Origin of the sequence: Collinsella sp. HCP28S3_E12, from assembly GCF_052065595.1 — a bacterium.
GTDB lineage: Bacteria > Actinomycetota > Coriobacteriia > Coriobacteriales > Coriobacteriaceae > Collinsella.
This window is the reverse complement of the sequence record NZ_JBQHTS010000012.1, coordinates 1-57,671: the sequence shown is the minus strand read 5'-3', so window position 1 is coordinate 57,671 and position 57,671 is coordinate 1. Positions and strand designations below refer to the sequence as shown.

53 protein-coding genes (1 of these 53 running past the window's edge) are annotated in these 57,671 nt (G+C 60.6%); 4 read left to right on the top strand and 49 right to left on the bottom strand.

What is annotated here, in order from left to right:
* From ACTNBY_RS06305 to pyrR, 20 genes are all read right to left on the bottom strand, one after another.
* Nucleotides 1-1,137, bottom strand: the 5' portion of a protein-coding gene (locus tag ACTNBY_RS06305) for a MiaB/RimO family radical SAM methylthiotransferase (RefSeq protein ID WP_441063834.1). The gene continues 156 nt to the left of window position 1, outside the view; 1,137 of the gene's 1,293 nt are visible here — the first part of the coding sequence; the start codon lies at nucleotides 1,135-1,137; its stop codon lies off the left edge, out of view.
* A gap of 9 nt (nucleotides 1,138-1,146) precedes the next feature.
* Entirely contained in the window at nucleotides 1,147-2,295 is a 1,149-nt protein-coding gene (gene dnaJ, locus ACTNBY_RS06300; RefSeq protein ID WP_441063832.1) for a molecular chaperone DnaJ, read from the bottom strand.
* An 81-nt stretch (nucleotides 2,296-2,376) separates the two neighbouring features.
* Nucleotides 2,377-3,480 carry a DnaJ domain-containing protein gene (locus tag ACTNBY_RS06295; RefSeq protein WP_427747934.1) on the bottom strand — a complete coding sequence of 368 codons (1,104 nt, stop codon included), beginning with the start codon at nucleotides 3,478-3,480 and terminating at the stop codon, nucleotides 2,377-2,379.
* 58 nt (nucleotides 3,481-3,538) lie between these two features.
* Nucleotides 3,539-4,771, bottom strand: a complete 1,233-nt coding sequence (gene hemW / locus ACTNBY_RS06290; RefSeq protein WP_441063830.1) for a radical SAM family heme chaperone HemW — start codon at nucleotides 4,769-4,771, stop codon at nucleotides 3,539-3,541.
* Nucleotides 4,772-4,773: 2 nt separating this feature from the next.
* Nucleotides 4,774-5,817, bottom strand: coding sequence for a tRNA dihydrouridine synthase DusB (dusB, locus tag ACTNBY_RS06285; protein WP_427717514.1), 1,044 nt, complete (start codon nucleotides 5,815-5,817; stop codon nucleotides 4,774-4,776).
* Nucleotides 5,818-5,821: 4 nt separating this feature from the next.
* A complete protein-coding gene (lepA, locus tag ACTNBY_RS06280) occupies nucleotides 5,822-7,633 on the bottom strand; it encodes a translation elongation factor 4 (protein ID WP_154516289.1) in 1,812 nt (603 codons plus the stop codon).
* 96 nt (nucleotides 7,634-7,729) lie between these two features.
* On the bottom strand, nucleotides 7,730-7,996 hold the full coding sequence (gene rpsT / locus ACTNBY_RS06275; protein WP_022094714.1) for a 30S ribosomal protein S20: 267 nt from the start codon (nucleotides 7,994-7,996) through the stop codon (nucleotides 7,730-7,732).
* Between the two features lie 133 nt (nucleotides 7,997-8,129).
* Nucleotides 8,130-9,092 (bottom strand): DNA polymerase III subunit delta, encoded by a 963-nt coding sequence (gene holA, locus ACTNBY_RS06270; RefSeq protein WP_427747932.1) that lies wholly within the window; start codon nucleotides 9,090-9,092, stop codon nucleotides 8,130-8,132.
* Nucleotides 9,093-9,170: 78 nt separating this feature from the next.
* Entirely contained in the window at nucleotides 9,171-11,201 is a 2,031-nt protein-coding gene (locus ACTNBY_RS06265; RefSeq protein WP_441063829.1) for a DNA internalization-related competence protein ComEC/Rec2, read from the bottom strand.
* Nucleotides 11,202-11,470: 269 nt separating this feature from the next.
* Nucleotides 11,471-12,181, bottom strand: coding sequence for a helix-hairpin-helix domain-containing protein (locus ACTNBY_RS06260; protein WP_441063827.1), 711 nt, complete (start codon nucleotides 12,179-12,181; stop codon nucleotides 11,471-11,473).
* Between the two features lie 214 nt (nucleotides 12,182-12,395).
* Nucleotides 12,396-13,640: a tRNA uracil 4-sulfurtransferase ThiI gene (thiI, locus tag ACTNBY_RS06255; RefSeq protein WP_441063826.1), complete on the bottom strand. Its 1,245-nt coding sequence runs from the start codon at nucleotides 13,638-13,640 to the stop codon at nucleotides 12,396-12,398.
* On the bottom strand, nucleotides 13,641-13,922 hold the full coding sequence (locus ACTNBY_RS06250; protein WP_370450597.1) for a DNA-directed RNA polymerase subunit omega: 282 nt from the start codon (nucleotides 13,920-13,922) through the stop codon (nucleotides 13,641-13,643).
* 5 nt (nucleotides 13,923-13,927) lie between these two features.
* Nucleotides 13,928-14,497, bottom strand: coding sequence for a guanylate kinase (gmk, locus tag ACTNBY_RS06245; RefSeq protein ID WP_427794783.1), 570 nt, complete (start codon nucleotides 14,495-14,497; stop codon nucleotides 13,928-13,930).
* Nucleotides 14,498-14,806 carry an integration host factor, actinobacterial type gene (gene mihF, locus ACTNBY_RS06240; RefSeq protein WP_006236130.1) on the bottom strand — a complete coding sequence of 103 codons (309 nt, stop codon included), beginning with the start codon at nucleotides 14,804-14,806 and terminating at the stop codon, nucleotides 14,498-14,500. It lies immediately after the preceding gene.
* 240 nt (nucleotides 14,807-15,046) lie between these two features.
* A complete protein-coding gene (gene pyrF, locus ACTNBY_RS06235; RefSeq protein WP_427747926.1) occupies nucleotides 15,047-15,763 on the bottom strand; it encodes an orotidine-5'-phosphate decarboxylase in 717 nt (238 codons plus the stop codon).
* A complete protein-coding gene (locus ACTNBY_RS06230; protein ID WP_427717595.1) occupies nucleotides 15,757-16,665 on the bottom strand; it encodes a dihydroorotate dehydrogenase in 909 nt (302 codons plus the stop codon). Before ACTNBY_RS06230 ends, pyrF begins: the two co-directional genes overlap by 7 nt.
* A gap of 14 nt (nucleotides 16,666-16,679) precedes the next feature.
* Entirely contained in the window at nucleotides 16,680-17,447 is a 768-nt protein-coding gene (locus ACTNBY_RS06225) for a dihydroorotate dehydrogenase electron transfer subunit (RefSeq protein WP_154516544.1), read from the bottom strand.
* 116 nt (nucleotides 17,448-17,563) lie between these two features.
* A complete protein-coding gene (locus ACTNBY_RS06220) occupies nucleotides 17,564-18,853 on the bottom strand; it encodes a dihydroorotase (RefSeq protein ID WP_154516264.1) in 1,290 nt (429 codons plus the stop codon).
* Nucleotides 18,837-19,781 (bottom strand): aspartate carbamoyltransferase catalytic subunit, encoded by a 945-nt coding sequence (locus ACTNBY_RS06215; protein WP_035138537.1) that lies wholly within the window; start codon nucleotides 19,779-19,781, stop codon nucleotides 18,837-18,839. The genes ACTNBY_RS06220 and ACTNBY_RS06215 overlap by 17 nt, the downstream gene beginning before the upstream one ends.
* Before the next feature lie 4 nt (nucleotides 19,782-19,785).
* Nucleotides 19,786-20,370, bottom strand: coding sequence for a bifunctional pyr operon transcriptional regulator/uracil phosphoribosyltransferase PyrR (gene pyrR, locus ACTNBY_RS06210; RefSeq protein WP_138374176.1), 585 nt, complete (start codon nucleotides 20,368-20,370; stop codon nucleotides 19,786-19,788).
* Between the two features lie 450 nt (nucleotides 20,371-20,820).
* Here pyrR and rpmB point away from each other — a divergent pair, with 450 nt between their 5' ends.
* The gene (rpmB, locus tag ACTNBY_RS06205) at nucleotides 20,821-21,009 is read left to right on the top strand and encodes a 50S ribosomal protein L28 (protein WP_022094725.1); all 189 of its coding nucleotides are present in this window, start codon (nucleotides 20,821-20,823) and stop codon (nucleotides 21,007-21,009) included.
* 229 nt (nucleotides 21,010-21,238) lie between these two features.
* Here the strand turns inward: rpmB and ACTNBY_RS06200 are convergent, their stop codons facing one another.
* On the bottom strand, nucleotides 21,239-21,682 hold the full coding sequence (locus ACTNBY_RS06200) for a hypothetical protein (RefSeq protein WP_441063825.1): 444 nt from the start codon (nucleotides 21,680-21,682) through the stop codon (nucleotides 21,239-21,241).
* Between the two features lie 233 nt (nucleotides 21,683-21,915).
* Here ACTNBY_RS06200 and adhE point away from each other — a divergent pair, with 233 nt between their 5' ends.
* Nucleotides 21,916-24,564: a bifunctional acetaldehyde-CoA/alcohol dehydrogenase gene (gene adhE, locus ACTNBY_RS06195; protein WP_441063824.1), complete on the top strand. Its 2,649-nt coding sequence runs from the start codon at nucleotides 21,916-21,918 to the stop codon at nucleotides 24,562-24,564.
* An 87-nt stretch (nucleotides 24,565-24,651) separates the two neighbouring features.
* Complete coding sequence (locus ACTNBY_RS06190) at nucleotides 24,652-25,416, top strand: phosphotransferase (protein ID WP_441057376.1); 765 nt, start codon at nucleotides 24,652-24,654, stop codon at nucleotides 25,414-25,416.
* 173 nt (nucleotides 25,417-25,589) lie between these two features.
* On the opposite strand, the gene ACTNBY_RS06185 is transcribed toward ACTNBY_RS06190, so the two are convergent.
* The 27 genes from ACTNBY_RS06185 to rpsP form a co-directional block, all read right to left on the bottom strand.
* Nucleotides 25,590-27,311, bottom strand: coding sequence for a proline--tRNA ligase (locus tag ACTNBY_RS06185; RefSeq protein ID WP_441063823.1), 1,722 nt, complete (start codon nucleotides 27,309-27,311; stop codon nucleotides 25,590-25,592).
* Nucleotides 27,312-28,394 (bottom strand): flavodoxin-dependent (E)-4-hydroxy-3-methylbut-2-enyl-diphosphate synthase, encoded by a 1,083-nt coding sequence (gene ispG / locus ACTNBY_RS06180; RefSeq protein WP_441063822.1) that lies wholly within the window; start codon nucleotides 28,392-28,394, stop codon nucleotides 27,312-27,314.
* 13 nt (nucleotides 28,395-28,407) lie between these two features.
* Entirely contained in the window at nucleotides 28,408-29,769 is a 1,362-nt protein-coding gene (locus ACTNBY_RS06175) for a M50 family metallopeptidase (protein ID WP_441063821.1), read from the bottom strand.
* A 25-nt stretch (nucleotides 29,770-29,794) separates the two neighbouring features.
* The gene (dxr, locus tag ACTNBY_RS06170) at nucleotides 29,795-30,982 is read right to left on the bottom strand and encodes a 1-deoxy-D-xylulose-5-phosphate reductoisomerase (protein ID WP_441063820.1); all 1,188 of its coding nucleotides are present in this window, start codon (nucleotides 30,980-30,982) and stop codon (nucleotides 29,795-29,797) included.
* Nucleotides 30,982-31,881, bottom strand: a complete 900-nt coding sequence (locus tag ACTNBY_RS06165; RefSeq protein WP_441063819.1) for a phosphatidate cytidylyltransferase — start codon at nucleotides 31,879-31,881, stop codon at nucleotides 30,982-30,984. Before ACTNBY_RS06165 ends, dxr begins: the two co-directional genes overlap by 1 nt.
* Nucleotides 31,882-31,883: 2 nt before the next feature.
* Entirely contained in the window at nucleotides 31,884-32,678 is a 795-nt protein-coding gene (locus ACTNBY_RS06160) for an isoprenyl transferase (RefSeq protein WP_441041581.1), read from the bottom strand.
* A gap of 1 nt (nucleotide 32,679) precedes the next feature.
* On the bottom strand, nucleotides 32,680-33,216 hold the full coding sequence (gene frr, locus ACTNBY_RS06155) for a ribosome recycling factor (RefSeq protein ID WP_006236112.1): 537 nt from the start codon (nucleotides 33,214-33,216) through the stop codon (nucleotides 32,680-32,682).
* 2 nt (nucleotides 33,217-33,218) lie between these two features.
* On the bottom strand, nucleotides 33,219-33,941 hold the full coding sequence (gene pyrH / locus ACTNBY_RS06150; RefSeq protein ID WP_154516255.1) for a UMP kinase: 723 nt from the start codon (nucleotides 33,939-33,941) through the stop codon (nucleotides 33,219-33,221).
* Between the two features lie 117 nt (nucleotides 33,942-34,058).
* Nucleotides 34,059-34,928, bottom strand: coding sequence for a translation elongation factor Ts (tsf, locus tag ACTNBY_RS06145; RefSeq protein WP_441063818.1), 870 nt, complete (start codon nucleotides 34,926-34,928; stop codon nucleotides 34,059-34,061).
* 45 nt (nucleotides 34,929-34,973) lie between these two features.
* A complete protein-coding gene (gene rpsB, locus ACTNBY_RS06140) occupies nucleotides 34,974-35,702 on the bottom strand; it encodes a 30S ribosomal protein S2 (RefSeq protein WP_055285135.1) in 729 nt (242 codons plus the stop codon).
* A 230-nt stretch (nucleotides 35,703-35,932) separates the two neighbouring features.
* On the bottom strand, nucleotides 35,933-36,841 hold the full coding sequence (locus ACTNBY_RS06135; RefSeq protein WP_441063845.1) for a tyrosine recombinase: 909 nt from the start codon (nucleotides 36,839-36,841) through the stop codon (nucleotides 35,933-35,935).
* Between the two features lie 8 nt (nucleotides 36,842-36,849).
* Nucleotides 36,850-38,187 carry a methylenetetrahydrofolate--tRNA-(uracil(54)-C(5))-methyltransferase (FADH(2)-oxidizing) TrmFO gene (gene trmFO, locus ACTNBY_RS06130; RefSeq protein WP_441063816.1) on the bottom strand — a complete coding sequence of 446 codons (1,338 nt, stop codon included), beginning with the start codon at nucleotides 38,185-38,187 and terminating at the stop codon, nucleotides 36,850-36,852.
* Between the two features lie 14 nt (nucleotides 38,188-38,201).
* The gene (locus ACTNBY_RS06125) at nucleotides 38,202-39,134 is read right to left on the bottom strand and encodes a DNA-processing protein DprA (RefSeq protein ID WP_427747922.1); all 933 of its coding nucleotides are present in this window, start codon (nucleotides 39,132-39,134) and stop codon (nucleotides 38,202-38,204) included.
* Complete coding sequence (locus tag ACTNBY_RS06120; RefSeq protein WP_441063814.1) at nucleotides 39,134-40,657, bottom strand: YifB family Mg chelatase-like AAA ATPase; 1,524 nt, start codon at nucleotides 40,655-40,657, stop codon at nucleotides 39,134-39,136. The genes ACTNBY_RS06125 and ACTNBY_RS06120 overlap by 1 nt, the downstream gene beginning before the upstream one ends.
* Complete coding sequence (locus ACTNBY_RS06115; protein WP_154516246.1) at nucleotides 40,657-41,142, bottom strand: YraN family protein; 486 nt, start codon at nucleotides 41,140-41,142, stop codon at nucleotides 40,657-40,659. Before ACTNBY_RS06115 ends, ACTNBY_RS06120 begins: the two co-directional genes overlap by 1 nt.
* Nucleotides 41,143-41,330: 188 nt before the next feature.
* Entirely contained in the window at nucleotides 41,331-42,119 is a 789-nt protein-coding gene (locus ACTNBY_RS06110; protein WP_441063812.1) for a ribonuclease HII, read from the bottom strand.
* Nucleotides 42,120-42,212: 93 nt separating this feature from the next.
* Nucleotides 42,213-42,554, bottom strand: a complete 342-nt coding sequence (rplS, locus tag ACTNBY_RS06105; RefSeq protein WP_117583231.1) for a 50S ribosomal protein L19 — start codon at nucleotides 42,552-42,554, stop codon at nucleotides 42,213-42,215.
* A gap of 148 nt (nucleotides 42,555-42,702) precedes the next feature.
* Nucleotides 42,703-45,462 (bottom strand): hypothetical protein, encoded by a 2,760-nt coding sequence (locus ACTNBY_RS06100; RefSeq protein WP_441063810.1) that lies wholly within the window; start codon nucleotides 45,460-45,462, stop codon nucleotides 42,703-42,705.
* Between the two features lie 172 nt (nucleotides 45,463-45,634).
* Nucleotides 45,635-48,385: a pyruvate, phosphate dikinase gene (ppdK, locus tag ACTNBY_RS06095; protein WP_441063809.1), complete on the bottom strand. Its 2,751-nt coding sequence runs from the start codon at nucleotides 48,383-48,385 to the stop codon at nucleotides 45,635-45,637.
* A 341-nt stretch (nucleotides 48,386-48,726) separates the two neighbouring features.
* Entirely contained in the window at nucleotides 48,727-49,602 is an 876-nt protein-coding gene (locus ACTNBY_RS06090; protein WP_154516238.1) for a pyruvate, water dikinase regulatory protein, read from the bottom strand.
* A 34-nt stretch (nucleotides 49,603-49,636) separates the two neighbouring features.
* Nucleotides 49,637-51,733 carry a glycine--tRNA ligase subunit beta gene (gene glyS, locus ACTNBY_RS06085; protein ID WP_441063808.1) on the bottom strand — a complete coding sequence of 699 codons (2,097 nt, stop codon included), beginning with the start codon at nucleotides 51,731-51,733 and terminating at the stop codon, nucleotides 49,637-49,639.
* Between the two features lie 3 nt (nucleotides 51,734-51,736).
* Nucleotides 51,737-52,648: a glycine--tRNA ligase subunit alpha gene (locus ACTNBY_RS06080; protein ID WP_006236091.1), complete on the bottom strand. Its 912-nt coding sequence runs from the start codon at nucleotides 52,646-52,648 to the stop codon at nucleotides 51,737-51,739.
* Nucleotides 52,649-52,707: 59 nt separating this feature from the next.
* The gene (gene lepB, locus ACTNBY_RS06075; protein ID WP_441063806.1) at nucleotides 52,708-53,271 is read right to left on the bottom strand and encodes a signal peptidase I; all 564 of its coding nucleotides are present in this window, start codon (nucleotides 53,269-53,271) and stop codon (nucleotides 52,708-52,710) included.
* A gap of 2 nt (nucleotides 53,272-53,273) precedes the next feature.
* On the bottom strand, nucleotides 53,274-54,032 hold the full coding sequence (gene trmD / locus ACTNBY_RS06070; RefSeq protein ID WP_427747915.1) for a tRNA (guanosine(37)-N1)-methyltransferase TrmD: 759 nt from the start codon (nucleotides 54,030-54,032) through the stop codon (nucleotides 53,274-53,276).
* A 10-nt stretch (nucleotides 54,033-54,042) separates the two neighbouring features.
* The gene (gene rimM, locus ACTNBY_RS06065) at nucleotides 54,043-54,534 is read right to left on the bottom strand and encodes a ribosome maturation factor RimM (protein ID WP_441063843.1); all 492 of its coding nucleotides are present in this window, start codon (nucleotides 54,532-54,534) and stop codon (nucleotides 54,043-54,045) included.
* Between the two features lie 34 nt (nucleotides 54,535-54,568).
* Nucleotides 54,569-54,814, bottom strand: a complete 246-nt coding sequence (locus ACTNBY_RS06060) for a KH domain-containing protein (RefSeq protein WP_154516529.1) — start codon at nucleotides 54,812-54,814, stop codon at nucleotides 54,569-54,571.
* A gap of 42 nt (nucleotides 54,815-54,856) precedes the next feature.
* Complete coding sequence (gene rpsP / locus ACTNBY_RS06055; protein WP_427717582.1) at nucleotides 54,857-55,207, bottom strand: 30S ribosomal protein S16; 351 nt, start codon at nucleotides 55,205-55,207, stop codon at nucleotides 54,857-54,859.
* 201 nt (nucleotides 55,208-55,408) lie between these two features.
* On the opposite strand from rpsP, the gene dinB reads away from it, so the two are divergent.
* Entirely contained in the window at nucleotides 55,409-56,665 is a 1,257-nt protein-coding gene (dinB, locus tag ACTNBY_RS06050) for a DNA polymerase IV (protein ID WP_427794791.1), read from the top strand.
* Nucleotides 56,666-56,770: 105 nt separating this feature from the next.
* Here dinB and ACTNBY_RS06045 read toward each other — a convergent pair.
* Nucleotides 56,771-57,671 (bottom strand): IS3 family transposase (locus ACTNBY_RS06045; RefSeq protein ID WP_441063803.1); only part of this gene is annotated, 901 nt, incomplete at its 5' end.

Genomic DNA, 57,671 nt, shown 5'->3' with positions numbered 1-57,671 from the left:
ATACTCGAGCACGGCGCGCTCGACGGTGCCCACGCGACGGCGGGCGTCGGCAATGGCGAGTTCCTGCGCCGCGGCTCGCATACGACGGCTGCGCTCAGCCATAACCTCGGGCGGCACCTGGTCGGGCATGTCGGCAGCAAGGGTACCGGGACGCTTGCTATAGCGGAAGACATGCATGCGCGAAAAGCCCACGCGACGGCACAACGCCAGCGACTCCTCAAATTCCTCGTCCGTCTCGCCGGGAAAACCGACGATGACGTCGCACGAAAGGGACGCCTGAGGCAAGTTGGCGCGGATCATGCGCACCGTCTCCTCAAAGGCCTCGGCGCTATAGGGACGGCCCATACGATGCAGGGTCGCCGTGCAGCCAGACTGCACGGGCAGGTGCAAAAACGGGGCGATACGCTGCGGATAGCGCGCCATGACTTTAAGCAGGGGCTCGGAGATATCCATGGGCTCGACCGAGGAAATGCGCACATGCGGAATAGACGTACGCTCCATGATGGCCTCGAGCAGCTCATCGATCTCGACGTGTTCGTCGGTCGCACTCTTGCCATCGTAGGCGCCCAGGTTCACGCCCGTCAGCACCACCTCGGGCACGCCGGCCTCCTGAGCCTCACGAACTTGTTCGAGCACAGACTCGACCGGCACGGAGCGCTCGGGGCCGCGGGCCTTCCACACAATGCAATAGGTGCAACGATGGTTGCAGCCGTCCTGGATCTTCACACCCAGACGCGAGCGACCGAGCGCGTCGACCACGTCGCCGTCGCTACAGGCGGCCACGCTATCGGACTCAACGCCCAGCACCTCGCAGACGCGTTTGGCGACATCGATCTTAGACGGCTCCGCGATCACGCGGTCCGAAAGATCCAGAAGCTCCTCGGGGTGCAAATTGACAACGCACCCGGTCACGACCACATAGGGCTCTTTTGGATGAGCCAGCGCATGGCGGACGGCCTTACGGGTCTTGGCCTCGGCCTCGCCCGTAACGGCACAGGTGTTAATGACGATAAGCTCCGCATCCTGAGGCTCCACCATTGCAAAACCCAGGCGCATAAGATCGGCAGTGATACGGTCGGACTCAACCCGGTTGACACGGCAGCCGAGGTTGACAACAGAGATATGAGGTGCGAGCACGCGGGCTCCTTAATCGAGGATGTCGTCGAGAGCGCTCTTAATGCGATCGGTCACCGATTTCTTGCCGGAAGCGACATCGTCGCCCGACTCGGCGGCGAAAGCCTCGAGCAGCTCGCGCTGCTTGGCGGAAAGGTTCGAAGGGACGAGCACGCGCAGCTGAACGATCAAGCGTCCACGCGAGCCGCCACCGCCGATACGGGGCATACCGTAGTTGTTGACACTCACGGTGTCGCCGTACTGCGTACCGGCGGGGACGCACACCTTGACGACCTCGTCGGGCAAAATGCCCTCAACCTTAATCTCGCAGCCGAGCGCAGCCTGCGCAATCGAGATATCGCTCACGAGGTACAGGTCGTCGCCGTTGCGTTTAAAACGCTCGTGATCGGCGACGCGCACGTTGACGATCAGGTCGCCCGAGGGCTCACCACGAAGGCCTGCCTCGCCAAAGCCGCTCACGCGCAGCTGGCGACCGGTCGAGACGCCGGCAGGGATATCGATGTCGATCTTTTCATGCGAAGGCGTGCGGCCCTGACCGTCGCAGGTCTCGCAGGGATGGTCGATGACCGTGCCTTCGCCATGGCAGTCGGGGCAGGGCGAAGAGGACTGAACCTGACCCAGGAACGAGCGCTGGACCGTCGTGACATAGCCCGTGCCGTGGCAACGGCTGCACTGCTTTTCGGCCGCACCCTCCGCCCTACCGGTGCCATTGCAATCATCACAGGGGGCAAGGCGGTCATAGCTGATCGTCTTTTTGCAACCGAGCGCCGCCTCCTCAAGGGTCACCGAAAGGGAGATGGCCATATCGCGGCCGCGACGACGCTCGCGGCGATTTCGGGCGCCACCGCCGGCGCCGCCGCCAAAGAACGACGAAAAGAGGTCGTCCATGCCCATGCCGCCAAAGATATCGTTAATGTCGACATAGCCGGAGCCACCGGGGCCGTCGGGCGAACCGTAGCGATCGTAGTTTGCACGCTTCTGCTCGTCGGAAAGAACGGAATATGCCTCGTTGAGCTCTTTGAACTTGGCCTCGGCATCGGGGTCGTCCGAAACGTCCGGGTGTACGATACGGGCCTTCTTTAGAAACGCGCGCTTAATCGTCCGCGCGTCGGCATCCTTGTCGACGCCAAGTACCTCGTAGTAATCCCTATTTTCCGACACGACCGAATCCTTCCGACTTTCATTATTGTCACAGTGCGTCCTATACCCAAGCTGGGCCGACCGCAAACAAAGGGTTTGATGTTATTGCATTGCGTAGGGCGAAAGCATGGCACGTTGCGAGCAGCTCGCAAACCAAACCGACACGAGAGCAAACATAAATCCGTTGGCAAAACCGTTGGCAAACTGCATCGCGCCGCGCTTCCACCACAGCAGGCTGCGGTGAAGCACGCCGTCCGAGAGCACCATGAACAAGCCCATGGCAAACGGAACAAAGCACATCATGGCAAAGGCCGAGAACACGCCCGAGATGGCCGACAGCACCAAAAAAGGCGCCACGATGCCCATCAGGTAAAAACCGGTACGAGCCTTGCCCTCCAGGCGTTCGGCCTCGACATGGGCGCGCCCGACCAAATCGCCGCCCGAGGCACCGTTGGTGCCGGCGTGACCCATGCCGTCAATATGGATCTCGTCGCCATCATGCGTGCCGGCAGGAAACTCAATCGTCTGCTCGGAGGTCACACGGGTCCGCCCGCTGCCACCGCAATCGGGGCAGGGGTCGGCGACGACCTTACCGGAACCGCCGCACTCGGGGCAGACCGACTGGAACGTGCCGGCACCAAACAGGAAGGACAGGTCGACGTCGATGTGGCCGCGACCGCCGCAGCTCGGACAGGTATGTGCATGCTCGGACGAGACAGAACCCGAGCCTCCGCAATGACCACAGGTATCGAAGCGCGTATAGCGGACGGTCTTGCGGGCACCGCCCTTGGCCTCCTTGGCGTCGAGCTTAATATCGACGACCACGTTGGCGCCGTTCTCGGGATTATAGGCAGCCTGGCTGCGACGCTGCTGGCCCCAGGCGCCACCAAAGGGAAAGCCGCCCTCAAAGGGATTGCCATAGCCTGCGCTGCCGGCGTAGCCGCCGCCATAGGGCGAAGCAGAAGGAGCGCCGGCGAAGGGATTGCCCGAGCGCATGGCATCATAGCGCGCACGCTTCTGCTCGTCCGAAAGCACGGCATAGGCCTCGGAAACCTCTTTAAACTTTTCCTCGGCATCCGGCTCTTTGTTGACGTCCGGATGGAGCTTGCGGGCCTTTTGCTGAAAGGCCTTCTGTATATCACGCGAGGTGGCGTCCTTGGAGACACCCAAGATCTCGTAGTAATCTTTTTCGTTCATCGTCGCCATGCGCGGCAACCTCCTGCTCACAGCAGCGTATATATTGCGGTAATTCTACCCGAGCGGCCTAAGCTAGACCCCAAAACAGCTCGAACAGCATATTTCCATCGAGCCAGCCCAAGTGGGTGGGCGCTAAACGGGCGCGGGCGCGACCTGCTACAACATCTTTTGAGGTGATGCGCCCCGCATGCCCCTCGACATCATCGGGTACCCAGGTGGCAAGGCCCAACTCGAGCGCACGGTCACAGGACGCCGCCAGCTCGCCTGCAGGAATCACGCTTGCCGAGCGAACCAACAGGTCGGGCCCAATGCCACGCGTCATGCGACAGGCGAGCATCAAATCCTCCGCCGCCGCCTCGCGCTGCGACAGATACTCGGCATCAAACGTCGTCGCGGCATCGTCGCGTTGCACCAGACGCACGCGATACGCATCGCCGCGAGCGGACACGCCGGGATAAAGCCCGGCCAAGCGATCGAAATCCTCGGCGTCGAGCATGCCCGCGGCAGAGCGACCCAGGCCCAGATAGCCCCGTCCGGTCCAATAGGCAATGTTATGCGAGCACTCATGTCCGTCGAGTGCATAGCTTGCCACCTCATACGGGTGATAGCCGGCCGCGCCCAGACGCTCGCGCGCCGCTTCCATGCACGCAGCCTGAAAATCCTCGTCGGGCTCGAGCGACTCGTCGTAGAACGCCATGCGGTAGAGCGGCGTGCCTTCCTCGAGCGTGAGAGGGTACACCGACACATGTTGCGGCAGCGCTGCCAACACGCCATCGAGCGTGCGCTTCCAACTCGCTGCGGTCTGCCCGGGAAGGCCGCACATAAGGTCGCACGACACATCGAGCCCAGCGTCCTTAACCGTCGTGATGGCAGCGAGCGCCCGATCGGCATCGTGAATACGGCCGATGGCGGTAAGTTCGGCATTATCGAGCGTTTGCACGCCCAGAGAGACGCGCGTGACACCAACCTTGGCAAGCGCAGCGGCAAGCTCGGCGGTCAGCGACTCAGGATTAGCCTCGCAGGTAAACTCAACGGGCTTGCACCACATGCAAATACGCCGGGCAAGCTCCACCAGACGCTCTCCCGCCAGCGACGGTGTGCCGCCGCCAACATAGACGGTGCGGACCTGTGCAAGCGCCCCGGTGTCTCCAAAGGCATCAAGGCGCGCATACAGCTGCACAAAATAGGCATCGAGCGCAGCGCTCAGGTCGCACGGAGCAAAACTGCGTGAGTCAAAGTCGCAGTACCGACACTTTTGAGCGCAAAACGGCACATGCACGTACAGCGCGGTAACGGCCACCGTTAGGCCTCCAGCGGATGGGCGGGCACCGACTCGCCAGCGGCAAGTGCGGCCTCGCAGGCCACCACATCGCGCTCGATATCATCGACCAATGCCATGAACTCCTCATATGTGGAGCAACGCACCACCTGGGCGCGCCAGGCTGCAGCATGGGGCATGCCCTTTAGATACCAGCTTGCATACGTACGGGCACGTGACATGAGCGGCAGAAGCTCATGCGTCAGCGTGAGATGCTCGCGCAGGGCGTCCAGGCGCTCGACAGAGCTGCGCACCGGCACCGGTACGCCATTGAGCGCAAGGGCGCGAGCATCACCAAAGACCCAGGGATTACCGTAGATACCGCGTGCGATAAACACCGCGCTGGCACCCGAGTTGCGCAGATGCTCCGCGGCATCCTCGGCCGAGAACACGTCGCCCGAACCGATAACGGGAATCTCGACGGCATCGGCCACCTCATCGACGACCGACCAATCGGCCTGACCCGTATAGAGCTGCGTGGCACAGCGACCATGCACCGCCACAGCAGCGGCGCCCGCCCCCTCGAGCATCTGGGCAAACGTCGCGGCATTGCGATCTTCGGCGTAAAAGCCTTTGCGGATCTTAACGGTCACGGGCACGTGCGCCGCGCCCACCGCCGCCTCGACGATCTTTTCGGCCAGCTCGGGCGTGCGCATGAGCGCCGAGCCCTCGCCTTTGGTGACGACCTTGCGAGCCGGGCAGGCCATGTTGATATCGATCAGCGACAGGCGATCGCCCACACGCTCCTCGACGGCAGCGACGGCGCTCGCAAATTGATCGGGCTTGGAGCCAAAGAGCTGTACGCAGATCTGCCGCTCCTCGTCTGCCGGCAGCACCAAGCGCCACGTCTTATTGCTGGCATAGGCAAGGCCCGCCACGCTCACCATCTCGCTATAGGCAAGATTGGCGCCGCGGCGGCGGCACATGATGCGATAGGCGGGATCGGTCACGCCGGCCATGGGAGCCATAAGGAACGGCTGCTCGGCATAGGCACCCAGCAGCCGCGTACTGTATTCAGAAAGCGCCATGGAACTACTCGTCCACCTTGAGGATCGCCATAAAGGCCTCTTGCGGGACCTCGACCGAACCGATGGCCTTCATGCGCTTCTTGCCCTCTTTCTGCTTCTCGAGCAGCTTGCGCTTACGCGAGATATCGCCGCCATAGCACTTGGCCAAAACGTCCTTGCGGCGCGCCTTGACGGTCGAGCGGGCAATGATCTTGTTGCCGATGGCACCCTGAATGGGCACCTCGAACAGCTGGCGCGGAATAATTTCCTTAAGCTTGTCGCACAACCCGCGGGCCAGCCCATAGGCCTTGTCCTTGTGCACGATAAACGAAAGCGCGTCCACCTCGTCGCCCGAAAGCAGGATATCGAGCTTGACGAGCTCGGAGGGACGATACTCGTTGAACTCATAATCGAGCGACGCATAGCCCTTGGTGCGGCTCTTGAGCTGGTCAAAGAAGTCCAGGATGAGTTCGGCGAGCGGCATGTCGAAGCGCATCTCGACCGATTTGCTCGTGAGGTGGATCATGTCGGTCGTAATGCCGCGGTGCTCGATAGCGAGCTGCATGACGGCTCCCGTATACTCGGGCGGGCAGATAATCTTGGCCTTGAGGTAGGGCTCCTCAATGCGCTCGATGCGCGTAGCCTCGGGCAGATCCTGCGGGCTGCGGACATCAATCATCTCGCCGTCGGTCTTGTAGACGTGGTAGTCCACCGAAGGGCTCGTGGCGATGAGGTCCAGGTTGAACTCGCGCTCCAGGCGCTCCTTGACGACCTCCATATGCAGCAGGCCCAAGAAGCCAACGCGGAAGCCAAAGCCGAGCGCCACCGAGGTCTCGGGCTCCCACACCAACGACGGGTCGTTGACATGCAGCTTATCGAGAGCGTCGCGCAGGTTCTCATAATCCTTGTTGTCGATCGGGAACAAGCCCGTGTAGACCATGGGCTTGGCCTCACGGTAACCGGGAAGCGGCTCAGGGCAGGGATTCGACGCCCACGTGAGGGTATCGCCCACGCGAACGGCCTCAGGGTCCTTCAGGCCCGTGACCACGTAGCCCACCTCACCGACCGTCAGCGCGTCGACCGGAGTCTCGGCGGGACGCTTGACGCCCACGCCATCGACCAAAAAGTCGCCCTCGGCCTGCATCATGCGCAGGGTATCGCCCTTCTTGATGGAGCCGTCAAAGACGCGGACCGTGGCAACGACGCCGCGGTACTCGTCAAAATACGAATCCAGGATGAGCGCCTTGAGCGGCGCCGTCGCATCGCCCTTGGGCGGTGAGATCAAAAAGACGATGGACTCCAGCAGATCATGGATGCCCTCGCCGGTCTTGCCCGATACGCATACGGCATCGTCGGCTGGAATCGCCAGGTCATCCTCGATCTCGGTCTTAACCTCGTCGGGGTGTGCCGACGGCAGGTCGATCTTGTTGATAGCGGGCACGATATCCAGGTTGGCGTTCATGGCGAGCGTCGCGTTGGAGACGGTCTGCGCCTCGACGCCCTGCGTGGCGTCGACGACGAGCACCGCACCCTCGCAAGCGGCAAGCGAACGCGAGACCTCGTAGGTGAAGTCCACGTGGCCCGGCGTATCGATCAGGTTGAACTGATACGTCTCGCCATCGTCGGCGTCATAGGAAACGCGAACGGCATTGGACTTGATCGTGATGCCGCGCTCGCGCTCGATATCCATGGTGTCGAGCAGCTGCGATTCCATGTCGCGCTCGTCGACGGTATGGGTGAGCTCGAGGATGCGATCACTGATCGTGGACTTGCCATGGTCGATGTGCGCAACGATCGAGAAGTTGCGGATGTGGGAAATGTCAATTGAAGTATTCATGCGGACTATCTTACCCGAGCGATACAAAAAATGGAGCCTGTTCCATAAAACAGGCTCCATTTATGCGCGTAATCTGTGTGGTGTGAAATTTACAACTTAGGCGTTGATGCTGTTCACGAGCTTGGCAAGACCGGACTTGCGGTTGGAAGCCTGGTTCTTGTGGATAACATGCTTGGCGGCAGCCATGTCGAGACGCTTGGTGACGGTCTTGAGGGCAGCCTGGGCCTTCTCGGCGTCGCCCTCGGCGACGGCGGACTGGACGTGCTTGGTCAGCGTCTTGAGCTCGGACTTGACAGCCTTGTTACGCATGCGAGCTGCCTCATTGGTGCGGATACGCTTCTTCTGAGACTTGATGTTTGCCACTTCTGGAGTTCCTTTCGAGTTCCTTGCAAAAAATGTATGACACCTCTGAGACACGGTGAGGTCATGCAAGCGCCTACTATAGCACGCTCCCCCTCAAAGGGATAGAACGAATTTGTCAAATAGACAGGTATCATCACGATTTTCTCAAGATGTTCGTAATCCAGAGCAAAAGCGCGTTCTGAGAATCGGCCGAACCCTTAAGAGCGAGCTCAACATCGACCGCGCCCTCGAGCGCCGCGACGAGCTCCGCCATCGAAAAGCGGCGTGCCCAGGTCAGGTGATTCTTAACCTGCCAGGGTTGAAGCTTGAGCGTCGCGGCAAGCTCGCGACCCTGCCCACGCGCATCGAGCGCCTTGGCGACGATAAGCTCGCGAATGCGTCCGCACAGCAGCGTGTAGGTCCACACATAGCTCTTGGCGGGTAGCAGCCCAAAGAGCTCAAGCGAGCGGCGCATATCACGAGCCGAGACCGCGTTGAGAAAATCCCAAGGCTGAACTTCGGCCGTGCGCACGATCCAGCGTTCCACATCGGCAAGCTCAATTTGCGGCGCATCGACCATCTGGGCAAGCTTGGCCAAGTCGTTATCGAGCATGCGAGTGTTTTCACCCGAACGCGAGACGAGTTCCTCGGCGGCCGCCGTCGAGATCGACTTGCCGTGCTGCGTCGCCATCTGCTGCACGCGGCGCGGTAGCTCCCAGCGCTTGGTGCCGGAGCAATCGATCACGGCCTTCTTGTCGATCTTGGCGATCGCCTTATACAGGCGCGTGTTCTTGGCAAGCGAGTCGGCGATGATGAGACAGACCGTTGTGGGGCTTGGACTCGCTAAATACTCGACAAGCGGCTCCGAGACCGCCTTGGCGAGCTTTGAGCAGCCGTCAAGGATTACCAAGCGAAACTCGCTGCCCATGGGAAAAGTGTTGAGCGATCCGATAATGGACTCGATATCGGGGTCCTTGGTCATGTCGCGCTCGTCGAGGTTGAACTCGACCATACCCGACTTTTCCAGACGTGCTTTCATACGCGAGACGGCGTGGTCGCGCTTGACTCCGTCGGTACCGACGATCAGATATGCCGGCAGCAGACCGGTTTCAGACATCGCGCTCCCCTCCCGCAGGCTCTCCTGTTCGTACCGTGCCATTCTATCCCACGGGTTGGTCCCGCGCCAACGGCAGCATCACGGTCGCTGACATCGCATGGCAAAACCGGCCGCAGTCGGCGAGACGGTAATGTCGCCTCTCTCGATAGTGCATGCGAACGCGCCGCCCGCATCGCTAACGGCATCGATGCAGGCATCGGATGGATGGCCGTAGCGGTTGCCCTCGCCCGCGCTCGCAATAGAGAGCTCGGGCTTAAGGGTTTCCAGCAGGTCTGTATCGACAGAATCTTTTGAGCCGTGATGGCCCAGCTTGAGCACATCGATATCACCCACCTCCTGTACAAACTCGCGCTCCTGATCGAGCTCGGCATCACCAGTGAGGAGCATACGCAGGCTTTTGCCTTCCTGAGCATAGGAGAGCAGCAAGACAAGCGAGTCCTCATTGCCCTCACCGTCAACCGTATCAAACGGCCACATCACACGAGCCCGAAATGCGCCGATATCGACTGTGTCTCCGCGAGCCACCTGCCGATACGTGACGCCTGGGCGATTCAGAACCTCAGCAGGCGCGCTGCCCAGCGCATCCGCCGCAACCGCAATGGTTCCCACCGAAAACCGATCGAGTACGTCGGGAAGACCGCCCCAATGGTCTTCATCCCAATGCGTCACGAAGACGGCGTCGATATGGTGGACGTTATTGCGAACCAACGCCGACACCACGCGCGCGTCGAGCCCACAGTCGACGAGCGCCACGGCGCCACCCTGACGAACCAGAATCGCATCGGCCTGGCCAACATCAAGGACTGTCACCGAAGGCGGCGCACATCGATCCCAATAGACATACGGAACGCCCGCTACAAGCATCAAACACAGCAGCCCCACTGCCATGGGCCGCGCGCGGGGGCGTGGCCACAAGACCAAGAGGACCACCAGCGAAAAAGGCACCACGTATACCAAGGGCGTATCGGGCGGAACGCTTACGGATGCGCCCGGAACGGCAGCAAAGAGCTGCTCAAAGAACAGGGCACAGCGAGCGATAGCCATGGGCACCACAAGCGCCCCGTGGCGCAAGAGCGGCACAAGCGAGCAAGGCACCAGCACAACCGAAGATGCGAGCAGCACGCTTATCACCGGACCGATCACGGCATTTGCAAGCGGGGCAATGAGCGAAAACATCCCAAATGCGGGAATGGTTACGGGAAGTGTCGCGATCTGTGAGCACAGCGTGACGGACAAAATACTGGCAACCCCCGATGGCACGCCCAGCTCGCCCAAGGCGTAGGTAGCGTAGGGGCAAAAACAAAGGATGGCAAAAACACTGGCGCACGATAGCTGAAAACCCATCTCGAACAATACTGTCGGCCGCAGCAACATAAAGATTGTCATGGTCAAAAATAGAGCCGAAAGGCCATGCCGACGACGTCCGGCGCCGTTGACGACAAGCGTCACCGCCACCATACAGCACGCGCGCACGGCCGAGGGCGAAGCGCCCGTAAAGACGGCATAGGCAGCAAGGGCCAGCACCAACAGCCCTCTCTGCAGCCCACGAGAGAGGCGAGTCTTTTGCAGGGCGCTCTCAATCACAAACCCAACGATGGCAAGATGGCTGCCCGAGACGGCGATAAGATGTGCGGTGCCCGTTACCGAAAACAAATCGCCCGCCGGCTGAGCACGCAGCTCGGAGGAGCGTCCGCAGACAACGCCGGCAATGAGCGAGCGCGCCGGATCGGTCTCGGGCGCGATAACGGCAAGGAGCTCGTTTCGCAGCCAAGGCAACAGCCCCGGAAAGCCCTCGTCAACCGATACCAACCGGATGACCTTAACTTTTCGAAGCTCGCCCCGAAGCACGCGTGAGCGCCCATACGCATCATTCTCAAAACGCGAAATTCGACCGACAGCATGCACATGCGAACCGGCACCGAGCTCACGATCACACGACAGCCGTATCTCGCCCAAGCGCTTTCCACCCGCATATGAATCACAGGTATAGGAGTACGTCCCGTCATTGATGGATGGGTCACCCTGTACAACAAACTCGAGACTGCTCGCAGCTCGATTATCCAGTGCCGTCGAAGCACGCAGCGCCCCTATCGCCCAACCCGCGGACACGACCGCTCCCGCAAGGAGGCCGAGGGACGCGGCATACAGCCATCGCCTCCACCTCACAAGACGCATACAAAACCGAGCCAATACGATGCACGCGACAGCCGCAACGGGAATGGCCATAAGCAATGTGACGGGCGCTGCCCGCTCTCCCAGCAGCAAATCGGCTGCCACGTTAAGCACCAGGCCGCAGCTCGCACACAAGCCAGAACAAAGGGCCATCGTCCACGGCATCAGGGGCCGCGGCGGCATCACATGCTCGCACTCGGACACACTCATACGCAGATGCAATCTTTAATTTTGGCGAGCTTTTTCTCACCGATCCCCGATACGCGCATGAGGTCATCGACCGAGGCAAAGGCCCCGTTTTGAGTCCGCTCATCGATAATCGACTGGGCCGTAGAAGGCCCGATGCCCGAAAGCGTCTGCAGTTCCGCCGCACTTGCCGTATTGATATTCACAAGCCCCGACGAAGACCCCGCACCAGCAGTCATGGCAGCACCGCTATCGACCCCGCCGACCGCCGCAGCCGCTTGTTGCTCCCCCACCATCGGAACATAGATCTTTTGACCATCTGTGATCTTGGACGCACGGTTAAGCCCTGTCACATCCGCCTCAGCCGTGAGCCCTCCGGCGGCATCGATCGCTTGGGACACCCGCGCTCCGTCTTTGAGCCGGTACACGCCAGGCCTCGCAACGGCGCCATCGACATCGACGTACACCTCAGTAGCAGAAGAACTCTTGGCAGACGACTCATCGGCATCACCAGGTAACCCATCCCCGGCCCCGCGCACATCCGAGGCGCCCGCCTCATCACCACGCTCAAACGACACGCCGCTGGAGCGGCTACCAAAACTTGCCATCGCCAAGCCGCTCGCGGCGGCAATGACAATCAGAATCGCCACGACCATCGCCTTATGGCCGAGCAGCTTTTCTGCCCAGCGGTCCATCCGTTTAACCCGTTCGTGTTGCTCGCGTTGCGCCATAGCAAACACCTCCCAACACCATCGTGTCAGGAAACAAGCGCCGTAGCCTCCGCACGCCCACACCGGTTATCGAAGTCAAACCAAAAGCTGACCAAAACCTTGCAGGATAGTGTCCATTTATTCAGATACACGTCGACAAATGAACCGTTTATCGCCTAATGCCCAGGTAGATTAAGACCGACGATGCAAATGCACCGCCGGTCTATACACAACATTATTCGTGATCTTGGTAAATCTCACGTGGAGCAAGCTGAGGATGTTTACGTTTTAAGGTCTTAGGGGCCTTGTACGTGTTGCTCTCGAAGTCGATGTACTCGGTCTGTTTGAGCAAGCGCTCAATCATCTCCTCGTGATCGAACAGCTCCCACGCCTCATGCACGGCATCGAGTTTTGCGTGCGTCTCGGGGCGGCGCGGCATAAAGAGCGTGCAGCAATCGGGAGCAGCCTCGGTCGAGATATCGAAGGTACCGATTTCCTCGGCACGCGCGATGATCTCCTGCTTGTCCGAACCGATCAGCGGGCGGAACACGGGGATCTTGACGGCCTCGTTGACGGCCATAATGTTCTCGAGCGTCTGGGAGGCAACCTGACCGAGCGATTCACCGGTCACGATAGCCTTGGCGCCCTCGATATGCGCAATGCGCTCGGCAACCGAATACATAATGCGGCGGTACATGACCACGCGCAGGTTGCTGGGGCAGGCCACGGAAATCTCACGCTGGCAATCGCCAAACGGCACCACGTACAGGCGGCCGATCTGGACGCCCGGCGCAAGCGCACGGATAATGTCCTGCACCAAATACTCGCTCGTATCGGGTGTCTGCGGACGACCGGAGAAATGTACCGGCACGCACACCGCGCCGCGACGCGCGAGCATCCAGGTCGCCACCGGAGAATCGATGCCCGACGACAGGAGCGTCACAACCTTGCCGGCGGAACCCACCGGCAGACCGCCCACGCCGCGCTCGGAGCGCGCATACACGTAAACGCTACCCTGGACCACCAGTACGTGCACCATCGCGTCGGGGTCGTGCATCTGGACCTTTTTATCGGGGAAGGCCTCGCACAGTACCTCGCCAACCTGACGATTGATATCAATCGAGGTGAGCTCGTAGTCGGTGTTAGAGCGTTTGGCATGCACCTTAAACGAATCGAAGGGACCAAACTCGTGCAGCGCCTTCACGGCGGCGGCGCAGTACTCCTGCGGGTCGCGGTTGGTGTGATATGCCAGGGACACGCGGGCAACGCCGGGGACGGTGCGAATGACACGCGCCGCCTCGTCGGCCTGATGCTCGTTAAAGGTCACGAGGATATAACCGGAAATTCGAGACACGGCATTCACGGAAAAGGCGGCCAAGGCCGCCTTGATGTTATCCATGAGGATATGCTCAAAATGTGCGCGGTTCTTGCCCTTCAGTCCAACCTCGTGATAGTGGACCAGGCAGACGCGAGCTGCCATTTAGGCTTCAGCAACCTTGTGACCGAGCGCCTTCTTGTAACGAGCCTCGTCGTAGGAGATATCGCCGTCGACAATCTCGTCCATAGCCATCGAGATGGTATCGGCGCCGGAGAGGCCAATGGTAATGTCATCGACATCCTGAACGGCAAGCACGCGGTTGTGCTGGCCGCGCAGCATGCTGTTAATGTCGCAGGCGCGCTTGGAGGCAAGCGAGGCGAGCAGGAAGCGGTTGTGATCGGTCTTCTCCAGAAGATCGTCAATACAAGGCTTTACAACGGACACGGACCTCAGATCCTTTCATGCATATCGAGAACGCGAACGAGCTCATCGGTCGCGCGGTCGAGATCGTCATTCACCACGACGTCGTCGTAGCGGTCGGCAAGGGCAAGTTCATCGGCGGCGTTTGCCATGCGCAGCTCGATCGTCTCGGGCGTCTCGGTACCGCGACCGACCAGGCGATCGCGTAACACCTCAAGCGAAGGCGGCTTGATAAAGATCAACACGGCCTCGGGGAAACGCTCCTTGACCTGCAGGGCACCCTGGACATCAATCTCCAAAATCAGAGACGAGCCAGAGGCGAGCTTGGATGCGACCTCGCTCACCAACGTACCGTAGCAGTTACCGTGGACCTCGGCCCACTCAACAAACTCACCGTTTGCCACGCGGCGGTCGAACTCCTCGCGCGTCAGGAAAAAGTAGTTGACGCCGTCGACCTCACCTTTACGTGGCGCTCGCGTGGTAGCCGAAACCGTCAGGCCCAGGTTCGAGCGGCGCTCGCGCACACGACTGACGAGCGTCCCCTTGCCTGCACCTGACGGTCCAGAAATCACAAAGAGCTTTGAATCCTGAGCGCTCACTTATTTGGTCAGCTGCTCGAGGAGCTGCTCGCGCTGACGGACGCCGAGGCCCTGGACGCGACGGGTAGCGGAGATGCCGAGCTCCTCCATGATCTTGGCGGCCTTGGCCTTGCCATAACCGGGCAGAGACTCAATGAGGGTGGAAACCTTCATGCGGGAAGCGATGGGGTCATCGGAGTTGAGCACGGACTCGAGAGACTTCTCGCCCTTCTTGATCTGCTCGCGAAGCTCAGCGCGGGCGTGACGTGCGGCGGCAGCCTTCTCAAGAGCCTGCTTACGCTGCTCGTCGGTAAGCTGAGGGAGTGCCATTCGAACCTCCAAATAGTTGGGTTATATCTGATGCAATAATTGGCATTTTAGCACGTCAAACGCACTAAATGCCCAATCGACGGCTCCATAGGTTAGACGATACCTGCGAAAAGTGCAATATACGGAGGTCAAAGTTGAGCCCCTGACCTGTGATTCCACACAAAGGATGGGAAAGTTTTCGCAGGCACAAGGGCTAATTTGTGCTAATAAGACCCAAAAGTGGTGACTTGAGGGAATCTTTTACGCGACGTTTTCGACCAGCTCGGCGACGATGGCGTCAAAGGCCGCAACCGGATCGTCGGAGCCGGTAATAGGACGGCCCACCACGATGTGGCTCGCACCGCGCTCGATAGCCTGGGAAGGTGTCGCCACACGGGATTGATCGCCCAGGGCGGCACCCACCGGACGCACACCCGGAGTCACGATCAGCGCGTCGGGGCCGAGCAGCTCACGCATGTCGTGAGCCTCCATCGGCGAGCACACGATACCGTCGATGCCGTTGGCCTGAGCGAGCTTTGCCAGGCGAGCGGCCTCCTCGGCCACGGGCGACTCGACGCCGATCTCCGCCAGCGCATCCTGATTCATGCTCGTAAGCACGGTGATGGCGACGAGCTTGGCGCGGTCCTCGCGCGCCTCCTCGGCACCCTCGCGGCAGGCAGCGAGCATGGCGCCCGAACCCAAGCCGTGGACCGAGAGCAGGTCGGCACCGGCAAGCGAGGCCGAGCGAGCGGCACCGCGCACCTGATGCGGAATGTCATGGAACTTGAGGTCGAGGAAGACCTTAAAGCCCAAATCCTTGAACGTCTTGACGATCTCGGGACCCTCGGCGTAATAGAGCGTCATGCCCACCTTGAGCCAGGCGGCATGGCCCGAAAGCTCATGGGCGAGCTCGAGTGCGCGCTCACGGTCGCAGTCGAGGGCGACGATAACACGGTCGCGGGCATCGGTCTCTAGCATTCGAACGCACCTACCAGCTCGTTGATGTCCTTTACGCCCTGGGACTCCGCCCAGGCCTCGAGCTCGTGCGCGATCTTAAGCGAAGCACACGGGTCGACGAAGTTGGCCATGCCGACCGACACGCAGGTGGCGCCGGCCAGGATAAACTCGGCCGCATCCTCGCCGGTCATGACACCGCCGACACCGTTGATGGGGATATCGACGGCCTGGGCGACCTCCCAGACCATGCGCACGGCGATGTGGTGGCACAGCGGGCCCGAAAGGCCGCCCTTGGGCTTGGCCACACGGGACTTGCGGGTGTGCACGTCAATGGCCATGCCCTGGATGGAGTTGATGACCGAAAGGCCATCGGCGCCGGCAGCCTCGAGGGCGCGGGCGATCTCGGCGACGTTGACCGGAGCCATCTTAACGAACAGCGGCTTATCGGTCACCTTGCGGCAGGCAGCCATAACGGAAGAGGCGCCCTCGGGCGTGGAGCCCATGGCGGCACCGCCGGCGGCAATGTTGGGGCAGCTCACGTTGATCTCATAGCCGGCAGCCCAGGGGCACAGCTCGACATACATCTCGAGCGCGCGCACGAACTCATCAACGGAGTGACCGGCAACCTGGCAGATGACCTGGCAACCGTCCTTGGAGAGCTGCTCGAGCCACGGACCGGACTCGCGGGCGAAAGCGGCCACACCGGGGTTCTGCAGGCCCACGGAATTGATCATGCCGCCGGGGATCTCGGCCATGCGGGGTGCAGGATTGCCGGGCCAGGGCTCGGCAGCGCAACCCTTGGTGGTGATGGCACCCAGCTGGGAGACATCAAAGAAGTTCTGGAACTGCCAACCGTAGCCAAAGGTACCGGCTGCGGTGTTGATGGGGTTCTGCATCTTGACGCCGCCGAAATCGACGGACATGTTCACGGTACCCACTAGAAGACCACCACCTTGGAAGCATCAAACACGGGGCCGCACATGCAGGCGCCCTTCATACCGTCGACCGTCTCGACATTGCAGGTGTTGCAGGCACCAAAGCCGCAGCTCATCATGCGCTCGAGCGACACCTCGCAGTACGCGCCGGCCTCGGCGGCAGCGGCGGCGACTTTCTTCATCATAACGGCGGGACCACAGCTGGCGACGTAGTCGTAACCGCCCTTGCCGAGCAGCTCAGCGGCAGGATCGGTGCATAAGCCGTGCGTACCCAACGAGCCGTCGTCGGTGCACACGTTGACCGTGGCTCCCAGCGCGCGGAACTCATCGACGCCCACGACCTTGGACGCGGTGCCAAAACCCAGGCACACGTCAACGGCCACGCCCTGCTCGGCAAGCATGCCAGCGAGGCACAGCACGGGCGGAACACCGATGCCGCCCGCCACGAGCAGCGCCTTCCTGGTGCCCTCGGGTACCAGCCAGCCGCGGCCGCCAGGGCCCAACAGGTTGGACTTGGAGCCGGGGCCCATTTGCGACAGACGACGGGTGTCGTCGCCCACGACGGCGTACCACAGCTCGACGGTACCGGCCTCGGCGTCAGAGCGATAGAAGCTCAAGGGCACGCGAAGCAGCGAAGAGGCATCGCCGGGCACGGCGATGTTCACAAACTGACCGGGCTTGAGCGCACTTGCAAGCTTGGGGGCCGAAATAACGAGCGAGAAGATGCCGTCGGCGATCTCCTGGTTCGAGACGACCTCGAAGTCGTGCATGCGTGCAGTGGAAGGTGTGGGCATAGACGCTCCAATCCCCCATGCAGTTGCATGGACCAAACGAACAGAAAGCGCGGCACCGCAAGGGCACCGCGCGCAAAAGCGATAAGGCTATGCTAGCAGATGCAGCCGTCGGCAAGCGTCTGTTTACCGCCGACAAACACATCGGTGGCACGACCGGTGAGCGTGCGGCCGGCAAAACCGGAGTTCTCGGCGCGCGACTCGTAACCGTCCTCGCCGACCGTCCAGGTGACAGACGCGTCGAAGACGGTCAGGTCGGCAACAGAGCCCGCCTTGACCTGAACCTGGTCGAGGCCCAGGATCTCACGCGGCTTAATAGCCATGAGCTCGACCATGCGGCCCATACCCATCTTGCCCGTGTTGACCAGCTCGGTGAGCACGAGCGACAGCGAGGTCTCGAGGCCGATCATGCCAAAGGGCGCGAGCTCGAACTCACGGGCTTTCTCCCACGGCGTGTGGGGAGCGTGATCGGTGACGATGACGTCGACGGTGCCGTCGATGACACCCTGGCGGATGGCCTCGGCATCCTCGTCGGTACGCAGCGGCGGGTTAACCTTGAGCGAGGTGTTGTAGGTCTCGTCCAGGTCGTTCTCGGTCAGGAACATGTGATGCGGAGTGGCCTCGCAGGTAACCTGAACGCCAGCGGCCTTGCCGGCACGCACGAGCTCCAGGCCATGGGCGGTGGAGATGTGCTGGATATGCAGCTTGGCACCGGTCAGTTTGGCGATCTCGATGTCGCGGGCGATCTGGAGCTCCTCGCCGGCAGCCGGCCAGCCCTCGAGGGCCAGACGAGTCGAAACCTTGCCCTCGTTGATTTGGCCGTGGCCGACCAGGTCCTCGTCCTGGCAATGGCTCATGAAGACCTTGCCGAACATCTTGCCGTAGTCCATGCAGCGACGGAGCATGCCTGCACCCTGCACGCCGCGACCGTCGTCGGTGAAGGCGACGGCGCCGTGGGCGACCATATCGCCCATCTCGGACATAGCCTCGCCCTTAAGACCGCGGGTCATGGCGCCGGAAGGATAGACGCGGCAGTGGCCGACCTCGGCAGCGCGCGACTTGACGAACTCAACAACGGTACCGTTATCGGTAACGGGGTCGGTGTTGGGCATGGCGCACACGCCAGTGAAGCCGCCCTTGGCAGCTGCGCGGGTGCCGCTCTCGATGTCCTCTTTGACCTCGTAGCCGGGCTCGCGCAGGTGGACGTGCATGTCCACCAGGCCAGGGACAAGGTACTTACCGGAAAGGTCGCGGACCTCGGCTCCCTCGGCGGCGAGGTTCTCGCCGACCTCGGCGATCTTGTCGCCGTCGATCAGGACATCAACGACCCCGTCAAGCTCGACGGACGGATCGACGACGTGGGCATTCTTAAGAAGCAAGGCCATTATCGGCACCTCCAAGCAGCAGATACAGGATAGCCATACGCACGCAGATGCCGGCGTAGACCTGCTCCAGGATGACGGAGCGTTGCGGGTGGTCGGCCATATAGGAGTCGAACTCGACGCCACGGTTGATGGGGCCCGGGTGGCAAATGATCGCGTCGGGCTTCATGAGCTTCTCACGGTCCTTGGTCAGGCCGAAGAGCTTGTGGTACTCGCGAATGGTCGGGAACGGGGCACCCTCGAGGCGCTCCTGCTGTACGCGCAGCATGTAAACGACGTCCAGCTCGGGCAGGACGGAATCGAGGTCGCTCGTCACGTGGTCGCAGCCCAGAACCTCGGGCGCCGGCGGCAGCAGCGTGCCGGGGGCGACGGCGTAGGTCTCGCAGCCCATGATCTTCAACGCGGGGATCAGCGAGCCGCAAACACGGGAGTGGGCGATGTCGCCGACGACGGCGACTTTCAGACCGTGGAAGTCACCCTTGTGCTCCCAGATGGTGTACAGGTCAAGCAGGGCCTGCGTGGGGTGATTGTGCTTACCGTCACCGGCGCAGATAACACTCGCGGGCGAATTCTGCGTGACGATGTAGGGAGCACCGGCATGTTTGTCGCGCACGACGATGCAGTCGATCTTGTAGGCGTTGAGCGTCTCGACGGTATCGACGAGGCTCTCGCCCTTGACCGTGGAGGTCGAGGAGCCGCCAAAGTTGAGGCTGTCGGCCGAAAGACGCTTCTCGGCAAGCTCGAAGGAGCTGCGGGTACGCGTCGAGGGCTCGTTGAACATATTGACGATAGTCTTGCCCTTGAGCGTGGGGACCTTCTTGATGGCACGCTCGTTGACCTCGGAGAACGCCTTGGCGGTCTCGAGGATGAGCTTGATGTCCTCTTCGGAGTACTCGGTAATGTCGATCAGGTGCTTATGATTGAACGCCACGGTACTACTCACCTCCCAGCGGCGCGGAGCCCACGTGGGAACCCGGCGCGACGTCGTTGATCTCGACAGCGGTACGGCCGTCGACTTCCTTCATATATAGGTGCACGTTCTCCTCGTGCGACGAGGGAACGTTCTTGCCGACAAAGTCCGGCGAGATAGGGAGCTCGCGGTGGCCGCGGTCAACGAGAACTGCCAGCTCGATGCGGCTCGGACGGCCCAGGTCCATAACGGCGTCCAGAGCGGCGCGGATGGTGCGACCCGTGTACAGGATGTCGTCAACCAAAACGACGCGCTTGCCGTCGACGCTGAAGGGAATGTTGGTAGCGTGGATCGCGGGAGCGAAGTTAGTCGCATAGTCATCGCGATAGAAGCTGATGTCCAGGCTGCCGAGCGGGACGTCAACACCCTCGATCTCCTTGATCGCCTCGGCGAGCTTCTTTGCCAGAAGGTCGCCGCGCGTGACGATGCCGACCAGAGCGAGGTCTTCACAGCCCTCGTTGCGCTCGAGAATCTCGTGCGCGATGCGGGTCATCGCTCGGTTGACGGCGGTCTCGTCCATGATGACCGCCTTGGGGGAAGTCGTGCCCATCGATCTCCTTCCTCACATGTCTTGACTGCTGATACAGTCAAAAAAATAGATGCCCGACCGCTCAAAGCGGACCAGACACCCACAGGAAGGACTGCTCTATGGCAGCAATATAAATCCATGTGGGTATCTCGTACCCCTTTAATGGTCAAGGGATAGTGTAGCCAACCCCGAGCTTAATTGCGAGCATTAATACGGAGCAATCCGCAAACGGACTCAACGCTCCATAAACCTATATATATTTGCGGGACAAGCTTGAAAACGTCGATGCGAGCTGGCATAATCCCCTCTGCTACACGCAAATCGGATCTACGTCCAGGGCCGTAGCGTGGGCACTATCGCCATAAGAGAAATATCTCTGTGTAGATTACGCACAGGGAGCTGCTTCTGTGCTATAGTTCAGGCTTGTTTGTTAACGCGACATGTTCGTTTGTCGCCCAAGGAGGGTCAGTTATGTCCAAAGTTTGCGAAGTTTGCGGTAAGCACCCCGTTGCCGGTCGCTCCATCAGCCACTCTCACCGCGTCACCAACCGTAAGTTCCGCCCCAACATCCAGCGTGTCTACGTCGTCGTCGATGGTCACCGTCGCAAGATGAACGTTTGCTCCACCTGCCTTAAGTCTGGCAAGGTTGCGCGCTCCTAAATAAGGTCTTACCAACAAGTACCTCGGACTCTCCGGGTCAAAGACCTCGCGTTCACATAGAACTTACCAAAGGCGTCCTCTCTTGTGGAGGGCGCCTTTTTGCACTCATTGGGGACAGACTTACATGGGTGTTTTCACTCATTGGGGACAGACTTACATGGGTGTTTTCACTCATTGGGGACAGACATGATGCGTGTCTGCGGCGCCCCGACTAGCTCCGGCCCCTGCCTCACGCAGCTTCCTTCCAGCCCGCAGTGGCCTTGGTCACACTTGTAGCGCCGATACCGGTGATACGGGCAATTTGCTTGACCGTGAGATGTGCCTGCCTGAGCCTCAGCAGGCAGGCATCGCGTTCGGGGCGTGGCAGGGCCTTAAGCAGCGTAGGATCTATGCTCGGCAGGACTTCGCGCGCAACGGAAAGGGCCTCCTCATCGGGGATCCGACGGCGTGGAAGAACCTCCACCGACCAGATGCGCCCGGCAGCTTCCTTGAGATGTTCGCAATAGCAACGGGAGCCTCCGACAATATCGAGCATAGGGGCCGCATCACAAATGTCAAAGGGATCGTAGCCCAGCTGATATGCCTTGAAGCTTGACCATCGGTACGCCTCGAGTGAGTCGAGCGAACCTTTCACAGGATTGAGATGGATATAATCGAGCAGCTGCACCGCCATAACAGGTCCAGAACAGCGAAATGGCAAAACGATGTCTGTCCCAAATGAGTGAAAGCACTCATATAAGTCTGTCCCCAATGAGCGGGCCGATGCCAGGCTGATATTTTAAATTAAAACGCTTCAGTAGATTGAAGCGTTTTAGTGTGCCTTTTACGGGAATCTTACCGTTCGCCGAATAATTTCTTGCTATCATGCAACACGTAGGGTAAATCTCCGATCGCAAGGAGACACAAATGGTGAAAAAGTCACCGGAAAACACTACTCCCGCAATTGTGGACAACGTAGAGGCGCTTGAGGCTAAGCTCGCTCAGATGCGAGAGGCCCAGGCGCTTTTTGCTACGTACACGCAGGAGCAGGTCGACAAGATCTTCTACGAGGCCGCCATGGCCGCCAACAAGGCTCGTATCCCGCTGGCGAAGATGGCCATCGAGGAGACCGGTCGCGGCGTTCTTGAGGACAAGGTCATCAAGAACCACTACGCCGCAGAGTACATCTACAACGCTTACAAGAACACCAAGACCTGTGGTGTCATTGAGCGCGACGAGGCCTACGGCATCACCAAGATCGCTGAGCCCATCGGCATCGTGGGCGCCGTCATCCCGACGACCAACCCCACCTCCACCGCGATCTTCAAGACGCTGATCAGCCTGAAGACCCGCAACGCCATCATCATCTCCCCGCACCCGGCTGCCGCCAAGTGCACCATCGCCGCCGCCAAGCTCGTGCTTGACGCCGCCGTCAAGGCCGGCGCCCCCGAGGGCATCATCGGCTGGGTCGATGTCCCCTCCATCGAGCTGACCAACATGGTCATGCGCGATGTCGACATCATCCTCGCCACCGGTGGCCCGGGCATGGTCAAGGCCGCCTACTCCTCGGGCAAGCCCGCCCTGGGCGTTGGCGCCGGTAACACCCCGGTCGTCATCGACGACACCGCCGACGTGCTGCTCGCCGTCAACTCCATCATCCACTCCAAGACCTTCGACAACGGCATGATCTGCGCTTCCGAGCAGTCCGTGACCGTCATCGACACCATCTATGACCAGGTTAAGGCCGAATTCCAGAAGCGCGGCTGCTACTTCGTCAAGCAGGGTGCCGAGATGGAGGCCCTGCGCGGCGCCATGTTCAAGAACGGCGCTCTCGATCACCGCATCCCCGGCATGGCTGCCGCCAAGATCGCCGAGCTCGCCGGTATCGAGGTTCCCGCCAAGACCAAGATCCTGATCGCCGAGGTCACCTCCACCGACCCCGCCAAGGAGGAGTTCTCCCACGAGAAGCTCTCCCCTGTCCTGGCCATGTATCACGCCAAGGACTTCCAGGAGGCCGTCGACAAGGCCGAGCACCTGGTACTCGCCGGTGGCCCGGGCCACACCGCCTCTCTGTACGTGCATCCCGCCCAGGCCGATAAGATCAGCCTGTTCGAGCATGTCATGAAGGCCTGCCGTATCGTCATCAACACCCCGTCCTCGCACGGCGGCATCGGTGACCTGTACAACTTTGGCATGAAGCCGTCTCTGACCCTGGGCTGCGGCTCCTGGGGCGGCAACTCCGTCTCCGAGAACGTTGGGGTGAAGCACTTGATCAACGTTAAGACTGTGGCCGAGCGCCGTGAGAACATGCTGTGGTTCCGCGCTCCCGAGAAGGTCTACTTCAAGAAGGGTTCCACGCCCGTCGCTCTCGACGAGCTGGGCAGCGTCATGGGCAAGAAGCGCGCCTTTATCGTCACCGACCAGTTCCTCTTCAAGAATGGCAACACCCGCGCCATCGAGGCCAAGCTCGACGAGATGGGCATCGCCCACGACTGCTTCTACGACGTCGAGCCCGATCCGTCGCTGCAGTGCGCACGTCGCGGCGCCAAGCAGATGGCTCTCTTTGAGCCGGACGTCATCATCGCCGTTGGCGGTGGCTCCGCTATGGACGCCGGCAAGATCATGTGGATGATGTACGAGCACCCCGAGTGCAAGTTTGAGGACATGGCCATGGACTTCATGGACATCCGCAAGCGTATCTTCACCTTCCCCGAGATGGGCAAGAAGGCCTACTTCGTCGCCGTCCCGACCTCTTCGGGCACCGGTTCCGAGTGCACGCCCTTCGCCATCATCACCGACAAGGAGACCGGCATCAAGTGGCCGCTCGCCGACTACGCGCTGCTCCCCAACATGGCTATCGTTGACGCCGACAACTGCATGACCGCCCCGCGCGGCCTGACCGCCGCCTCCGGCATCGACGTCATGACCCACGCCATCGAGTCCTATGTCTCCATCATGGCCTCCGACTACACCAAGGGCCTCTCCGAGCGCGCTGCCAAGCTCGTCTTCGAGAACCTGCCCTCCAGCTTCGAAAACGGCGCCAAGGACCCGCATGCCCGCGAGGAGATGCACAACGCCTCCTGCATGGCCGGTATGGCCTTCGCCAACGCCTTCCTGGGCCTCAACCACTCCATGGCCCACAAGCTCGGTGCCTTCCATCACCTGCCCCACGGCATCGCCAACGCCATCATCCTGACTCGCGTCATGCGCTACAACGCCGCCGAGGCCCCCGTCAAGATGGGCACGTTCTCCCAGTATCCTTACCCCAACGCGCTGCACAACTACGCCGAGATGGCCAAGTACTGCGGTATCGAGGGCAAGGACGACAAGGAGATCTTCGAGAACTTCATCACGAAGCTCGAGGAGCTCAAGGACTTCATCGGTGTCAAGAAGACCATCGCCGACTACGGTGTTGACGAGCAGTACTTCCTCGACACCCTCGACGAGATGACCGAGCAGGCATTCAACGACCAGTGCACCGGCGCTAACCCGCGCTACCCGCTCATGAGCGAGATCAAGGAGCTCTACCTGGACGCCTACTATGGCCGCGAGCCCCAGGACTACGCCGTCTGCTAGTTTTTAGCACGGTTATTTCGGCGGGGGTGAACGGGCGCACGCACGCCCCCGCCGCTGCTTCTATCGCATCGTTGAAAGGATGCAATCATGCTGCTCCCCGAATCCAAGACCGAGCTCGTCCGTCGCGGCAACAAAGTCGTTTACGACCTGGGCGACAAGATCGTCAAGGTCTTTAACGAGACCAAGCCCGTCTCCGACGTGTTCAACGAGGCTTTGAATCTTGCCCGCATCAATGAGTGCGGCATCCGCAGCCCCAAGGCTCTCGAGGTTTCTCAGCTCGAGAACGCCAACGGCTGGGCGCTCGTGACCGAGAAGGTTCCGGGCACTACCCTTGCCGAGAAGATGACTGCCGAGCCCCAGCGCTTTGGTGAGTACCTCGAGATGTTCGTCGACCTCCAGATCGAGATCCACGGCTACACCTCCCCGCTGCTCAACCGTCAGCGCGACAAGTTCGCCCGCATGATCGACAGCCTCGATCAGCTCAATGCCACCACGCGCTACAACCTTCAGGAGCGTCTGGACGGCATGACCAAGGAGTTCAAGGTCTGCCACGGCGACTTCAACCCCTCCAACGTCATCGTTGGCGACGACGGCCAGCTGTACGTCTGCGACTGGGCACACGCCACCCAGGGCTCCCCTGCTGCCGACGTTGCCACCAGCTACCTGCTCTTTGCCCTCAACAGCAAGGACCAGGCCGAGGCCTACCTGGAGCTCTACTGCGATCGCGCCGACATGCCCATGCAGGTCGTGCGTCAGTGGACGAGCATCGTCGCCGCTTCCGAGCTCGCTCGTAAGCGCAACGTGAACGATGAGTTCCTGAAGAACTGGATCGACGTCGTCGATTATCAGTAATATCTGAGCGATTTATTTCGCATCGGAGGCACAAAGGAAAACCCCACAGCTCGCATGGGCTGCGGGGTTTTCCTTTTAGCAAGAAATGTCCCTTAGACGCAAAAGCGGCCCTGCATCTCTACCTCGAGAGACGCAGGGCCGCTTAACAAGTGCACTAAACGCAGCGGGCTCGATTAACGGCGTGCTGCTTTCACAAGCTCAGCGACCTTGGCGACAATCTCATCGATTGCCACATCCTCGCGCTCGCCCGTGGCACGGTCCTTGAGCTCGACGGTGCCGTTCTTAAGGCCGCGCTTGCCGAGCACCACCTGATAAGGGAAGCCCATAAGGTCGTTGTCGGCAAACTTAAAGCCGGGACGCTCGTCACGGTCGTCAACGACAACCTCGATACCCTCGGCGCACAGACCCTCGACGATTTGATCGCAAACAGAAGCGCACTCCTCCTTCTTGGGGTCGAGCGGAATCACCGCAACCTCGTACGGGGCAACAGAGACCGGCCAAACGATACCGTGCTCGTCGTTGTGCTGCTCCACGACGGCAGCGAGCGAGCGGGACACGCCCACGCCGTAGCAACCCATGATAAGCGGCTTCTCCTTGCCGTCCTCGTCCATAAAGGTGGCACCCATGGCTTCGGAGTACTTGGTGCCCAGCTGGAAGACCTGGGAAACCTCGATACCGCGAGCAGCGGAGAGCGGCTTGCCGCAGTGCGGGCAAGGGTCGCCGGCAACGACGGTAACCAGGTCGGCCCACTCGTCGACGGTAAAGTCGCGCTCGGGGCAGGCACCGGTAAAGTGATAGTCGACTTCGTTGGCACCGCAGGCCCACTGCTTGGACTCGCGCAGGCTCTCGTCGCAGACCAGACGAATGCCCTCGGGCAGGTTAACCGGTCCGATAAAGCCCTTATGCAGACCGTAGGTCTGGAGCTCCTCGTCGGTCATCATGCGATAGCCCTTGCCAAAGACATGCTCGGCCTTGCAGTCGTTGAGCTCATGATCGCCCGGAACGATGGCCACAACCGGCTTGCCCTCGGCGTCGATGAGAGCCAGCGACTTGCGCGTACCGTTCTCGGGGAAGCCGAAGAACTTGGCGACGGCCTCGATGGTGCCCATACCCGGAGTCTCGACCTTGGTGAGTGTGCCGTCGCCGGGGCCCTCGGTCACAACGACCTTGGTGCTTGCCGCCTCGTCATCGGCAGCAAAGCCACAATCGTCGCAGTAGACCAGCGAAGCCTCGCCGGCCTCTGCCAGCGCCATAAACTCGACGGAAGTGTCGCCACCGATCTCGCCGGAATCGGCGACGACGGGCAGGGCCTTAATGTAGCAGCGCTCGCAGATATTGGCGTAGGCCTGCTTCATCTTGTCGTACTCCTCCTGCAGGCTCTCCTGCGTGGCAGAAAAGCTGTAGGCGTCTTTCATGATGAACTCGCGACCGCGCATCAGGCCAAAGCGGGGACGGAACTCGTCGCGGAACTTGTCCTGGATGTGATAGAGATTCACCGGCAGTTGCTTGTATGAACGCAGCTCGTTGCGCACCAGGGCAGTCACGGTCTCCTCGTGCGTGGGGCCGAGCACGAACTCGCGGCCGTGGCGGTCATCAAAGCGCACGAGCTCCTTGCCATAGGCATCGATACGGCCGGACTCACGCCACAGCTCGGCATCGACCATGATGGGCATCATGAGCTCCTGGGCGCCGGCGGCGTCCATCTCGTCGCGCACGATGTTCTCAATCTTGCGAATCGAGCGCCACGCGAGCGGCAGATAGGAATAGAGACCGGCGGCCTCCTTGCGGATCATACCGGCACGGAGCAGCAGGCGATGGCTCGCAAGCTCAGCGTCGGCCGGATCCTCTTTGAGCGTCGGAGCATACAGCTTAGACATATACATTGGTCGGGTCATTTATTTCTCCTCAATAAGCTTGTCGACCTCGGCCATAAGCGCGTCGACAATTTGGTCCTCCGCTACTTTACCAATGATCTGGCCGTGCGAAAAGAGCAGGCCCTGACCACGTCCGCAAGCAACGCCCAGGTCGGCATCAGAAGCCTCACCAGGGCCATTGACGGCACATCCCATGACGGCAATCGAAAGCGGCGCGGCATAGTTCTTAAGCCGCTCGGTTACTTCCTCGGCGATTGCGATCAGGTTAACCTGACAGCGGGCGCACGTGGGGCACGAGACAATCTCGGGGCCGCGGCGACGCAGGCCCAGCGACTGCAAAATTCCCCAGGCGACCGGCGGCTCCTCAACCGGATCGGCCGTGAGCGAAACGCGCATGGTGTCACCGATTCCCTCGGACAGCAGGATGCCAAGGCCCACCGAGCTCTTGATGGTGCCCTGTAGCTTGGTACCCGCCTCGGTTACACCCAGGTGAAGCGGAACGTGGGGAATCTCACGCGACAGGGCACGATAGGTGTCGAGCGTCGTTTGCACGCTATGGGCCTTGGCCGAAAGCACAATGTCCGTAAAGCCGCGGTCTTCAAAATGCTTGACGAAACGTTCGCTCGACATCACAAGCTTTTCGGGCTGCGTGAGGTCGTCGCGCTCAGCGATATCCTGCTCAAGCGAACCAGCATTGACGCCGATACGAATCGCACAGCCCTCGGCACCCGCAGCATCGATCACCGCGTCAACCTTGGCCCAATCGCCGATATTGCCGGGATTGATGCGCAGCTTGGCAGCACCGGCCTCAACGGCACCAATGGCGAGCTTATGGTTAAAGTGGATATCGGCAACGATCGGCACCGGAGACTCGGCACAGATGGCGCGGAAACCCTCAAGCGCGGCCTCGGTGGGCACGCTCACGCGCACGATATCGCAGCCAGCCTGCGCCAACGCGCACACTTGCGCAAGCGTTGCCTGGGCATCAGCGGTATCGGTGCAGGTCATGGATTGGACCACCACCGGCGCGCCTCCACCGATCTGCACGCCGCCCACATGCACGGGGCGCGTCAACTCGCGAGGCAAAGGATGGGATAAAGACAATCCAAACACTCCCCTACAGAATAAATCGAAGGATGTCGGAACGAAGCATATAGACAAACAGCAGCGCAAAGAGCGCGATGCCCACATAGCTCACAATCGTCTGGACCTTGAGCGGAAGCTCGCGGCCCGCAATCTTTTGAATGATCTCGATGACCAACTTGCCGCCATCGAGTGGCGGGATGGGCAGCAGGTTCATAAAGCCAAGCGAGAACGAAATGAGGGCGGCAAACGAAAGGAACGTGGCAGGGCCGGCAGCAGCAGCTTGCGAGGACATAACGCTAATACCCACGATCGAAGAGGACTGATCGAGAATCTCCATCGTATGCTGAGGCTGGAGCAGGCGCATCACGCCCTTCGCTGTCTGCACGACATAGGAGAACGACAGGCGAGCCGACGTGATAGGGTCTAAACGGACCACCTGCGTAGAGACATACACACCTAGGCGTTCGTCCTCTTTGAGCGCAACCGTGGTCGAATGCTTCTTGCCGTCACGCTCGTACTCAATGGCGATATCGTCCTTACCGGCAGCCTTGCCAATGGCATCGTAAACGTCCATCCAGGTAGAGCACGATACTCCGTCGACCGAAAGAATCGCGTCGCCATCCTCGATTCCCGCCGCGGAGGCAATCGAGCCTTCGTCAACCTGGCCGATCACATTGGTGTCCACCGGCACCGTGACACCCGCGATGGAATAGATGCTCATAAGGAGCAAAAAGCCCGTCAGGATATTGACGATAATGCCCGCAAGCAGCATAAAGGCACGCTTGACAAAGCCCTGACCCAAATAGGTGTGCGAGCGCTCGCGTGCAAGGAATTCGGCCTCGCCGCACGGCAGTTCCCATACATCGCCCTCGGCAGTCGCGTGCTCGCGATCGAACCGACGGCCGTCAAAGGTGGTATAACCCGCTGCATCACGCGGCAGGGTCTGGTACTTGGTGGGATAGTAACCAGGCGAAGGCTTTTCTCCTTCTTCATACCAAGGAGCTATGGAGCCCCAACCCAGCAGCAAAGCACAGGCCTCGAGCACATCCTCCTCGGACAGCTCAAGCTCGACGGCAAGATCGGCCACCGTCACACGGCCGTGGCGATAGATGGCGGCAAGCACGCGATCGGCATACGAGACATCGGTCGGATCCATGCCACAGATGGCAGCATACCCACCCAGCAACAGCGGGGTCACGCCAAACTTGGTGCCGATCCGACGAGACGTATGGTGGATATCAAAGCGACACGGCAGGCCCAAAAAGAACTCAGTCACCCGGACGCCGCAGGCACGCGCCGCCAAAAAGTGGCCGCCCTCGTGCAAAAACACGAGGACGGAAAGCATCAGCAGGCCCCAAAAGACCGATGAGAGAACGCTCAGAACAGTTTCCATAAAACGAAAAAGCAATCCTTATGGGTTAAAAACGGGTTGCGGCGAGCACTTGCGCGGCCTTTTCACGCGCCCACGCATCGATACCGCGAAGCTGTTCAAACGAATCGACCGTCTGCGCATCATGCGCATCCATACAGGATTCCACAATGCGATCGATATCGGTAAAACTGCAGCCATCATGCAGGAAGGCATCGACGGCGACCTCGTTGGCGGCATTGAGCACGCACGGCATGGTGCCGCCCGTCTTGCCCGCACGCTCGGCCAGCGCCAGGCAGCGGAACGTATCCATGTCGGCCGCATCAAAGGTAAGCTGACCCAACTCGCGGAAATCGATGCGCGGAGCCGGAGTATCCCAGCGCTCGGGATACGAGAAGGCAAACTGGATGGGAATGCGCATGTCAGATGCCCCGAGATGCGCCATCACGGAGCCGTCGGCAAACTCGACCATCGAATGGATCTTTGACTGGCACTGCACGACCACGTTGATAAAGTCGAGGTCGCAACCGAACAAGTGCATCGCCTCGATACGCTCCAGGCCCTTGTTCATGAGGGTAGCGGAGTCAATCGTGATCTTGGCACCCATAGCCCACGTAGGGTGCGCCAGGGCATCGGCGCGCGTCACACGGTCGAGTTCCTCGCGCGAACGGCCAAAGAACGGACCGCCCGAACAGGTAAGCCAAATACAATGGGCCTCGCGCGGATTCTCACCCAGATAGCATTGGTAAATTGCAGAGTGCTCGGAATCGACCGGGATAAGCTGACCGGGCTGAGCCAACGGCATCAGCAGGTCACCGCCAACAACGAGCGACTCCTTATTGGCAAGGGCAAGGCGCTTATTCGAGGTCAAGGCCGCATGGCTCGCCTCGAGACCGGCGGCGCCCACAATAGCGACAAGCACGCAGTCAACATCGTCGCGACGCGCGAGCTCGCAAACCGCTTGCGCACCTACGCCGAGCTCCGTTCCCTCGGGCAACTCCTGCAGCACGGCGTCATCGCCATGAGCGACATCGGCCACGGCAACCGCCGGAACCGAGAACTCGCGGGCAGCGGCAACGAGCTCGGAGGTGCTGGAACTAACGGAAAGCGCCGTCACCTGCAGACGATCGGCATGCTGACGGCAAACATCGAGCGCCTGAGTGCCGATAGAGCCCGTACAGCCCAGGATGGCAACACGGAGACGTCCATCGGAGCCATAGGTCGTCTGGAAGGACATTACAGCACGCCTCCGATCATCAGCATCAGCTGCGCGGTGATGCAGCCGAAGATAAGCGAATCGCTACGATCGAGCATGCCGCCGTGGCCCGGGATAAGGTTACCGGAATCCTTGACGCCCACACCGCGCTTGATGCGCGACTCGATAAGGTCGCCGATAACGCCCAGGATGGACACAACCACGCCACAAAGCAGCGCATAGGGCAAGCTCAGCTTATAGAAATGCGTCGCCCACAAAATGAGCCAGATGAGAACCGAGCCCAAGATGCCACCAACAAAGCCCTCCCAGCTCTTGTTGGGAGAGATCTTGGGAACCATCTTGTGTTTGCCGATACGGCTGCCCACGATGTAGGCAAACGAATCGGAGACCCAAAGGGACGCGCAAACACCCACTGAAAGCAGGGCGCCGGCAAAACCGGGCACGGCATCGCGCAGCAGCACAATAGCCGACAGCATAAAGCCTGTGTAGATGGGACCCATGAGCGTCACGGCCACATCAGAGATGCGGGTACGCGGCGACCAAACATACCAAATGCCCACCGCGAGCATCAGTGCGAAAAGCAGGGCGTTCAGCAAAAGCGAATCGCCAAGCGCCGATAACGGAAAGAGCACGGCGGCAATAATGCCCAGATGCTCGTTGGCGACTTTGCCATCGAGCCTCGTCATACGGAAAAACTCAAAGCAGCAAAGCCCGCTCATGACAGAGACAAAAATGGCGGTGGGCACGATACCCAAAACCAGGCACAGGATAAAGACAACGGCGTAGACGATACCGGCGGCGGCACGGGTAATAAAGCCCGCAAGCCACGAACCGGTGCCGCTCTTCGCTGCAGGCGCTCCCGCAGTGGCAGCTTTGCGCGCAGGCGTCTTGGGAGCAGATGCCTTGGGACGATCGGACACGATTAAGCCTCCTCGGTCTTGCTCAGTCCACCAAACCTACGGTCACGGCCCTGATAGGCCAAAATGGCGTCGACAAGGCCCCAACGATCAAAGTCAGGCCAATAGGTATCGGTGACATAGAACTCGGAATAAGCCACCTGCCACAGCAGATAGTTCGAAAGGCGAAGCTCACCAGAGGTGCGAATGACCAGCTCGGGATCGGGAAGACCGGCGGTGTACAGGTGCGAAGCAACCATATCATCGTCGATAGCAGCAGGGTCGATCTTGCCGGCGGCAGCATCGAGCGCAAGCTGACGGGCGGCACGGGTAATCTCGGCACGCGCGCCGTAGTTGACGGCAAGCGCCAGCGTCATACCGGTGTGATCAGCGCACTCGGCAAGACCGCATTCAAAAACGTCGCGGGTCTTCTTGGGCAGCGCGGAAATATCACCCAAAAAGACAACACGGACGTTTTCGCGCTTCAGAAGCGGCAGCTCATCGATAAACGTCTTGGCAAACAGATGCATCAAGACGTTAACCTCATGCTGCGGGCGGTTCCAGTTTTCGGTTGAAAACGCATAGGCGGAAAGCACGTCGACGCCCAGACGCACGCAGGCGGTAATGATCTCACGAAGGGAGACGATACCCGCCTTGTGGCCCTCGGTACGGGCAAGACCTCGCGCCGTAGCCCAGCGACCGTTGCCGTCCATGATGCACGAGATATGGCGCGGAATGTTATTGAGGTCAAGGTCGGAAAAACCGACGCCCGCAGGGGCGTCGGCAAAGTACTCGACCAGTTTGTTCTCGTCGTATTGCACCTTAGATCTCCATGACCTCGGCTTCTTTTTCCTTCAGAAGCTCCTCGACCTTGGCGACATACTCGTCGGTATGCTTCTGCACCTTGGCCTGCTCACGGCGGACGTCGTCCTCGGTAAGCTCCTCATCGCGCTCGAGCTTGTTGTTAAAGTCGCGACGGATGTTACGGATAGACACCTTGGCCTGCTCGGCGTACTCGCGGCACTCCTTGACGAGCTCGCGACGGCGCTCCTCGGTGGGAGCCGGGAACGGAAGACGAACAACGGTGCCATCGGAGTTGGGGGTAATACCCAGATCGGAAGCGCCGATGGCCTTGACGATGGCGTTGATAAGCGCCTTATCCCACGGCTCGATGAGCAGCATGTGGGCCTCGGGGGTCTTTACGGCGGCAACCTGCGTGACCGGCGTGGGAACACCGTAATAATCGACGGTGATGTCGGACAGAATGTTAGCGTTGGCTCGGCCGGTACGGACCTTGGAGAAGTTATGCTTGAGGGACTCGAGCGACTTGTCCATGTGGGCGGTGATGTTCTCTGCCATGCTTAATCCTCCTGATAGACGAGCGTGCCGACGGGCTCACCCGAAAGCGCGCGCTTGACGTTGTCCTCGCCATCGATGTTGAGGACCAAAATGGGCATACGGTTATCCTGGCACAGGGCCGTAGCCGTAGAATCCATAACCTGCAGGCCGCGGACGAGCACCTCGTGATAGGTGATCTTGTCAAAGCGGACGGCATCGGCGCACTTGACGGGATCCTTGTCGTAGATACCGTCGACCTTGGTGGCCTTAATCAGAATCTCCGCACCGATCTCGCAGGCGCGAAGGGCCGCGGCGGTGTCAGTCGTAAAGTACGGATTGCCCGAGCCGGCTGCGAAGATAACGACATTGCCCTTGGACAGGTGATTGATGGCGCGACGACGAATATAGGGCTCGCAAATCTCATTCATCTGGATGGCACTCATAACGCGGCAGGGAACATCGTTATGCTCGAAGGCATCCTGCAGGGCGAGCGCGTTCATAACGGTTGCAAGCATGCCCATGTAATCGGCCTGAGCACGCTCCATACCGCCGGCAGCTCCAGCCATGCCGCGGAAAATATTGCCGCCGCCGACAACGATGCCGACCTCATGGCCAACGGCGAGCAGCTCCTTGACCTGCTTGGCAAGATGGTCGGTAATCTTGGGGTCGATGCCATAGTGGCCATCGCCCATCAGTGCTTCGCCGGAAAGCTTCAGAAGCACGCGTTTATATCGGATGTCGGACAAAGCGATCCTCCTTTAATTAGACTCTCAATATGATATCAAAGGCTCTGCTTAGAGCCATGAAAAAGCAGGCTGTGAGTAAAACCCACAGCCTGCTCATTACCAGCTACAAGAGCTTATTTACTCGCCACGGACCAGACGGTCGAAGGCAACGACGGTAATGGTATCGCCGAGCTCCTTGGAGACCTGCTCAGCGTACTTCTTGATGGTGAGGGAGCTGTCCTTGATGAACTCCTGCTCGGTGAGCACGGACTGCTTGTAGAACTTCTCCAGGCGGCCAACAGCCATCTTCTCCTGGATGGCCTCGGGCTTGCCGGACTCGGCAGCCTGAGCCATGTAAATCTGCTTCTCATGCTCGACGGTCTCGGCCGGAACCTGATCGCGGGTAGCGCAGATCGGAGCGACAGCGGCAACCTGAAGGGCAACGTCGTGGGCAAAGGTCTTGAAGGACTCAGCCTGAGCGGTCTCAGCCTTCTCGAAAGCAAACTCGACGAGGACGCCGATCTTACCATCCATGTGGATGTAAGAAGCGAGAGCGCCGTTCTCGGCCTTGCGGGCGGCGAAGCGGGAGATCTTCATGTTCTCGCCCATGATGTGAATCATCTCGGTGAGCTCGGAGGAAACGGTCTCCTCGCCCATCGGCTTCTCGAGCAGAGCGTCGACATCGGCCGGCTCGGTGGTGGCGACAACCTCGGCGACCTTGGAAGCAAAGCCGGTGAACTTGGCGTTGGAGCCGACGAAGTCGGTCTCGCAGGAGAGCTCGAGCAGAGCGCCGGTCTTGCCATCCTCGGAGACGAACGCGGCGACAGCGCCCTCGTTGGTCTCGCGGCCAGCCTTCTTGGCAGCCTTAGCGAGGCCGTTCTTACGCAGAACGTCAACAGCGGCGTCCATGTCACCGTCAGCCTCGACGAGAGCCTTCTTGCACTCCATCATCGGGGAGTCGGTCATCTCGCGGAGCTGCTTGACCATAGCGGCGGTAATCTGGGCCATTGTGGTTCCTTTCAAAGAGATGAAAAAGACTTAATTAGGACTGATTTACTCGGCCTTGGGCTCAGCGGCCATCTCGGCCTCGGAGACCTGCTCCTTGCCGGAGCCAGCGAGGCAAGCGTCGGCCATGAGCTCGCACATAAGGGTGACAGCGGAGATGGCGTCATCGTTGCAGGGGATGCCGTACTCGACCTCGTCGGGATCGGAGTTGGTATCGATCAGAGCGACGACGGGGATGTTCAGGCGCTGGGCTTCCTTGATGGCGTTCTCCTCGCGCTTAGTGTCAATGACGAAGAGAGCCTGGGGCAGACCCTTCATGTCGCGGGCGCCACCGAGGTTGGTCTGGAGCTTAGCGAGCTCCTTACCCAGAACAGCCTGCTCCTTCTTGGGAAGAACAGCCATGCGGCCGTCCTCGACCATGGCCTCGAGCTCCTCCATGCGGTTGATGCGGGAGCGGATGGTGACGAAGTTGGTCAGCATGCCGCCGAGCCAACGCTGGTTGATGTAAGGCATGTTGGCGCGCTCAGCGGCGTTCTTGACGGCCTCCTGAGCCTGCTTCTTGGTGCCGACGAACAGCACGTTGCCACCCTTGGCAACGTTCTTGACGAAGGTGTAAGCCTGGTCGGCGTCAAGAATGGTCTGCTTGAGGTCGAGGATGTAGATGCCGTTGCGCTCACCGAAGATGAACGGCTTCATCTTGGGGTTCCAACGACGGGTCTGGTGACCGAAGTGGCAGCCGGCCTCGAGCAGGGTGCGGATATTAATCTTGGTAGCCATGTTAAACCTCCTGTGGTTTGCCTCCGCGCGGGGTCATCCTCCAAAACCAACCCGGACATGTGCTACCAAAGCCCGGGCACCACGGTATGAAGTAGCCGCGCGTGCGTGATAAAAACCTGTTGCCGTGAAGCAACCCGATGAATGATAGCAGGATTACATCTTTCTGCCAACCCGAAATCAAAACCACACACACGGAAGCGCGATCGATTGGATAGAACCCATCTCCTGCCTTATTCGCCGCGAGGAAGAGCTTGGGTAACGGCGCGTTTGAGCCGATCGGGCGTGAGATGCGTATAAATCTGCGTGGTGGACAAGCTTGCATGCCCCAGCAACTCCTGGACAGAGCGCAAGTCCGCTCCGCCCTCGAGCAAATCGGTCGCAAAAGTATGGCGCATCGCATGCGGGGCGATATCGGAAGGGATACCCGCAAGCGTCGCCAACATATGAAACCGTCGCCTAAGCATGGCGGCGCTCATACGGTTGCCGCGTGCCGAGATAAACAGCGGATGCACACCGTTCGTACCGTCGCCACGCTTTGCGTGAGCAAGAAGCTCCGGTCTTCCTTCCTCAATATAGCGGTGGGTCACATCGAGAGCACGCCGATACAGGGGCACGATACGCTCCTTGCTCCCCTTACCCCAAAGCCGCAGCGTTCGCTCAGACCAAGCAATGGACTCAACATTGAGTGCCGCAAGCTCGGAGATGCGAGCCCCCGATGCATAGAGCAATTCGAGCATCGCCGCATCGCGCAGTCCCGCAGGCGTTGAAACGTCTGGCGATGCAAGCAGTGCCTTAACCTGCTGGGTGGTCAGCACCCCGGGCAAATCGCGTGGAAGCTTGGGCGAGGCAATCGCAGAGACAGCGTCTCCATCGATAAGACCCTCGGCAGCCATCCATCGATAGAACGAACGAATGGCAGACAGGTGCGCCGCAATCGTCCTGGGCGCCACCTGCTCGCGCGACAGCTCTGCCAGATACATGCGAACGGTACGTACGTCCGCCGTGCGTGCATCGATATCCCCACGCTCGCACCAAGCGGCAAAACGCTCCAGACGAGAGCCGTAAGCGATAACAGTGTTAGAAGAAAGCCCCTCGACGCGTGCAATATAGGCTATGAACGAGTCGACGGCACCGTACAGGTCAAAGGCTATGACCGGTCGCCTCCAAACAAGTCGGAGCGCGATTCCAGATAGGAATCCAAGGCCTTAAGGGCGCGATCCGCATAGGCCTGATAGCGCTCACGTTTGCTGCGGCGTTTACCGTCCTCGAGGGAAGGCACCAGGCCAAAATTAACATGCATGGGCTGATATCCGACCGTAGCGGGATCGGTCGCATAGCCCACGAGCGCGCCGAGAGCGCCCACGCGCGGCAGCTCGACAGGAGCAACCTCGATAGCCTCGGCATAGGTATTGAGCGCAGCGAGGAGACCCGTCGCGACCGCTTCCATGTAACCCTCCGTACCGGTAATCTGTCCGGCAAGGCGCACGCCCGTGCCGGGCACGGCGAAGGTCCCATCGAGCACATGGGGAGCATCGACAAAGGTATTGCGATGCATGACGCCATAGCGGAAGAACTCGGCATTCTCCAGACCGGGAACCATATGAAAAACGCGCTTCTGCTCGCCGAAGGTCAGGTTGGTCTGGAAACCAACCAGGTTATAGGCGGTTTTCTCCTTGTTCTCGGCGCGCAGCTGAATCGCCGCCCAGGGACGGCGACCGGTGCGCGGGTCGGTGAGCCCGACGGGCTTCATAGCGCCAAAGCGGATGGCATCCTTGCCCGTGCGCGCAACCTCCTCGGCTGGCTGACAGGCCTGGAAGAGGTCCCCGCCCTCAAAGTCCTTGAGCACCACGCGATCGGCCGTGGTAAGCGCCTCGATAAAGGCCTCGTACTCCTCCTTGTTGAGCGGGGCATTGAGATAGTCGCCACTCCCCTGCTCCTCGTAGCGCGACTGCGAGAACAGCACATCCATATCGAGCGTCGAGGCATCGACAATCGGGGCCGCGGCGTCAAAGAACGCCAGGGAATCACCACCGACGAGCTTCATGACCTCCCCGCTCAACGCCGGCGAGCACAAGGGACCCGCGGCGATAACCACATGGCCCTCGGGAATCTGGGTGACCTCGCCGTGAACGACCTCGATATTGGGACGGGCGGCAACCTCGGCCTCGACGAGCTCGGAGAATTTAACACGGTCGACCGCCAAGGCGCCACCAGCGGGAACGGCAGCGCGATGAGCGCAGTCGAGCAGCACCGAACCCATACGCTCGAGTTCGGCCTTCAACAGGCCGGCGGCGGAATCGGGTCGGGTCGACTTAAACGAATTGGAGCAGACGAGCTCCGCCAAGTGATCGGTATGGTGGGCAGGAGAGGTCACCAGCGGCCGCATCTCGCACAGCTTTACGGCAAACCCGCGATCTGCCAGCTGCATCGCGCATTCCGATCCCGCCAGACCGCCACCGATAACCGTCACTTGATCAAACAGCATCTGCAAACACCTTTCTAATTGACACGCTTTCCATTGTGACCGAAGGGCGTCTGAGCGTGAAGCGCAAACTTTGAGGGCGCATACCTTCCATCCATCATGCGCTCGATGAGTCCCTCGAGCTCGAGTGAGCCCAGGAGTTTGAGCACGCCGACGGCATCGAGGGAGACGAGCGCGGCAATGTCATCGACCTTGAGCGGCGAGGCAATGAGCGCGTGCATCACGGCCTGCTGCGTGGGGTCCAGATCGGCGATACCGGGCGCATCGGGACGCGAATAGCGCAGGGTGCCGTAAATTCGCGAGATGGCCATCTCAATAGACTCCTCGTCAACAATGCAGCAGGCACCGTTGGCGATGAGGTAGTTGGTCCCACGCGACTCTGGTGACAAAATGGAGCCAGGTACCGCGAGCAGTTCGCGCCCCAGGTCCATGGCGGCCTCCGCTGTCGAGAACGTGCCCGAGGGCATGCCGGCCTCCGACACGAAGAGCGCCTGCGAAAGCGCGGCAATCACCCGGTTACGCCGCGGAAAGGCAAACTTGCGTGGCCCCATACCCCAAGGCGAGATGGACACGACCGCGCCGCCCGTATCGATCGTGCGCGCGATGAGCCCTGCACTCGAGCGCGGGTAAACCACGTCGGCACCCGTACCCAACACCACGACGTGTCTGCCACCAGCGTTGACCGCGGCCCAACCCGAGGCCTGGTCGCAGCCGACCGCACCGCCCGAGACCACCGTCACGCCCGCCTCGACCGCAACTTTCGCGGCCAGCTCTGCCACGGCAAGGCCGTACGGCGAGGCCTTGCGAGCGCCGATGATGGAGAGCGCGGGCGTCGACAGTGCGGCGGGGTCGCCACGCACATAAAGCGTCTGGGGTACATCAGAGAGCTCCAAAACGGTAGCTGGATACAACGCATCACCGGGATGCAGCTCAAAAGTCTCCTCGGGCATTACTGGTCCCTCCTCCCCTGGTACATCGCCGCCTCGAGCACGTGGTCTTGGGTTACCCGCTCACTTTCGGCGACATCGGCAATCGTGCGCGCGATACGCACCAAGCGCACGATGCCGCGACCGGTAAGATGCGTGCGCCTCGACAGGCCGAGCACGCACTTTTCCGCTGCCCCATCGAGCGCAAAGGTCGAAACGACGCCGTCGATGGAACGTGACTCATCGTCCTCGGCCTCGGCATCTGCATCGTCCAAACGGGACTCACGCCAGGCACGAAATGCCCGACCCCGCACAACATAGTCACGTAGTTCAGCTGACGACATACCCTCGGCACCCTCGATAATTACCTGCGGGTCGGGTCGGGTCACGTCAATCATAAGGTCAATACGATCGGCCAAGGGACCACGTAGCTTAGACCGATAGCGCTCAACCATCGAAGCCGAGCAGCGGCACGGTACCTCGCGATCGCCCAAAAAGCCGCAGGGACAGGGATTGCTCGCGGCAAGCAGCTGGAACCTCGAGGGAAACGTGAAAGCTCCATCGACGCGTACGATCTTGACGTAGCCGCGCTCTATGGGCTGACGGAGTGTCTGCAGCACGCTGTTGGGAAACTCGGCAAGCTCGTCTAAAAAGAGCACGCCGCCGTGCGCTAGGCTAATCTCGCCCGGGTGCACCGGCCGTCCGCCGCCAATAAGGCCCGCAGTCGAAATGCTGTGGTGGGGGCTACGGAACGGCCGGTGTCCCGCCAGCAAACCATCGATGTTCTCGCCCAAGACCGAATGGATGCACAGCGCCTCTTGCTGATCCTCGAGAGAAAGCTCGGGCAAGATACCCGTCATGCGGCGTGCGAGCATGGTCTTGCCCGAACCCGGCGAGCCAATCATAAGCAGGCCGAGCTCCCCCGCCGCCGCGAGCGCAATGCCGCGCTTGGCAACCTCCTGCCCCAGCACATCGGCATAATCAAGTTCTGGCTCAAACGACGCCTCGACACCCTCGGAATCCAGATAATGCCGAGCCGCCTCGCCCATACCGCGGGCGAGCTGAGACAGATGGTCGATAAAGCCACAGTCCACACCGGCAAGCGGCACATGTTGATCCGACCTTCCCGCAATAAAGGACAGGCCCATATCACGCGCCAACAACTGAAACGCAACCTCGCCTTTTACGGGCAGCACGCTACCATCCAGCCCGAGCTCACCGACAATAAGGCAATGGTCTAGATGGTCGCGGGGAATCTGCCCATCGGCCGCCAGTACCGCGATGGCAATCGGCAGGTCAAAACCACTGCCCGTTTTACGGATGTCGCCCGGAGCCAAGTTGACGGTAATGCCCGCCCGTGGAATCTCAAATCCCGCCGAGCGCATTGCGCAGCGTATGCGGCCACGCGACTCCATCACCTCCATACTTGGAATGCCAAGCATTTGGATACCCGGAATACCGCCGGCAAGCGAGACCTCGACCGTGACGGGAATCGCCTCGACGCCACGAATGCATGCAGCGTGGACGGCAAAGGTGTCAAACGCCATCACGATACCTGCCAATCGAATGCGTTGTATTGATGCTCAATCTCCGCAATATGACCGCCGCGGATAGTAACGCCCACCGCGTCGAAGCGAATCGCCTTAAGGGGATAGTGATCCATAAGGTAACAACTCGCTATACGGCGGTAGCGACGCTGCTTTTGGGCGTCCACCGCCTCCTCGGGAAAGACCCGCGTGTTGCAATCTAGGGCGACGCGCCTTGTCTTGATCTCAGCCATCACCACGACATCATCAAGTTCATCAAGCAGTACCAGATCGGCCTCGCCCTCGGGACACCGGTAGCCCTGTTCCAAGAGGGCATAACCGCGCTCGCGAAAGTAATCGATTGCAATAAGCTCGCCCAGCATGCCCAGTTCTCGAGGACTGAGGCCCTTAATGAACCCAGGCGTAATCGACGCGCAATCAATCTCCCCGCTCTCCCAAAGCTCTTTGAGCTGTTGCGTCTTGCTCTTTGCACTTGCGGCGCACATGGGGTCTCCTTTCCCGCGCACGATATTGACCCGATCATGAGGCCGCCTTTCTTGCGGGTAAGTACCAAAAGAAAACCAAAGACCAACCAAAAACAAACAAAAAAGGGACCGCATGCAACAATTGCGTTGCATGCGGTCCCCACCAGCTGGTTTATAAAATCCCAGAAGTCCCTGTCTCCATATTTGCCTTAAAAAAGACGCTCCGTCTGCAAAAAATTTCCGCAGAAGCTCACACGATGCAACGGAGAAAGGCCATGTTTACGAATAGCCTCAATGTGCTCGGGACTCGCGTAGCCCTTCGACTCGGCAAAATGATATTCGGGATACTCGGCGTCGTACTCGACCATCATCTCGTCACGCGTGACCTTGGCCATAATGGAAGCAGCGGCGATGCAGGCGATTTTGGCATCTCCCTTGACCACATCGCGCTCGTTAGGGACGGCGCCCAAAGGGTTGCCGTCCATAAGCACGCAATCGGGCTCGAGCCCCGTATCGGCCACCGCACCCGCGACGGCAGTGCGGATGGCGCGGGCCATGCCCATCTCATCGATGTCCGCAGGCGCGATATGGCAAAAACCAATGGCCGTAGCCACCTCGGCAATCTGCACCGAGAGCAGCTCACGACGGGCAGGCGTGAGCTTTTTGGAATCGTTAATGCCCCAAACGCGCGGCTCCATGGGAAGGCAGACAGCGCAGACCGTCAACGGGCCGGCGACAGAGCCGCGCCCCACCTCGTCAACACCAACGACCACGCCATCGCCGCCGAGCTCATGCATAAGCTCGTACATGCCGTTGACGCGCTCGCGCTCGGAAAGTTCCTTGGCATGGCGCTTAAGTGCGCGTTCGCAAGCCTTGATCACCTGCTGGCGCGGATCCTCGCGATAGTGCTCCACGAGGGCGGGAATCTCCTCGAACGTGGCACTCGCCAGCTCGCCGGCAACCTGCGATGCCGAAATCGAGCTCGTCATATTGGCCATACCAGGCCCTCCTTGCATGGAAATCAGATAAAAAGAAGGGCCACCCGAAGGTGACCCTTGTGTCCAAACGAGTGGACAGACGCTGCGATCTTCTTAGCGCTTCTCGGGGATGCGAGCAGCCTTGCCCACCTTGTCGCGGAGGTAGTACAGCTTGGCGCGACGGACGCGACCATGACGGACGACCTCGAGCTTGGCGATCTTGGGGCTGTGAAGCGGGAAGGTACGCTCAACACCGACACCGAAGGAAATCTTGCGGACGGTGAAGGTCTCACGGGCACCGGCGCCGGCCATGCGGATGACGTCACCCTGGAAAACCTGGATGCGCTCGCGGTCGCCTTCCTTAATGCGGTAGTGAACCTTGACGTTGTCGGCAACGCGGACCTGCGGGATGTCCTCGCGGATCTGCTGACGCTCGATTGCGCGGATGTAATCCATGTGCAATTCCTTACTCTTCTAGAGGTGCCGTACCACCTTGGCCGGCACGTAGTTGAACAAACGTATTCGAGTATACACGCCACGACCTTGGCTGCAAGAACTATTTTGCCCGTGCGCAAAAAGACAAAAACACGCACTCTTTCTGCACTTATGCGCCGTCCGCAGCATCAGTCGTCGGCGTCGTCACGGTCGTTCCGGGCGCGATATAACCGTATTCGAGCAGCACCGAAAGCGCATGCTGCTTCCAGGTGGCAAGCTCTTCGTCATTATAGTTGTCATGAGCCCATTCATTCATCGCATCCTCGGCGTCTTGGGGCACCAGGTCCTGGCTGTCCGCCATCAGGTACAGGATGCCTAAGATGTCGAAGTCCTGCTTGGTCATCTCTTCCTTGTTTGATGTGCCGATGAGGCCGTGATCGATACCGTAGCGGCAGATATCGGTCAAAACGGTAACGAGGCCCGTAGGAATCGGCGAGGCATCTTTTGCGGCAGCGGGCGCGGTGTCGTCAGTCACTGCAGTGGCATCGTCGCTCGCCGGAGCAGGCTCTGCCGCGTTCGCATCGGAAGCCGCCTGCTCTCCCTGGGCAGGAGCCGCGCTATCCGTCGTTGCCGAAGAATCCCCCGAAGAAACGGACGTAACGCTCACCGGTGTCTCGACAACGGTCGTCATCGGGTCGACCGGTGCGGGTGCGGCGATGACCTCGGCCCAATCGGAATACACGCCGTCAATAAAGGCGCGAACATGGAAGGTGCCCGGTTGCGAGATGGTCATCGTGCCGTCCGTCGCGACCGAAATGCCCTTGCTCTCGAGCTCCTGGGCCTCCCAGCTGCAGACCCTATCGACTTCCTTGCCCGTCGTGTCATAGACCGTAGCCGTTAGGCCGTCGATGCCGTTGAGATTCTCCTCGACTCCGACGACGGTCTGTGCCGAGCCCTCGAGCTTGATGCTGCCGTTAAACGACTCGGGCGCCACGTCGCTTACCTTATATTTGTAGGCGGCGGCGTCGATCTCGTCATTGGTCGAAACATGCCCGTTCACGTCCACATAGGTGTCCTCGGGGATAAAGTACTTTACGTAGGCGGTGCCGGCCTTTTTACCCACCACGACTTGCTCGTGGGTGACAGGGTCGGTCTGGATCTCGATGACGTCGGACTTGCATTTCTTGCCGTTTTTATCGACCACGCGCCAGTCGCCCGACGACTTCACAAAGCCGTAATAGTCAACATCGTCCTCGTCCCTTGCACGCACGCGATAGGAAGAGATGGGGTCTTCGTCTCCCACCGTAAGCCTTCGGGTCTTATCGGTCTGCAGCGATACGAGAATCTTGGAAATGGGCTTAATGGGCTGCGGCGTGCCCAACTGGGTATCGACCGTCACCGACTCGAACGACAGATTGGAACCCGTAATGGACATGGGGTAGGTGGCGGCCATGTCGTTGAGCACATTGCACGTGCGCGGGGCGCCGCCGTTGCGCGATGGCACCTCGCGATCGGCCAGGACAGAATTCCAATCGATGGCGCGCACCATGTGGTTGTTGGTGCGATGCGACCAGCTCGTAACGTTTCCGGCGGTGGTATCGTAGCCGTCGTCGCCACGATGGGCGATTGAGCGCAGGAACAGGTTCTGCACGGCGTCGGTCGACTGATCGCCAAAGGTGGTGTAGAACGAGCGCTGGTCATAACCGGCGGTATGGAACTCCTGCACGGCGGCGTTGTCGTCGTAGCACTCGCCGTTCATGTTAAAGATAATCACGTCGAACGTCACGCCCACCGGCTGGTCATAGTCCTCGGACAGCGTCGTGGTAGAACTCGTCTGCTTGCTATTGACCTGCGTGTGCGCAGGGATCGTCATATCGACGGTGACTGACTGATTGTCCGTTGTGGTGATCGACTGTTCCTCGGTCTTGCTCGCCTCCCACAACTGGGACATCGTGGCTTCGGCCGAAAACGAGGTCTCGATCTCCTCGCTCGCTGTTCCGGGCACGCCCAGCGACTCCTTGAGGCTCACCGATGCGCCCCACGAGCCGCCTTTGGAATACGATGCGGATTCAGAAGTGCTCGTGCCGACCGTCTCCTCGGTACCGCGGGCGAGTGTGATGCTCTGCGAGGCGTCCTCATAGCCGACGTTAAGTGCCGAGGTAACGAGCTCCTGCTCAGTCTTAGAATCGACAAAGGAATAGCCCGGCGCGTCCTCGGGCGCGCAGTTAAGCTTGTTCATGCTGTTGAGCTGCTGAACTCTAAAGTTATAGAACGCGATGCCAAAGCCATTGAAATCATACTGATAGGTGCCGCCGAGCTTGTCGACACAAGCAATGGTGGCATAGATGACGTCCTGCTCAGTCGTGTCTTTCGACAGTCCGTCGAGCGGCACGTTTTCACGGAAATCGGAGCCCTTCAGCTTGTGACCGATACAGCCGGCGATATCGTCGGTCAAGCGATCGTAGACAGCTTTGAGGCTTTTTGCCGATGTCAGACCACTCTGTTTCGATTTGTCGGCGCCGTCGGAATGCTCACCGTTGCCGCCCGAAAGCGCATCATACAGATAGATGTAGTGACCCTTACCGAAGTCCTTCTCAAAGCCCTTGCCGGCGTGGTCCCAGTACAAAAAGTCCCCGGAGTCGTCGCCTCCACCATAGCCAAGGATGTTATAGGCAAGCGATGCCCAGTTGGGCAGCACCTTTTTGACGGCGGCCGTGTAGAACGAGACGTTGTCGTACATCGAGGTACGGCCCTCGAGCTTGCCGTCATCGATATCTACAAACGTGCAGTCGCGATCATTGACCGTAATGGTGAGCGGGTTGACCACGTCGCCATAAAGCTCGTCGCGCGATTCATCCTGAAGGGCAAAACCGGCCGTCGGCATCCCGCAAAGCGCCGTGACCGCAACGACCACCCAGCACAGGGTCATCTGTGCTCCCCGACGCGCTCGTTGCAAATACCTGGTGAGGTTTTTCATCGCAGTCCTCCCGTCAGTTGCCAATGTATTGAACCAATAGAATCAATATAAAACGCCGCCACGTCCACAGGGGGCGCGGCGGCGCGAAGGGGGGCGTAAGAGGCGCAAATGGAACGCGACTCAGTTAAGCGGAACGCTTGGCCTCGAGCTTGGCCTGAGCGGCAGCCAGTCGTGCGAGGGGTACGCGATAGGGCGAGCAGGACACGTAGTCCACATCGGCCACGTTGAACAGGCCCTTGATGGACTTGGGGTCGCCACCGTGCTCGCCGCACACGCCAAAGTGCATATCGGGGTTGGCGGCGCGACCCTTCTCGACGGCCATACGCACCAGCTCGAGCACCGCCGCGTCGATGGTCTCGAAGGGATTATCCTTCAGGATCTTCTTGTGCATGTACAGCGGGATGAACTTGGCCTCGGCGTCGTCGCGCGAGAAGCCGAAGGTTGTCTGGGTGAGGTCGTTGGTGCCAAAGCAGAAGAAGTCGGCATGGTGGGCGATCTCGTCGGCGACCATGCAGGCGCGCGGCAGCTCGAGCATCGTGCCCACGGGAATATTGAGCTCGACGCCCTCCTCGGCGGATACCTCGGCGATCACGCGCTCGATGACCTCGCGGGTCTGGACATGCTCGGCTGTGATGGAAACGAGCGGGACCATGATCTCGGGGCGCGGGTCGACGCCCTCCTTGATAAGGCGGGCAGCAGCCGTGGCGACGGCGCGAACCTGCATGAGCGGCAGATCGCCAAAGACAACGGACAGGCGCACACCGCGCAAGCCGAGCATCGGGTTGGACTCAACCATGCCGTCGATTCGACGCAGGCGGGCACGCAGGGTGGCAAGCTCTTCCTCGCCGGCGCCGGCGGCTTCCTTCTTGGTGATGGCGACCTCGAGCTCGCGAGGATTATCCAGGAACTCATGCAGCGGCGGATCGAGCAGGCGAACGACCACATCGCGACCGGACATGGTCTTAAACATCGCCAGAAAGTCCTCGGTCTGAACCTTGAGCAGGTCGGCCAGGGCCTGCTGCTTCACGGCCTCGTCGTCGGACAGGATAAAGCTCTGGATAATGTTCTTGCGGTCGCCCAGGAACATGTGCTCGGTGCGGCACAGGCCGATGGCCTCGGCGCCAAACTCGAGTGCGAGCGCGGCATCCTCGGGGTTGTCGGCGTTGACGCGCACGTGGTTGGCGTGACCGTCGGTCTCGTCCAGGCGAATCTCGTCTGCCCAGGACAGAATGGTGTCCAGGTCGCCGGTGAGCTCGGCGGAGACCAGATCGACGGCGCCATCGACGACAATGCCCTGGGTGCCGTCGATGGAGATGATGTCGCCCTCGTGCAGCACGCGGTCGCTGCCCTCGATGCGCACGACCTTCTCGGCGGCGTCAATATGGAAGCGCTCAACGCCGCAGACGCAGGGCGTACCCATACCGCGGGCGATAACGGCGGCGTGGCTCGTCTTGCCGCCGTGGCTGGTAAGGATGCCCTCGGCAGCGACCATGCCCTTCAAGTCGTCGGGGTTGGTCTCCCAGCGGACCAGAATGACCTTATGGCCCTCGTTGGCGCGCGCGACGGCATCGTCGCTCGAGAACACGACCTCGCCTACGGCGGCGCCGGGGCTGGCGTTAAGGCCGCAGGCCAGGGCCTCGTACTTCTTGGAGGAGTCGAACTGCGGATGCAGAAGCTGGTCGAGCTGCGCGGGATCGATGCGACTCACGGCCTCCTCGCGGGTGATGAGGCCCTCCTCGACCATCTCGATGGCGATGCGCAGCGCGGCGGTTGCGGTACGCTTGCCCACGCGGGTCTGGAGCATCCAGAGCTTACCCTGCTCGATGGTGAATTCGATATCGCACATATCGCGGTAATGATCCTCGAGCGTCAGGAAAACGCGCTCGAGCTCCTCACCAGCGGACTCGAGACCCGGGGTGGTCTTGAGGTCGGCGATGGGCTCAGTGTTGCGGATGCCGGCGACGACGTCCTCACCCTGGGCGTTAACCAAAAAGTCACCGTAGAACTCCTTGGTGCCATCGGCCGGATTGCGCGTAAAGGCGACGCCGGTCGCAGAGGTCTCGCCTTTGTTGCCAAAAGCCATGGCCTGGACGTTGACGGCGGTACCGAGCTCGTCGGAAATGCCATGCTGTTTGCGGTAGATGCAGGCGCGCTCGTTCATCCAGCTGCCAAAGACGGCCTGGATGGCAAGGCGCAGCTGGAGCTCCGGATCGTGCGGGAAGACGGGCTTGCCGTCGACAACCTCGAGCTCGGGATACAGGGCAGCCTCGACGTTCTCGGAGAAGATGCCCTTGAAGGTCTCGACGAGCTCCTGCAGGTCCTCGGCCGAAAGCTCGGAATCGACGCGAACGCCGGCGACCAAGCGAGCCTGGGTCAGGGCGTTCTCAAACAAGTCGGCATCGACACCCATAACGACGTTGGAGAACATCTGGATAAAGCGGCGGTAGCTATCCCAGGCAAAACGCGGGTTTTGCGTCTGGGTAATGAGGCCCAGAACGGAGTCGTCGTTAAGGCCCAAGTTGAGGACCGTGTCCATCATGCCGGGCATGGAGAACGGAGCACCCGAGCGAACCGACACGAGCAGCGGGTCGGATGCGTCACCAAGCTTCTTGCCGCAGCGGGCCTCGAGATCGGCCTCGGCGGCAACGATCTCATCGAGTGCGCCTTCGGGCCACACGTTGCCGGCACCGGAGTACTCGACACAGGTTTGGCAGGTAATGGTAAAGCCACCGGGAACCGGCAGGCCGATGCGGCTCATCTCGGCAAGATTTGCACCCTTGCCGCCAAGCACGAAGTTCATGGACTTGTTGCCCTCAGTGACACAGGTGCCCTGGGCGTCGGTTCCAAAACGGTAAACCCTCTTGCAATCGCTCACGATACTCCCCTTCCATGCGCTGTCGCGCACGACCGTGGTAACGAATCGACCCGCCGGATGCGAGCCGTGAGGGTACTATACGGCGGGTATTGGAAGTGCTTGCGTAGAGGGTGCGAGGTTTGGTAAACGTGGTAAAACTGACGGTAAACGGTAGATAAAGGTGGTTACCTTATGAAGATACCAGTGTACGAGACTTGCAGGTTAACTGAAAGAACTTTGCTAAATCGCTTTACCATAAGTAGCTAATTTGGGACGGGGCTTTTTTAGCTACCCCGTCGGCAATCGGCCAAAAAGCTCGCGGCCTCAGCCGGGGTAGCTAAAAAAGCCCCGTCCCAAATTAGCTACTTTTGTTGAGCGCGGCGAGCGGCACGACGGGCTCGAGCTTCTTGGATTTCCTCCAAATGACCGATGATCTCTGATGCACTCTCCTCAATCGCCTTACCGTCGGTACGCACCACAAAGCAGCCTAGGCGCTTCATGAGGGCACGGGCTTCCTCAAGCTCGCTGCGCACACTCTCGGGCTCGGCATAGGAGCCGGCGACGGCGCGGGCGTAGTCATCGCCCAAGCGGCTGTCGCGAATCTCAGAAATTACGTCAACGGTCGAAATCAGGCCGAACAGGCGCATCGGGTCGACCTCGTAAATCGACTTCGGCGGCTCCATGCCGTGCGCCAGCGGAACGTTTGCGACCTTGTAACCCTGATAGGCCAAATACATCGACAGCGGCGTTTTGGACGTACGCGACACGCCCAGCAACACGATATCGGCCCCCGAAAGGTCGTCGCAACCGCGCCCGTCATCGTGCTCAACGAAATACTCCATAGCCTCGATGCGGTGGAAATAGCGGTCATCCGTTTTGTGAATAACGCCCGCAACGCCCTTGGGCGGAACACCGATGAGCGACGACAGCACGGCAAGGGTCGGACCGATCAGGTCGACAGAGCGAATATGCAGCATACCCAGGTAATCGAGCACGCGGGCGCGAAGCGCCGGATCGACGATAGTGTGGAACACGGCGATATCACGATGGTCCGCATCGACGCGCGGGCCCACAAACGACTTGACCTGCTCCACCGAGTTCACTTTGGGCAAGCGCAAGAGACGAAAAGCCCCTTCATCAAATTGCCCGGACGCCGCAAGCACCACCTCACAAGCAGTATCACCGAGCGAGTCGGAGATAACGATAACGGTGGGACGAGCGGTGACCGGGCAATCCATGCGGGGCTCCTTTTGCGCTTATGCGCAGGCTAGTTTACTTTTTGCGGGCAAGCTCACCGATGTTGGCGATGCCAGAGAAAACGGCCTCGAAGCGGTTGAGCAGCTTAAGGCGATTATCGCGGAGCTGCTCGTCCTTGTCCATGACCATAACCTCGTCGAAGAAGCGGTCGATGGGGGCACGCAGGGCGGCAAGGGCGGCAAATGCGGCCGGGTAATCCTCGGCAGCAAGGGCGCCATCGACAGCGGTCTGAGCAGCCTCGGAGGCATCGGCAAGCGCGAGCTCGGCCTCACCCATCAGGCTGCGATCGTACTCCATACCCAGCTCGGGCTTGGAGATGTGCGCGGCGCGGGCATAGGCAGTAGCCAGGTTGTCGAAGGTCTCGGCATCGTTCTTACGAGCCTCGTCGAGCGCGGCGCAGCGGGCGAAGAAGACGGACGGAGCGATGATGTGCACCGCGGAGACGGCGGCGACGGTATCCGCCGGAATCTTCTCGTCGCGGGCCATGCTCACCAGACGGCCGTGGAAGAAGTCACGGACCTGCTGGGCGACCTCGGCGGCGTCGAACTCGATGCCCTGGTCGCTATAGAGCTCAAGGGCAAAGTCGATGAGCGTCGTGGGGTCGATCGGCAGACGATCGCGCAGGATGTTGATAATGCCGATAGCGGCGCGACGCAGCGCGTACGGGTCGGAAGAGCCGGTCGGGGGCTCACCGATGGCAAAGATACCGGCAATGGTATCGAGCTTGTCGGCACAGGCCACGATGCAGCCGGCGGTGCCCTCGGGCAGCTCATCGCCGGCAAAGCGGGGACGATAGTGATCGCGAATGGCGTGGGCGACCTCGTCGTTCTCCCCCATCGCAGTTGCGTAATAGCCACCCATCACGCCCTGCTGGCTCGTAAACTCGACGACGGCGTTGGAAACCAGGTCGGCCTTGCACAGGTGCGCGGCGCGAGCGGCATCGGCAGCGAGGTGGGCGCCCAGATGGGCCTCGCGGGCAATAGCGAGCGCGAGCTGCTCAATGCGCTCGGACTTGGCGAGCACGCTGCCGAGCTTCTCCTGGAAGGCAACCTTGGCCAGACGCTCACGGAACTCGTCGAGGGAGATCTTCAGGTCCTCCTCGTAGAAGAACTTGGCATCGTCCAGACGGGCGCGCACGACGCGCTCGTTGCCGTCGATCACACGATCGGCATTCTCGGGCTTGCTGTTGGAGACGACCACGAACTCACGCGTGAGCTTGCCCTCGCCGTCATAGATCGGGAAGTAGCGCTGGTTGGTGAGCATGGACTCGCAGATGATCTCGTGCGGGACCTTGAGGAACTCCTCATCGAAGGTACCGACGAGCACCGTCGGCCACTCGCAGAGGTTAATGACCTCCTCGAAGACCTTCTTGGGCGTATCGACATGGCAGCCAGGGCGAGCGGCCTCGACCTCGGCAATACCGGCAAGGATGGCCTCACGACGACGCTCGGCAGAGAGCACGCCGGCGTCCTCGAGCACCTGCTCGTAGACGGCGGGGCTGGCGACAACATGGTCACCGGCGCCCAGCACGCGATGTCCGCGCGTGGTATTGCCGCTCGTCACATCGGCAAACGTCACGGGCACAACGTCCTCGCCCAGAAGGCAGCAGATCCAACGGACCGGACGCACAAACGTAGCGTGCTCGTGGCCCCAGCGCTGGCTGCGGTAGTTGGGCCACTGCAGGCCTGCGATCGTCTTCTCGCACAGGGCCGTCAGAATAGGGGTAGCCGGCACGGAGGGAATGTTCTTCTCGGCGAACACGTACTCGCGGCCGTCGGTGTCCTCACGACGGATCAGGTCCTCGGCAGCCACACCGCACTTGCGGGCGAAGCCCTGAGCGGCCTTGGTGGCGTTGCCGTCGGCATCGAAGGCAATGTTTGCCGCAGGGCCGCGCTTGACCTCGTGGACCTCATCGGTCGCGGTGGCGACGTTGGTCACGAGCGCAGCCAGACGACGCGGGCTCGAGATCACGCGGACCTCGCCATGGGCCAGGCCGGCCTCGTCGAGGCCCTTGGCGATCATATCGCCAAGCTGCTTGACGGCATTGTTCAGCGGTGCGGAGGGCATTTCCTCCGTACCGATCTCAAACAGGAAATCCTTAGCGTCTGCCATGGCTTACGCCACCTCGCCTTCCTGGTCGGCATTCTCGTTAACTCCGGCGACCTCGGCCATATAGGCCTCGCAGCACGCCTTGGCGACGGCGCGGACGCGCAGGATGTAGTTGGCACGCTCGACTGCGGACAGGGCGCCGCGGGCATCGAGCAGGTTGAAGGCATGGCTGCACTTCATGACGCAGTCGTATGCGGGCAGCGGCAGCTTGCGCTCCAGACAGGAGTGGCACTCGGCCTCGTAGTCGTCAAACTTCTGACGCATCATCTCGACGTTAGCGACCTCAAAATTGTAGGCGCTAAACTCGCGCTCGTTCTCCAGGAACACGTCACCGTAGGTCATGGGCGTGCCGTCGGGCAAATAGCTCCACACCAGGTCATAGACGGAGTTGACACCCTGGGCGTACATTGCGATGCGCTCCAGGCCGTAGGTGATCTCGACGGGCACGGGGTCGACCTCGATGCCGCCCACCTGCTGGAAGTACGTAAACTGCGTGACCTCCATGCCATTGAGCCAGACCTCCCAGCCAAGGCCCCAGGCGCCGAGCGTCGGGCTCTCCCAGTCGTCCTCGACAAAGCGGACGTCATGGTCGTTGGGGTCCAGGCCAATAGCGGCAAGAGACCCTAGGTAAAGCTCCTGGGCGTTGACCGGCGAGGGCTTGATGAGCACCTGGAACTGATAGTAGTGCTGCATGCGGTTGGGGTTCTCGCCGTAGCGGCCGTCGGCGGGACGGCGGCAGGGCTGCGCATAGCAGGTGCGCCACTCGGCGGGGCCGAGCGAGCGCAGCGTGGTCGCGGTATGGAAGGTACCGGCACCGACCTCGGAGTCATAGGGCTGCATAATGACGCAGCCCTGCTCGCCCCAGTACTGCTGGAGGCGCAGGATGATGTCTTGGAAGGAAAGCGATGAAGCGTTCATGCCTCTAATATCCCCTCGTCGAAACGATTACACGGTTAGGTACTGTACTATAGCGGTTTTTAGTCGATAGCGCCCAGACGGTTGAGCGGCCAGTAACGCACGAGCGCCACGGCGATCAGGTCCGAACGGTCGACCGGGCCAAAGTAGCGTGAGTCGGCTGAGTTCTCGCGGTTGTCGCCCATCACCCACACGCAGTCGTCTGGGACGGTGTAGGGATAGCTCACCTGAGCACCAGGCGCCTGGACCGACAGTGGCCAGCTCATGCCCGTCGTATAGTCCTCATCGAGCGCTTGGCCGTCAACGATCACCTTGCCGTCCTGCAGGTCGACCGTCTGGCCGGCCGTGGCGATAACGCGCTTAACGAGCACATCGTGCTCAGAGGTGCCATCGGGGTTGTGGAACACCACAATATCGCCCTGTTTGACAGGCTGGCCGAGCTCAAGCGTCACCTTTTGCGCCAGGATCTGGTCGCCAATCTCAATCGTGGACTCCATGGAACCGGTGGGCACCACAAAGGGCTCGACCACAAAGGTGCGAATCAAGAAGGTGGCCACGAGTGCGATCGCGACGATCACGACCCACTCAAACGCACCCTTTAGCATGGAATGCTGCGACGGAACCATTCTCACTCCTCGCTCTGCGAATACGAAGCGTCCAAAATCTCTTGCGCATACGCGCGTTCCTTAGGCGTAAGCCGCGCCGTCTCAATTAAGTCGGGACGCCAGCGACAGGTGCGCTCGATGGCGTTCTTGCGGCGCCAAGCGTCAACCTTGGCGTGGTCACCACTTACAAGCACGGGAGGCACGCCCTCGCCGTTAAACTCGGCAGGACGGGTGTACTGCGCGTACTCGAGCAGGCCTCCGTCCTCGGCGGTCGAGAATGATTCGTCAACGTTGCTCATCTCATCTCCCAGAGCACCGGGGATCAGACGCACGACGGCGTCAGCAACGACCATAGCAGGCAGCTCGCCGCCCGTGAGCACATAGTCGCCGATCGACAGACGCTCGTCGGCATAGGCATACGCGCGCTCATCGACACCCTCGTAACGGCTGCACACAAACAGCAGGCGCTCGCTTTGGAGCAGGCGCTCGGCTACATGCTGCGTAAAAGGCTCACCGCAGGGCGTAAAGAACACCACGGTGGGCTTGGGACCCTCAGAGCTGATGGCCTCGATGGCCTCAGCGATGGGCTCGACCTTCATGAGCATGCCCTGCCCGCCGCCGTACGGCTCGTCATCGACGGTACGGTGGCGGTCGTGCGTCCAGTCGCGCAGGTTATACGCCTTAAAATCAAAAAGGCCGGCCTTGCGGGCACGGCCCAAAATCGATGTGGACATGACGGGTTCAAACATCTCGGGAAAGACCGAAAGGGTCTCGATCAGCATGTTGTCCTCCCTACTTGTCCATATCGATCAAGCCGTCCATAACGTGGACGGATATTGCTCCCCGATCGGGAAGATCGAGCACAACTTGCTCGATCACGGGAATCAGCACCTCGCTGTACCGATCACCCTCGACAACCCAAACGTCGTTAGCAGGCGTCGACATAATCTCAACGATCGTTCCGAGCGACCCAAAGCGCTCGTCAACCACCTCGCGACCCATAAGGTCGGTATAGGCAGCGTCAAGCGAATCGAGCTCAAAGTCATCACGGTTCGCCAGAACGAAACAACCCGTGATGCCCTCGGCGGCCGTCAAGTCGTCAATGCCCTCAAACGAAACCAGATCGCCATCGCCCGTATCGGTAACGGATGTAACCGTGCAAAAGCGGTCACGCTTGAGCGCCGGTGGCGTCAGGGCGACACGCATACCCGGCTCCAATACAGAAGGAAGCCCCCGCAGCGGCTGCGCGAGGACCTCCCCCTTCCTTCCATGCGGCTTAACCACACGGGCGATGTTTTTGTACTGGGACCTCAAGGTCCTAGCCCAGAACCTCTACCTCGACGGAAGTGTCGAGGCGAGCGGCCAGTGCACGGGCGAGCGTGCGAATGGCCTTGATGGTACGGCCGCGACGGCCAATGACCTTAGCTACGTCATCCTCGGCGACCGAAACCTCAATAGTTGAGGCATCGTCGCCATCGATAACTTCCAGGCTCACGGAATCCGGGTCGTCGACGATCTGAACAACGAGATATTCGACGAGATCGGCGATGCGATCTGAGAGCATTGCCTCACCCTCGAGCTGTGCAGCGTCAACCTCAGGCACGATTTACTCCTCGGCGCCCTCAGCGGCCTCAGCGGCCTCAGCGGCAGCCTTAGCGGCCTCGGCCTCTTTGGCGAGCTGCTTCTTGGACTTCTTGACGACGGTCTCGGTCTTCTCGCCCTCGTTGGCGGCCTTGACCAGGGCGGCGACAGCGTCGGTGAGCTGAGCGCCCTTGGACTGCCAGTCAGCGATCTTCTCGAGATCGAGGTTGATGGTCTTGGGGGCGGTCATCGGATTGTAGCGGCCAACCTCCTCGATGATACGACCGTCACGCGGGGCGCGGGAATCGGCGACGACGACACGGTAGTACGGACGCTTCTTAGCGCCGTGACGAGCAAGGCGAATCTTGACTGCCAAAGGAAACTCCTCCAACCAAGCAGCTTTAGGCTGCAACTACAAACAAACAGTTGAACATAATACGCCATCGACGCGGGCAGGTGAAGTCCGTGAGACCAACTTCTTCGGTGTAGTCGAAGGCAAATCCATATCTTAGACAAGAATTCGCGATTTGCAAGCACATCCACGCACCCCACATGAGCTGCGCGGTATACTCATGCCATGAAAAGATGCGAACATACATACGGTTATGAGGATACTGCGGGCGTCACGCCGCCGCCCTGGACGGGTCCGGCGGTGGGTCTGATGGATCTCGATGCGTTTTTTGCGAGTGTGGAGATGCTCGATCATCCCGAGTGGCGCGGCAAGCCGCTTATCGTGGGCGGAGACGCCGAATCGCGCGGCGTCGTCTCCACCTGCTCATACGAGGCACGCCGCTTTGGCGTGCACTCCGCCATGCCCTCGGCCGAGGCGCGCCGCCTATGTCCGCAGGCCATTTGGACACACGGGCATTTCGATCGCTACCACGAGGTCAGCGCACAGGTCATGAATATTCTTGCCGACGAGACACCACGCGTTGAGCGCGTGTCCATCGACGAGGCCTTTATCGACATCACGCCGGGCCGCTTTGCGCCCGAGGACCCACTGCTCGTCGTACGACGCATCAGCGATCGCGTGGCGGCACTGGGGGTGACCTGCTCCATCGGCGTCGGTTGCAACAAAACGGTAGCCAAGATTGCAAGCGAGCGAGACAAGCCGTTTGGGCTTACGGTCGTACGCCCGGGAACTGAGCAGCGTTTTCTGGCACCGTTACCTGTTTCTGCCATGAGCGGTATCGGGCGCTCGGCCGAGGAGCGGCTGCGCCGCATGCGGATTTACACGCTGGGCGAGCTGTCGCGCGCACCGGAATCCACACTGTCTGCGATTTTTGGCGTTAACGGCGAGCGCATGCGCCAGCGTGCGTTGGGGCTCGAGGTTTCCGAAGTCACGAGCCTCGATGAAGAGCGTGAGGTCAAGTCGGTAAGCAATGAGCGCACCTTTGCGAAAGATTTGACTGAGCGCGGGGACATCGAAGCGGCGATTGCACTATTGGGCGAATCCGTCGGACGTCGCCTGCGCCGCCAGGGGCTTACCGGCACCACGGTGACGCTCAAACTTAAATACTCGTACGGCAGCGGTCGCTCGGCACAGCGACGACTCCCCCATCCCACCGACGACGAGAACATCTTTGTGGCGGTAGCGATCGAGTTGCTCGACAACATCTGGCAGGAAGGAATGCATGTACGCCTTGCCGGCATAGGCATGAGTGACTTCAATCATCAAGGCGGCATACAGACCGACCTGTTTTGCGAAGTCGACGACCGCGGAGCCCAATCCAGCGACCGCCGTGACCTCTCCGTCGCCATCGACGCAGTCCGAGACAAGTTCGGCGACACCGCCCTATCCTTCGGCCGCCAATCACGCTTCTCCTCCCACTAAGTAGTCAATTTGGGACGGGGCTTTTTTAGCTACTTTAGATTGTCAGGGTAGTACGGGGTAGCTAATTTGAACTGCACCCCAAAACCTGGACGGCTTAAATAAGAACTACGCCGCAAGGGACTGTCTCCGGAACTCCTCCGGGGTCAGTCCCTTCAGTTTAACCTGGCGCCTCCTCGTGTTCCAATGGACCACGAAGTCGTCGAGGTCCGCCTTGAAGGACTCGAAGTCCGGCCACGTCCTTCCGCGGAAGAACTCGTCCTTGATGTGGCCGAACACCTGCTCCGTCGCGCCGTTGTCGATGCAGTTGCCCTTCCGGGACATGCTCTGCACCACGCCGGCCTCCTCCAACCGTCTGCACCAACCGGCCTGCTGGTACTGCCAGCCCATGTCCGAGTGCAGGATCGGCCTGGAGCCCTTGGGCTTCTTGGACACGAGCTGGTCGAGCAGCTCGTACTGCTGAGCCATGTTGGGGTGCAGCGACGTGGACCAGGCGACGATCTCCTTGCTGCCGAAGTCGTAGACCGGCGCGAAGTAGGCCTTGCCCCAGGGCTGTTTGAACTCGGTGACGTCGGTGCCCATCTTTTCCCACGGCCCGTCGGCGGCGAAGTCGCGCCCGATGACGTTCTCGAAGGTCTTTCCGACCTTGCCCCTGTACGAGTTGTACCTGTGGTAGTCGGTCTCGCGGCGGATCCCGCAGCTGATGCCCATCTCGCGCATCATCTTCAGCACGGTCTTGTAGGCTATGCGCACGCCCTGCTCGGCGCGCAGGCACATGGCGATCTGCCTGTGGCCGCACCCGTTGGCCGTGCGCGAGAATATCTCGGCGGCGGCCTCCCAGAGCTCGGGCCTGGTGGGAGCCTTCGGGTGCGACAGCGCGTAGTAGTAGCTCGACCTCGCCAGGCCGGCGCACTCCAGCAGGCACCCCAGCCCGTACCCCTCTTCGCGCAGGGCGCTCACGGCCTCGACCTTCGCCCTGGTCAGAGTCCGTCCCTCTCGACCAGGGCAC

Excerpts from the sequence above, each read along its gene's own strand:
- ACTNBY_RS06295 (WP_427747934.1), bottom strand. The coding sequence starts at position 3,480 with ATGGCGACGATGAACGAAAAAGATTACTACGAGATCTTGGGTGTCTCC.
- dusB (WP_427717514.1), bottom strand. The coding sequence starts at position 5,817 with ATGGCGCTTTCTGAATACAGTACGCGGCTGCTGGGTGCCTATGCCGAG.
- lepA (WP_154516289.1), bottom strand. The coding sequence starts at position 7,633 with ATGAATACTTCAATTGACATTTCCCACATCCGCAACTTCTCGATCGTT.
- holA (WP_427747932.1), bottom strand. The coding sequence starts at position 9,092 with ATGTCTGAAACCGGTCTGCTGCCGGCATATCTGATCGTCGGTACCGAC.
- ACTNBY_RS06260 (WP_441063827.1), bottom strand. The coding sequence starts at position 12,181 with ATGGCGCAACGCGAGCAACACGAACGGGTTAAACGGATGGACCGCTGG.
- thiI (WP_441063826.1), bottom strand. The coding sequence starts at position 13,640 with ATGGCAGCTCGCGTCTGCCTGGTCCACTATCACGAGGTTGGACTGAAG.
- mihF (WP_006236130.1), bottom strand. The coding sequence starts at position 14,806 with ATGGCACTCCCTCAGCTTACCGACGAGCAGCGTAAGCAGGCTCTTGAG.
- pyrF (WP_427747926.1), bottom strand. The coding sequence starts at position 15,763 with ATGCTAGAGACCGATGCCCGCGACCGTGTTATCGTCGCCCTCGACTGC.
- ACTNBY_RS06230 (WP_427717595.1), bottom strand. The coding sequence starts at position 16,665 with ATGTCCGTCGATTTCGGCGGCGTCAAGATGCAGAACCCCATCAACACC.
- ACTNBY_RS06225 (WP_154516544.1), bottom strand. The coding sequence starts at position 17,447 with ATGCACGACTTCGAGGTCGTCTCGAACCAGGAGATCGCCGACGGCATC.
- ACTNBY_RS06220 (WP_154516264.1), bottom strand. The coding sequence starts at position 18,853 with ATGGCCTTGCTTCTTAAGAATGCCCACGTCGTCGATCCGTCCGTCGAG.
- pyrR (WP_138374176.1), bottom strand. The coding sequence starts at position 20,370 with ATGGGCACGACTTCCCCCAAGGCGGTCATCATGGACGAGACCGCCGTC.
- rpmB (WP_022094725.1), top strand. The coding sequence starts at position 20,821 with ATGTCCAAAGTTTGCGAAGTTTGCGGTAAGCACCCCGTTGCCGGTCGC.
- ACTNBY_RS06200 (WP_441063825.1), bottom strand. The coding sequence starts at position 21,682 with ATGGCGGTGCAGCTGCTCGATTATATCCATCTCAATCCTGTGAAAGGT.
- adhE (WP_441063824.1), top strand. The coding sequence starts at position 21,916 with ATGGTGAAAAAGTCACCGGAAAACACTACTCCCGCAATTGTGGACAAC.
- ACTNBY_RS06190 (WP_441057376.1), top strand. The coding sequence starts at position 24,652 with ATGCTGCTCCCCGAATCCAAGACCGAGCTCGTCCGTCGCGGCAACAAA.
- ACTNBY_RS06185 (WP_441063823.1), bottom strand. The coding sequence starts at position 27,311 with ATGACCCGACCAATGTATATGTCTAAGCTGTATGCTCCGACGCTCAAA.
- ACTNBY_RS06175 (WP_441063821.1), bottom strand. The coding sequence starts at position 29,769 with ATGGAAACTGTTCTGAGCGTTCTCTCATCGGTCTTTTGGGGCCTGCTG.
- dxr (WP_441063820.1), bottom strand. The coding sequence starts at position 30,982 with ATGTCCTTCCAGACGACCTATGGCTCCGATGGACGTCTCCGTGTTGCC.
- frr (WP_006236112.1), bottom strand. The coding sequence starts at position 33,216 with ATGGCAGAGAACATCACCGCCCACATGGACAAGTCGCTCGAGTCCCTC.
- tsf (WP_441063818.1), bottom strand. The coding sequence starts at position 34,928 with ATGGCCCAGATTACCGCCGCTATGGTCAAGCAGCTCCGCGAGATGACC.
- rpsB (WP_055285135.1), bottom strand. The coding sequence starts at position 35,702 with ATGGCTACCAAGATTAATATCCGCACCCTGCTCGAGGCCGGCTGCCAC.
- trmFO (WP_441063816.1), bottom strand. The coding sequence starts at position 38,187 with ATGCTGTTTGATCAAGTGACGGTTATCGGTGGCGGTCTGGCGGGATCG.
- ACTNBY_RS06125 (WP_427747922.1), bottom strand. The coding sequence starts at position 39,134 with ATGCCCGAGGAGACTTTTGAGCTGCATCCCGGTGATGCGTTGTATCCA.
- ACTNBY_RS06120 (WP_441063814.1), bottom strand. The coding sequence starts at position 40,657 with ATGGCGTTTGACACCTTTGCCGTCCACGCTGCATGCATTCGTGGCGTC.
- ACTNBY_RS06115 (WP_154516246.1), bottom strand. The coding sequence starts at position 41,142 with ATGTGCGCCGCAAGTGCAAAGAGCAAGACGCAACAGCTCAAAGAGCTT.
- ACTNBY_RS06110 (WP_441063812.1), bottom strand. The coding sequence starts at position 42,119 with ATGGCCAATATGACGAGCTCGATTTCGGCATCGCAGGTTGCCGGCGAG.
- rplS (WP_117583231.1), bottom strand. The coding sequence starts at position 42,554 with ATGGATTACATCCGCGCAATCGAGCGTCAGCAGATCCGCGAGGACATC.
- ACTNBY_RS06100 (WP_441063810.1), bottom strand. The coding sequence starts at position 45,462 with ATGACCCTGTGCTGGGTGGTCGTTGCGGTCACGGCGCTTTGCGGGATG.
- ACTNBY_RS06090 (WP_154516238.1), bottom strand. The coding sequence starts at position 49,602 with ATGGATTGCCCGGTCACCGCTCGTCCCACCGTTATCGTTATCTCCGAC.
- glyS (WP_441063808.1), bottom strand. The coding sequence starts at position 51,733 with ATGGCAGACGCTAAGGATTTCCTGTTTGAGATCGGTACGGAGGAAATG.
- ACTNBY_RS06080 (WP_006236091.1), bottom strand. The coding sequence starts at position 52,648 with ATGAACGCTTCATCGCTTTCCTTCCAAGACATCATCCTGCGCCTCCAG.
- lepB (WP_441063806.1), bottom strand. The coding sequence starts at position 53,271 with ATGGTTCCGTCGCAGCATTCCATGCTAAAGGGTGCGTTTGAGTGGGTC.
- trmD (WP_427747915.1), bottom strand. The coding sequence starts at position 54,032 with ATGCTGATCGAGACCCTTTCGGTCTTTCCCGAGATGTTTGAACCCGTC.
- ACTNBY_RS06060 (WP_154516529.1), bottom strand. The coding sequence starts at position 54,814 with ATGCTCTCAGATCGCATCGCCGATCTCGTCGAATATCTCGTTGTTCAG.
- dinB (WP_427794791.1), top strand. The coding sequence starts at position 55,409 with ATGAAAAGATGCGAACATACATACGGTTATGAGGATACTGCGGGCGTC.